This window comes from Streptomyces sp. NPDC045956 (genome assembly GCF_056430705.1).
This window is the reverse complement of sequence record NZ_JBWKKZ010000006.1, coordinates 199244-256914: the sequence shown is the minus strand read 5'-3', so window position 1 is coordinate 256914 and position 57671 is coordinate 199244. Positions and strand designations below refer to the sequence as shown.

The 57671-nt window shown below is 72.2% G+C and carries 48 protein-coding genes and 2 tRNA genes (2 of these 50 running past the window's edge); 33 read left to right on the top strand and 17 right to left on the bottom strand.

Annotated elements, in window-relative coordinates:
• From AC07FV_RS18165 to AC07FV_RS18155, 3 genes are all read right to left on the bottom strand, one after another.
• Positions 1–939, bottom strand: partial view of an alpha/beta hydrolase gene (locus AC07FV_RS18165; protein WP_479088339.1) — the 5' portion only. Its footprint begins 603 nt before the window's first position; 939 of the gene's 1542 nt are visible here — the first part of the coding sequence; its start codon is at positions 937–939; the stop codon falls past the left edge of the window.
• 141 nt (positions 940–1080) lie between these two features.
• A complete protein-coding gene (locus AC07FV_RS18160; protein WP_479088337.1) occupies positions 1081–2640 on the bottom strand; it encodes an alpha/beta fold hydrolase in 1560 nt (519 codons plus the stop codon).
• Positions 2641–2732: 92 nt separating this feature from the next.
• On the bottom strand, positions 2733–5543 hold the full coding sequence (locus AC07FV_RS18155; RefSeq protein ID WP_479088335.1) for a lysylphosphatidylglycerol synthase transmembrane domain-containing protein: 2811 nt from the start codon (positions 5541–5543) through the stop codon (positions 2733–2735).
• 185 nt (positions 5544–5728) lie between these two features.
• Here AC07FV_RS18155 and AC07FV_RS18150 point away from each other — a divergent pair, with 185 nt between their 5' ends.
• The 5 genes from AC07FV_RS18150 to nudC all read left to right on the top strand — a co-directional run bounded on the left by AC07FV_RS18150 (position 5729) and on the right by nudC (position 16478).
• Positions 5729–6115, top strand: coding sequence for an MGMT family protein (locus AC07FV_RS18150; RefSeq protein ID WP_479088333.1), 387 nt, complete (start codon positions 5729–5731; stop codon positions 6113–6115).
• 266 nt (positions 6116–6381) lie between these two features.
• Positions 6382–9996: an ATP-dependent helicase gene (locus AC07FV_RS18145; RefSeq protein WP_479088331.1), complete on the top strand. Its 3615-nt coding sequence runs from the start codon at positions 6382–6384 to the stop codon at positions 9994–9996.
• Between the two features lie 249 nt (positions 9997–10245).
• On the top strand, positions 10246–13959 hold the full coding sequence (locus tag AC07FV_RS18140; protein WP_479088329.1) for a UvrD-helicase domain-containing protein: 3714 nt from the start codon (positions 10246–10248) through the stop codon (positions 13957–13959).
• A gap of 10 nt (positions 13960–13969) precedes the next feature.
• Positions 13970–15373, top strand: coding sequence for a dipeptidase (locus tag AC07FV_RS18135; protein WP_479088327.1), 1404 nt, complete (start codon positions 13970–13972; stop codon positions 15371–15373).
• 160 nt (positions 15374–15533) lie between these two features.
• A complete protein-coding gene (gene nudC, locus AC07FV_RS18130) occupies positions 15534–16478 on the top strand; it encodes an NAD(+) diphosphatase (protein ID WP_479088325.1) in 945 nt (314 codons plus the stop codon).
• 74 nt (positions 16479–16552) lie between these two features.
• Here nudC and AC07FV_RS18125 read toward each other — a convergent pair whose 3' ends face one another.
• Positions 16553–16795, bottom strand: a complete 243-nt coding sequence (locus AC07FV_RS18125) for a mycoredoxin (protein WP_356604362.1) — start codon at positions 16793–16795, stop codon at positions 16553–16555.
• 166 nt (positions 16796–16961) lie between these two features.
• Between AC07FV_RS18125 and AC07FV_RS18120 the strand changes: the two genes are divergently transcribed.
• The 4 genes from AC07FV_RS18120 (at position 16962) to AC07FV_RS18105 (ending at position 20526) form a co-directional block, all read left to right on the top strand.
• Positions 16962–19166 (top strand): ATP-dependent DNA helicase UvrD2, encoded by a 2205-nt coding sequence (locus AC07FV_RS18120; RefSeq protein WP_479088323.1) that lies wholly within the window; start codon positions 16962–16964, stop codon positions 19164–19166.
• 164 nt (positions 19167–19330) lie between these two features.
• Positions 19331–19663 (top strand): hypothetical protein, encoded by a 333-nt coding sequence (locus AC07FV_RS18115; RefSeq protein WP_479088321.1) that lies wholly within the window; start codon positions 19331–19333, stop codon positions 19661–19663.
• A 174-nt stretch (positions 19664–19837) separates the two neighbouring features.
• A complete protein-coding gene (locus tag AC07FV_RS18110) occupies positions 19838–20206 on the top strand; it encodes a WhiB family transcriptional regulator (protein WP_479088319.1) in 369 nt (122 codons plus the stop codon).
• Complete coding sequence (locus AC07FV_RS18105) at positions 20203–20526, top strand: hypothetical protein (RefSeq protein WP_383645063.1); 324 nt, start codon at positions 20203–20205, stop codon at positions 20524–20526. The genes AC07FV_RS18110 and AC07FV_RS18105 overlap by 4 nt, the downstream gene beginning before the upstream one ends.
• 105 nt (positions 20527–20631) lie before the next feature.
• Here AC07FV_RS18105 and AC07FV_RS18100 read toward each other — a convergent pair whose 3' ends face one another.
• Together AC07FV_RS18100 and AC07FV_RS18095 are read right to left on the bottom strand one after the other, a co-directional pair.
• A complete protein-coding gene (locus tag AC07FV_RS18100) occupies positions 20632–22023 on the bottom strand; it encodes an ABC1 kinase family protein (RefSeq protein WP_479088318.1) in 1392 nt (463 codons plus the stop codon).
• Positions 22016–23230 carry a TOMM precursor leader peptide-binding protein gene (locus tag AC07FV_RS18095; RefSeq protein ID WP_479088316.1) on the bottom strand — a complete coding sequence of 405 codons (1215 nt, stop codon included), beginning with the start codon at positions 23228–23230 and terminating at the stop codon, positions 22016–22018. Before AC07FV_RS18095 ends, AC07FV_RS18100 begins: the two co-directional genes overlap by 8 nt.
• Before the next feature lie 282 nt (positions 23231–23512).
• Here AC07FV_RS18095 and AC07FV_RS18090 point away from each other — a divergent pair, with 282 nt between their 5' ends.
• From AC07FV_RS18090 to AC07FV_RS18075, 4 genes are all read left to right on the top strand, one after another.
• Entirely contained in the window at positions 23513–24109 is a 597-nt protein-coding gene (locus AC07FV_RS18090) for a M48 metallopeptidase family protein (protein WP_479088314.1), read from the top strand.
• A gap of 146 nt (positions 24110–24255) precedes the next feature.
• Positions 24256–25998 carry a TerD family protein gene (locus AC07FV_RS18085; protein ID WP_479088312.1) on the top strand — a complete coding sequence of 581 codons (1743 nt, stop codon included), beginning with the start codon at positions 24256–24258 and terminating at the stop codon, positions 25996–25998.
• 13 nt (positions 25999–26011) lie between these two features.
• Positions 26012–26692: an AIM24 family protein gene (locus AC07FV_RS18080; RefSeq protein ID WP_053136797.1), complete on the top strand. Its 681-nt coding sequence runs from the start codon at positions 26012–26014 to the stop codon at positions 26690–26692.
• Between the two features lie 17 nt (positions 26693–26709).
• Entirely contained in the window at positions 26710–27465 is a 756-nt protein-coding gene (locus tag AC07FV_RS18075) for an AIM24 family protein (RefSeq protein WP_479088310.1), read from the top strand.
• A gap of 62 nt (positions 27466–27527) precedes the next feature.
• On the opposite strand, the gene AC07FV_RS18070 is transcribed toward AC07FV_RS18075, so the two are convergent.
• The gene (locus AC07FV_RS18070) at positions 27528–28043 is read right to left on the bottom strand and encodes an NUDIX hydrolase (protein WP_356604382.1); all 516 of its coding nucleotides are present in this window, start codon (positions 28041–28043) and stop codon (positions 27528–27530) included.
• Complete coding sequence (locus AC07FV_RS18065; protein WP_479088308.1) at positions 28040–29521, bottom strand: zinc-dependent metalloprotease; 1482 nt, start codon at positions 29519–29521, stop codon at positions 28040–28042. Before AC07FV_RS18065 ends, AC07FV_RS18070 begins: the two co-directional genes overlap by 4 nt.
• Before the next feature lie 192 nt (positions 29522–29713).
• Between AC07FV_RS18065 and AC07FV_RS18060 the strand changes: the two genes are divergently transcribed.
• The 4 genes from AC07FV_RS18060 to AC07FV_RS18045 all read left to right on the top strand — a co-directional run bounded on the left by AC07FV_RS18060 (position 29714) and on the right by AC07FV_RS18045 (position 32917).
• The gene (locus tag AC07FV_RS18060; RefSeq protein ID WP_366766114.1) at positions 29714–30835 is read left to right on the top strand and encodes an SDR family oxidoreductase; all 1122 of its coding nucleotides are present in this window, start codon (positions 29714–29716) and stop codon (positions 30833–30835) included.
• A gap of 185 nt (positions 30836–31020) precedes the next feature.
• Complete coding sequence (locus AC07FV_RS18055) at positions 31021–31482, top strand: molybdenum cofactor biosynthesis protein MoaE (RefSeq protein WP_479088306.1); 462 nt, start codon at positions 31021–31023, stop codon at positions 31480–31482.
• A 123-nt stretch (positions 31483–31605) separates the two neighbouring features.
• Positions 31606–31770 carry a hypothetical protein gene (locus AC07FV_RS18050; RefSeq protein WP_479088304.1) on the top strand — a complete coding sequence of 55 codons (165 nt, stop codon included), beginning with the start codon at positions 31606–31608 and terminating at the stop codon, positions 31768–31770.
• A gap of 52 nt (positions 31771–31822) precedes the next feature.
• The gene (locus tag AC07FV_RS18045) at positions 31823–32917 is read left to right on the top strand and encodes a YlbL family protein (protein ID WP_479088302.1); all 1095 of its coding nucleotides are present in this window, start codon (positions 31823–31825) and stop codon (positions 32915–32917) included.
• A gap of 39 nt (positions 32918–32956) precedes the next feature.
• Here AC07FV_RS18045 and AC07FV_RS18040 read toward each other — a convergent pair whose 3' ends face one another.
• Positions 32957–33499 carry a PPA1309 family protein gene (locus tag AC07FV_RS18040; RefSeq protein ID WP_356604393.1) on the bottom strand — a complete coding sequence of 181 codons (543 nt, stop codon included), beginning with the start codon at positions 33497–33499 and terminating at the stop codon, positions 32957–32959.
• A gap of 164 nt (positions 33500–33663) precedes the next feature.
• Between AC07FV_RS18040 and AC07FV_RS18035 the strand changes: the two genes are divergently transcribed.
• The 4 genes from AC07FV_RS18035 (at position 33664) to AC07FV_RS18020 (ending at position 39037) form a co-directional block, all read left to right on the top strand.
• Entirely contained in the window at positions 33664–36633 is a 2970-nt protein-coding gene (locus tag AC07FV_RS18035) for a UPF0182 family membrane protein (RefSeq protein WP_479088607.1), read from the top strand.
• Positions 36634–36730: 97 nt separating this feature from the next.
• Positions 36731–36804 (top strand) — tRNA-Met (locus tag AC07FV_RS18030).
• Positions 36805–37043: 239 nt separating this feature from the next.
• Entirely contained in the window at positions 37044–38861 is a 1818-nt protein-coding gene (locus AC07FV_RS18025) for a tetratricopeptide repeat protein (RefSeq protein WP_479088300.1), read from the top strand.
• Positions 38862–38963: 102 nt separating this feature from the next.
• Positions 38964–39037, top strand: a tRNA-Met gene (locus AC07FV_RS18020).
• Between the two features lie 140 nt (positions 39038–39177).
• On the opposite strand, the gene AC07FV_RS18015 is transcribed toward AC07FV_RS18020, so the two are convergent.
• Complete coding sequence (locus tag AC07FV_RS18015; RefSeq protein ID WP_053136827.1) at positions 39178–39594, bottom strand: Fur family transcriptional regulator; 417 nt, start codon at positions 39592–39594, stop codon at positions 39178–39180.
• Between the two features lie 144 nt (positions 39595–39738).
• Between AC07FV_RS18015 and AC07FV_RS18010 the strand changes: the two genes are divergently transcribed.
• A complete protein-coding gene (locus tag AC07FV_RS18010) occupies positions 39739–41190 on the top strand; it encodes a catalase (protein ID WP_479088298.1) in 1452 nt (483 codons plus the stop codon).
• Positions 41191–41277: 87 nt separating this feature from the next.
• On the opposite strand, the gene AC07FV_RS18005 is transcribed toward AC07FV_RS18010, so the two are convergent.
• Both AC07FV_RS18005 and hisN read right to left on the bottom strand, forming a co-directional pair.
• Entirely contained in the window at positions 41278–41685 is a 408-nt protein-coding gene (locus AC07FV_RS18005) for a CBS domain-containing protein (protein ID WP_479088296.1), read from the bottom strand.
• 153 nt (positions 41686–41838) lie between these two features.
• Positions 41839–42639, bottom strand: coding sequence for a histidinol-phosphatase (hisN, locus tag AC07FV_RS18000; RefSeq protein ID WP_479088295.1), 801 nt, complete (start codon positions 42637–42639; stop codon positions 41839–41841).
• A 251-nt stretch (positions 42640–42890) separates the two neighbouring features.
• Between hisN and AC07FV_RS17995 the strand changes: the two genes are divergently transcribed.
• Entirely contained in the window at positions 42891–43508 is a 618-nt protein-coding gene (locus AC07FV_RS17995; RefSeq protein ID WP_479088293.1) for a TetR/AcrR family transcriptional regulator, read from the top strand.
• 11 nt (positions 43509–43519) lie between these two features.
• On the opposite strand, the gene AC07FV_RS17990 is transcribed toward AC07FV_RS17995, so the two are convergent.
• The 4 genes from AC07FV_RS17990 to AC07FV_RS17975 form a co-directional block, all read right to left on the bottom strand.
• Positions 43520–43843, bottom strand: a complete 324-nt coding sequence (locus AC07FV_RS17990; RefSeq protein ID WP_053136842.1) for a DMT family transporter — start codon at positions 43841–43843, stop codon at positions 43520–43522.
• A gap of 148 nt (positions 43844–43991) precedes the next feature.
• Positions 43992–45005, bottom strand: coding sequence for a ribosome small subunit-dependent GTPase A (gene rsgA / locus AC07FV_RS17985; protein ID WP_479088291.1), 1014 nt, complete (start codon positions 45003–45005; stop codon positions 43992–43994).
• A gap of 12 nt (positions 45006–45017) precedes the next feature.
• A complete protein-coding gene (gene aroA / locus AC07FV_RS17980) occupies positions 45018–46334 on the bottom strand; it encodes a 3-phosphoshikimate 1-carboxyvinyltransferase (RefSeq protein WP_383645108.1) in 1317 nt (438 codons plus the stop codon).
• Positions 46335–46500: 166 nt separating this feature from the next.
• Positions 46501–47223: a M50 family metallopeptidase gene (locus AC07FV_RS17975; protein ID WP_383645111.1), complete on the bottom strand. Its 723-nt coding sequence runs from the start codon at positions 47221–47223 to the stop codon at positions 46501–46503.
• Between the two features lie 99 nt (positions 47224–47322).
• On the opposite strand from AC07FV_RS17975, the gene AC07FV_RS17970 reads away from it, so the two are divergent.
• The 10 genes from AC07FV_RS17970 (at position 47323) to AC07FV_RS17925 (ending at position 57581) form a co-directional block, all read left to right on the top strand.
• Positions 47323–48138: an SOS response-associated peptidase gene (locus tag AC07FV_RS17970; protein ID WP_479088289.1), complete on the top strand. Its 816-nt coding sequence runs from the start codon at positions 47323–47325 to the stop codon at positions 48136–48138.
• A 1-nt stretch (position 48139) separates the two neighbouring features.
• A complete protein-coding gene (locus AC07FV_RS17965; RefSeq protein ID WP_479088287.1) occupies positions 48140–48793 on the top strand; it encodes an alpha/beta hydrolase family protein in 654 nt (217 codons plus the stop codon).
• A gap of 326 nt (positions 48794–49119) precedes the next feature.
• On the top strand, positions 49120–49803 hold the full coding sequence (gene sigR, locus AC07FV_RS17960; RefSeq protein ID WP_356604734.1) for an RNA polymerase sigma factor SigR: 684 nt from the start codon (positions 49120–49122) through the stop codon (positions 49801–49803).
• Positions 49800–50111, top strand: a complete 312-nt coding sequence (gene rsrA, locus AC07FV_RS17955) for a mycothiol system anti-sigma-R factor (protein WP_356604415.1) — start codon at positions 49800–49802, stop codon at positions 50109–50111. The genes sigR and rsrA overlap by 4 nt, the downstream gene beginning before the upstream one ends.
• Before the next feature lie 157 nt (positions 50112–50268).
• Positions 50269–51669: an HD-GYP domain-containing protein gene (locus AC07FV_RS17950; protein ID WP_479088285.1), complete on the top strand. Its 1401-nt coding sequence runs from the start codon at positions 50269–50271 to the stop codon at positions 51667–51669.
• A 20-nt stretch (positions 51670–51689) separates the two neighbouring features.
• The gene (locus AC07FV_RS17945; RefSeq protein WP_479088606.1) at positions 51690–52946 is read left to right on the top strand and encodes an HD-GYP domain-containing protein; all 1257 of its coding nucleotides are present in this window, start codon (positions 51690–51692) and stop codon (positions 52944–52946) included.
• 165 nt (positions 52947–53111) lie between these two features.
• Positions 53112–54092: a tetratricopeptide repeat protein gene (locus tag AC07FV_RS17940; RefSeq protein ID WP_384693807.1), complete on the top strand. Its 981-nt coding sequence runs from the start codon at positions 53112–53114 to the stop codon at positions 54090–54092.
• An 87-nt stretch (positions 54093–54179) separates the two neighbouring features.
• Complete coding sequence (def, locus tag AC07FV_RS17935) at positions 54180–54830, top strand: peptide deformylase (RefSeq protein WP_356604421.1); 651 nt, start codon at positions 54180–54182, stop codon at positions 54828–54830.
• A 247-nt stretch (positions 54831–55077) separates the two neighbouring features.
• Positions 55078–56169: an epi-isozizaene synthase gene (gene cyc1, locus AC07FV_RS17930; RefSeq protein WP_479088283.1), complete on the top strand. Its 1092-nt coding sequence runs from the start codon at positions 55078–55080 to the stop codon at positions 56167–56169.
• A complete protein-coding gene (locus AC07FV_RS17925; protein WP_479088281.1) occupies positions 56166–57581 on the top strand; it encodes a bifunctional albaflavenone monooxygenase/terpene synthase in 1416 nt (471 codons plus the stop codon). The genes cyc1 and AC07FV_RS17925 overlap by 4 nt, the downstream gene beginning before the upstream one ends.
• Before the next feature lie 3 nt (positions 57582–57584).
• Here AC07FV_RS17925 and AC07FV_RS17920 read toward each other — a convergent pair whose 3' ends face one another.
• A protein-coding gene (locus AC07FV_RS17920) for a GlxA family transcriptional regulator (RefSeq protein ID WP_479088280.1) crosses the window boundary here: on the bottom strand, positions 57585–57671 show its final stretch. The gene runs 882 nt beyond the window's last position; only the last 87 of its 969 coding nucleotides appear in the window; its start codon lies beyond the right edge, outside the window; its stop codon occupies positions 57585–57587.

The window sequence follows — 57671 nt, the reverse complement described above, 5'->3', positions numbered from 1 at the left end:
CGACGTGGGCAGTGGCTCGGCGTCGAGCCGGTCCAGCAGGCCGACGATCTTCCGCGAGCCCTGCTCCGGGTCCTGTCCGGTGGACTTCAGGTAGTCCTCGAGTGCCCGCTGGAAGCCCCTGGCCTGGTTCTCCGCGTGCCCCATCGTGTCGGCGCCCGGGTCCACGACCGCGTCGAGTATCACGCGTCCCACGTTCTTCGGGAACAGGTGGGCGTAGACACCGCCCAGCTCGGTGCCGTAGGAGATGCCGAAGTAGTGCATCTTCTCGTCGCCCAGTACGTGCCGCATCAGGTCCATGTCGCGAGCGGTGTCGGTGGTCGAGACGTGGGTCATCAGCTTGCCGGCGGCCTTCTCGCAGCCCTTGCCGAAGTCGGCGGCGTCCTTCAGGTACGCCTGTTCCTCGGCGGCGGTGTCCGGCGTGGAGTCGACCGACTCGGCGTCCTCGATGGCGTCGTCGGAGCGGCAGCGGATGCCCTCACTGGCGGCCACCCCGCGTGGATCCCAGCTCACCAGGTCGTAGCGCTCGTGCAGGGAGGAGACGGTGTCCCCGTAGGACGGCATGGTGGAGACACCCGAGGCGCCGGGGCCGCCGAAGTTGAAGAGCAGCGAGCCGATGCGCTCGTCGCCGGTTGCCTCGGCACGGATCAGCGCGAGGTCGATCGTGTCACCGTCCGGATCGGCCCAGTCCAGCGGCGCCTTGAGCGTGGCGCACTGCCAGTCGCCCTCGGGCGCCGGTGCATCCGCGGTGTCCTTGCAGCGGCCCCAGCCGAGGGTCTGGGAGGCCAGCGCGTCGGGCACGCCGGACGGAGCCGCGGCCGAGCGCCGTCCGCCGCTCGTGCTCTCCTCGTCCTTGTCCTTGTCGGACGAGCCGCTGCCGCAGCCGGCCGTCAGCAGTGCGGCGGCGGCCGCCGCGGCCGTCCACCGAACGAGACGCGCCATGTGCTCTCCCCCCTCGCAGGCCGTCCGCGCCGTGCGGCGGATGGCTGTCATGCCATGGTAGGCGGACCGCGCCGCACCTGTCGGAGCCTGTGGATAACGCTCTGACCTGCGCATTCGTGAGGGTGTGGGTGGGGTGTGGGGTCAGGGGCAGACGGTGTCGGCCGCCGGTGCCCTGCCGTCCAGCAGATAGCCGTGCACGGCATTCTGCACGCAGTCGTCCTTGCTGTCGTAGGCCCCGTGGCCCTGGCCCTTGTAGGTCAGCTTCACGCCCACGCCCTTCCCCAGCGCGTCCACCATCTTCCCCGCTCCCTCGTAGGGCGTGGCCGGGTCGCCGGTGTTCCCGATCACCAGGATCGGTGCGGCTCCGGGAGCGCTGACGTCCGGGTGCTCGGCGGCGCCGGCCACCGCCCAGTCGGTGCAGCTGAGCATGGACCAGGCTAGGTAGTCGCCGAACAGCGGGGAGGCCCTGCGGAACTCGGGCAGCTTGCGCTCCACGTACGCCGGGTCGTACCGGGGCTTGTCGTCGGCGCAGTTGATGGCGACGTTGGCCGCGGTGATGTTGCTGTACCGACCGTTCTCGTTGCGTCCGTTCAAGGCGTCCGACAGCACCATGAGGACCCGGCCGTCACCGTCGTAGGCCTGTTGCAGGCCGTCCGTGAGGTACTCCCAGAAGTCCTTGGAGTACAGCGCCTGTGCGATGCCGCTGGTGGCGGCGGTCTGCGTGAGTTCGCGGGGGAAGATGCCCGGGATCGGCTTCCGGTCGAGGTCCCTCAGCAGCCGGGCGATGCGGTTCTCGACGTCCTGGGCGTCGGACCCGACGGGGCATTCCTCGACCTGCGACGTGCAGTCCTCGGCGAAGTTCTCCAGCGCGAGCTGGAAGCCCTCGGCCTGTGCCAGCGAGCCCTGTTCCGGGGACTGCGTCGGGTCGACGACCGCGTCGAAGACGGCACGCCCCACCTTCTCGGGGAACAGGTGGGCGTAGACGCCGCCGAGTTCGGTGCCGTAGGAGATGCCGAAGTAGTACAGCTCGTCGTCGCCGAGGACCTGGCGCATCAGGTCCATGTCGCGGGCGGCGTCGGTGGTGGCCACGTGCGGAAGGATGCTCTTGGAGTGCTTCTCGCAGGCCGCGTTGAACATCTCCGTGTTGTCCAGCAGCGCGGTGCGCTCGGCCGCGTCGTCCGGTGTCGCGTCCTGCTGGAAGTACGCGTCGAGCTGCTTGTCGTCCAGGCACTCCACGGGGTCGCTGCGTCCGACCCCGCGGGGGTCGAAGCTGACCAGGTCGTACCGGGTGCGCAGCTTCGCGTAGTCCTGGCCGAAGGCGGGCAGCGTGGTGACACCCGATCCGCCCGGGCCGCCGAAGTTGAAGACGAGCGAGCCGATCCGCCGGTCCGCCGCACCGCTGGTCCCGGCGCGGATCAGCGCCAGGCCGATGGTGTCCCCCTCGGGGTCGTCCCAGTCGAGCGGCGCCTTCATGGTGGCGCACTGCCATGCGTCGCCGTCCGGCAGCGGGGAAGGGGCGGCGCCGCCGCCCTCGGCCTCGGACGGCGCCGGGCAGTCCTTCCAGTCGAGCTTCTGCGCGGTCAGGTCCTCGTCGCCGCTCGCATCGCCCCCGGAGGCGTCGCTGCAACCCGTCAGCAGGGCGGAGAGCACTACGGCGGTGGCGGTCAGGCCGGCGGCGCGCGACCGGGAGGCGTTCGGCATGCCTCCATCGTGCGGTCGGGCGCCCCCGCGTGCTCGGGGCAGGAGCCGTACGAGGTACCCGGGCCGCTCGGACGGCGTCCGCCCGGCGGGCCTTACAGCGCCTCTTTCCGCGTCAGGTGGTTGAAGACCAGCCAGCCGGGCAGGACCGGCAGCCACAGTGTGAGCAGCCGGTAGAGGAGCACCGCGGGCGCGGCGACCTCCTTGGGCAGACCGACGGCGATCAGACCGACCGTCAGGGTCGCCTCCACCGCCCCCACACCGCCGGGCGTCGGCGCCGCCGACCCCAGCGCGTTGCCGGCGAGGAAGACGACCGCGACGCTCGCCAGGCTGATCGACGTCGACTCGTCCCCGAAGGCCCGGATCGATGCGTCCAGGCACATCACGAAGCAGGCGGTGAGCAGCAGCATGCCGCCGATGCCGGTGATCAGCTTCTGCGGGCGCTGCAACACGTCCAGCATGCGCGGCACGACTCCGGCGAAGAGCGACCGTACGCGCGTGACGACGAATTTCCGCAGGAACGGCACCGAGGTCACCACGAGCACGAGCACCGCGACGGTCAGCAGACCCGCGATCACCGTCCGGGACGGCGACAGCGAGGGCGTCTTCTCGGTGCCGGTCAGATAGCCGAAGGCCAGCAGCATCAGGATGTGACAGCCGAGCCCGAACAGCTGCGACGCGCCGACACTCGCCACCGCGAGCCCCGGCCGGACACCGGCGCGCTGGAGGAAACGGGTGTTCAGGGCGACGCCGCCGACCGCGGCCGGGGCGACGATCTTCACGAACGACCCGGCGACCTGCGCGGCGACCGTCCGCATGAACGGCACCCGCTCCGGCACGAAGCCCAGCAGCGCCATGGCCGCCGCCACGTAGCTCGCCGCCGAGAACAGCACGGCCGCGGCCACCCACCCCCACTCGGCGTTCGAGATCAGCGGACCGAACTCGATGTGGGTGAGCTGCGTCAGCAGGAAGTAGGCGCCGATGGCCCCGGCGATGAAGCTGATCAGGGTGCGCGGACGCACCCGTTCCAGACGGGCCGGCTCGACGGGGGCCTGCGGCCTGATCCGCAGCACCGCGTGCCGGATCAGGGTGAGCAGGTCCTCCTCGCGCGCCTCCTCCAGCGCCTCGTCCACGGCCCGCTTCTCCGCACGCTGCTCGGCGCGAGCGGCCTTCTTCTCGCTCTTCTCCGCCTTCTCCGGCTTGTCCGTCCTCCCGGCCCAGCTCGTCGCCCCGGCCTTGTCGAGCCGGACCGGCGCGGGCGCCGTGTCGTCGCCTGCGGCGGCCTCCGCACGGGCCAGCTTGGCCTGCCGGGACGATTCCAGGACCGCCTCCCGCTCGCGCTGGGCCCGCTCCCGGGCCAGTCGGCGCAGGGTCGCGCGCGTGGAGCGGCTGAGGGCGATGGGCTGGAGCATCGGCAGGCAGTCGGCCACGGCGTCGGGACCGAGCACCGCCACCGCGGAGGCGACCGCGCGTTCGGCGCCCACCCGCAGACCGAGCGTGACGAGGAGCTGGGAGACGTCCATGCGCAGCAGCAGGTCCCCGGCGGCGATCTCGCCGATGCGCAGGTCGGTGAGGATCACCGTGCCGGAACGATCCACCAGGATGGCATCACCCACCAGCCTGCGGTGCGCGATGCGCCGGGACTGAAGGGCCCGCACCTGCTCCCAGGTGCCGCGCAGCAGGTCGTCGGTGATCTCCTCGTCCGCCAGGGAGTCGAGGCTGCGCCCCCCGGTGTGCTCGTACACGAGCATCACGGCGTCGGGTCCCAGCTCGGAGGTCGCGATCAGCTTGGGTGCGTGGGCGCCGGCCGCGATGGCCGCGTAGGCGAGCAGCGCCTCCTGCTCCAGGGCCTGGCGCAGCGACGGCAGGCTGCTGCGGGTCGCGAAGCCGCGGAGCGTGAGGTTCCGCCATGCGCGGTAGAAGAAGCCCTGCGCCTGCTGCTCCCGGTCGACCACCGTGACGTCCAGCGGCCGGCCGTCCTCCAGGGTGACGAAGTAGCGGCGGCCGCGGTCCCCGGTCTCCGCGGTGTCCGACGGCGCCTCCTCGCGCGCGGCGGTCACCGGGCGGAAGCCGACGTGCCGCAGGCCCGCCATCAGCGTGCGCCCGGTGGGGCGGACGTTGGGGGAGCCGACGGCGTACAGCGTGCCGTAGGCCACGGTCCAGCCGATGAGGACCGTCAGGATGATCGAGAACGGAGTGGTGTAGCCGGTGACGAGCATGGAGAACGCGTCGAGGAGCAGCACGATCCACAGCACCGCGCGCCAGCGGGGTCTGCGGGACATCCCGACGGCCGTCATGTACGCGATGACCGGAGCCAGATAGCCGTGCACCGGGTCCGTCAGCGCGTGGATGTCGCCGGGCGACGGCTGGGTGAGCGCCTCCTGGATGGAGCCCGGGGCGGCCTTGGCGACCCAGAGGTCGGTGGCGAGCGTCACGCCGTGCGCGAGGACCGCCGCGAGGACGCCGTCGGCGATCCGCAGCCCGTCCCGTTTGATGAGCCGCTCGATCGCGAAGGCGACCGGCACCAGGAGGATCGCGATGCTGGAGGCGAGTCCGGCGATCTTGATCAGCAGATCGGGTGCCTGCCCGGTGCCCTTGTTGATGTCCTGTTCGAGGCCCGAGGTGGTGCCGTGCGCGAAGGCGGCGACGGCCAGCAGTACGGCGACGGCGAGCACGCCCACCAGGAGCCGCATCAGGTCGGACGGGCGGTGCACGCGCGCGGGGAGCAGCGGTTCGTCGCCCTCCACCTCGTCGATGTGCGCCACGTCGTCGGGATCGGCCGTCACCGCGCCGCCCGCGGCCGCTCCGCGGCCCGACTTCTCGTCGCTTCGGTCCCCGGTGTCCGGGCGCGACGAAGAGTCAGAGGTGCCCTCGGCGTCCTCGGGGTGCACACCCTGCTGCTTCATCGCCTCTTCATGCTCCCGTATCACTGGTCACCGCCCGCACGATGGTGGCATGTCGCGTCGGTCTCGGCAGGCATCAGGGTGCCTGTGCGGGCCGCACAGTCTGCCCGAAGCGCCGCTTCCGGGCGAGGGACGCGCACCGTCGCGGGCACGCGGCGTTGTCGGTGGGGTGGGGCAGGATGGGACGGATGAGCGAGCAGAACCTTTCGGACGATGTCGTCCCGGAGTACGCGGACACGCTGCCCGAGTACGCCGAGCGTGTCCTCGAGGTGACCGACCTGATCCCGCCGGGCCGCGTCATGACGTACGGAGATGTGGCCGAGTACCTGGAGGACGGCGGACCGCGGCAGGTCGGGCGGGTGATGTCCCTGTACGGGGGAGGGGTGCCCTGGTGGCGCGTCGTCCGCGCGGACGGGGCCCTGCTCGCGGGCCACGAACGAGAGGCGCTCGCCCGCTACCGGGAGGAGGGCACTCCCCTGAAGGAGGCGAGCAGAGCCGCGGCGGGTCACCTGCCGCGCCTCGACCTGAAGCGGGCGCGGTGGGACGGCGGCGAACGCGCGCAGGGTCACACCTGACAGCTTCCGCCATCGGGCGGACGGATGTGTGACCGGTGATCCATGTGAGGGAATTGGGGCACTTCGGGCACACGCGGTGCATGACGTACGTTCGTGGGGCGGGGGACGCAGGCGCCGTGAGTGACCCGAGGGAAGAAGAGGAAGCTCTCCTTCCGTCTCGGCCGTCGGCGTAGCGTCAGCCGCACGCGTCCCCCTCATCCCGGGGCCACCGCCGCACCCGCGGCACGGACGGCCCACCAGCACACCCACCAGGACCGGCGAACCACGTGAGCTCCTCTTCCTCCACCGGACACCCGTCGCACCCCCAGGTGCGACGGGGGAGCCGTGGCGCTTACCGACTGGTGCGTACCCCGCCGGAGCGCACGGACCCCCCTCGTCTGGACGCCGCACAGCGCGCCGTGGTTGACCACGCGCGCGGACCACTGCTCGTCCTCGCCGGCCCGGGCACCGGCAAGACCACCACGCTGGTCGAGTCCGTGGCGGAGCGGATCGCCCGAGGCGGCGACCCCGAGCGGATCCTGGTCCTGACCTTCAGCCGCAAGGCCGCCGTCGAGTTGCGGGACCGGATGGCGCTCCGCATGGGTGCGGCGCGTGCCCCCCGGGCGACGACCTTCCACTCCTTCGGCTACGCCCTGGTCCGCGCCCACCAGGACAGCGAGCTGTTCGTCGAGCCGCTGCGGCTGCTCTCCGGCCCAGAGCAGGACGTGACGGTACGGGAGCTGCTCGCCGGCCAGGCCGACCTGGAACGGCTCGGCCTGGCCCATGTGCGCTGGCCGGACGAGCTGCGCGCCTGCCTGACCACCCGCGGCTTCGCCGACGAGGTCCGGGCTGTCCTCGCGCGCAGCCGCGAACTGGGACTCGGCCCGGACGCGCTCGCGGCCTTCGCCCGGCGCATCGGCCGCCCGGACTGGCGGGCCGCCGCCGTCTTCCTCGCCGAGTACCTGGACGTGCTCGATCTGCAGGGTGTGCTCGACTACGCGGAACTCGTCCACCGCGCGGTGCTCCTCGCCCGGCGCCCCGAGGTCGCCGCGCACCTGGCCGCCCAGTACGACGCGGTGTACGTCGACGAGTACCAGGACACCGATCCCGCTCAGGTCAGGCTCCTGCACACGCTGGCGGGCGACGGGCGCACCCTCGTCGCCTTCGGCGACCCGGACCAGTCGATCTACGCTTTCCGGGGCGCGGACGTGAACGGCATCCTGGAGTTCCCGAGCGCCTTCCCGCGCGCGGACGGCCGGCCGGCGCCGGTCGAGGTGCTGCGGACCTCGCGCCGGTCAGGTGGCGCCCTGCTGGCCGCCACCCGGCTGCTGACCCAGCGCATGCCACTGACCCGCCTCCCCGCCGACAAGGTGCGCGCCCACCGCGACCTGGCTCCGGTGCGGGACGGGGGCCGCGTCGAGGCGTACACGTACCCGACGGCCGGCACCGAGCTGGACAACATCGCGGACATCCTGCGCCGGGCGCACCTGGAGGACGGCGTGCCGTGGGGCGAGATGGCCGTCCTCGTGCGCGCCGGTTCGCGCACGATACCGGCCGTCCGCCGGGCCCTCACCGCGGCCGGCGTCCCCCTGGACATCGACGGTGACGACCTCCCCCTGCGCCACGAGCCGGCGGTGGCGCCCCTGCTCACGGCTCTGCGGGCCGTGGCCCAGGCGGAGGCGGGGGAGCACCCCGGGGCGGGCGTAGGTGACGCGGCCGGGGCGGGCGTCGGTGACGTCGCCGGGACCGGGGAGCACGCGGCCGAGGAGGAGCCTGCGACGGAGGCCGAGGCCGCTCCTGAGGGCGCGGACACCCGCAAGGAGAGCGCGTCCGAGGCGGACGCCGATGCATCGGTCACGGGCGTGGAAGGCACGGGCGCGGAGGGCACGGGCACGGAGGGCACGAGTGCGGGGGGCACGGATGCGGAGGGCACGAGTGCGGGGGGCACGGATGCGGACAGTACGCGCGCGGGGGCCGTGCGCGCGGAGGCCGCGGGCGCCCCCCGCGCGGAGGAGCCGTGCTGGCTTGCCACCGAGACCGCCCTCACCCTGCTCACCTCCCCCCTCGCCGGCATGGACGCCGCCGACCTGCGCCGCCTCGGCCGCGCACTGCGCGAGGAGGAGCGTGCCGCCGGCAACCCGTTGCCGCCACCCTCCGACCGGCTGCTCGCGCAGGCACTGGCCGAACCCGAACGACTGGCCGTGCACGACCCCGCGTACGCGCGCGGCGCCCAGCGCCTGGGCGGCCTGCTCCGCAAGGCCCGCGAGCGTCTCGCGGGCGGCGGCAGCGCCGAAGAGGCGCTGTGGGACCTGTGGGACGGCACGCCGTGGCCCACCCGCCTGGAACGCTCCGCCCGGCGCGGCGGCGCGGCCGGCCGCAACGCCGACCGCGACCTCGACGCCGTCTGTGCGCTCTTCGCGACGGCCGCCCGCGCGGAAGAGCGCATCGGCGGCCGGGGCGCCCTGAACTTCCTGGAGGAGATCGACGCCGAGGACATCGCCGCGGACACCCTCACGCGGCGTGCCGTACGCCCCGACGCCGTCCGCCTGATGACCGCGCACCGCTCGAAGGGGCTGGAGTGGCGGCTGGTGGTCGTCGCGGGCGTCCAGGAGGGCCTGTGGCCGGACCTGCGCCGCCGGGGCTCCCTCCTCGAAGCCGACCGCATCGGCCGCGACGGACTGGCCGAACCGCTCACGCCCGGCGCGCTGCTCGCCGAGGAACGCCGCCTGTTCTACGTGGCCGCCACCCGCGCGCGCGAACGGCTCGTGGTGACCGCCGTGAAGGCACCGGCCGACGACGGCGACCAGCCGTCCCGGTTCCTGACCGAACTCGGTGTCGAACCGGCCGACGTGACGGGCCGTCCCCGCCGGCCTCTCGCGGTCGCGGCACTCGTCGCCGAGCTGCGCGCCACCACCGTGGACCCCCGCGTCTCCGCACCACTGAGGGAGGCCGCCGCCCGCCGGCTGGCCCGCCTGGCCGCCCTCACCGACGAGGACGGCCGCCCCTTGGTGCCGTCCGCCCACCCCTACCGCTGGTGGGGCATGTGGGACCCGACCGAGAGCAAGGTGCCGCTGCGCGACCGCGACCAGCCCGTCACGCTCTCCGGCAGCGCCCTCGACCAGCTGGCCAACACCTGCGCCCTGCAGTGGTTCCTCGGCCGCGAGGTCAAGGCGGACGCGCCCGCGACCGCCGCCCAGGGCTTCGGCAACGTGGTGCACGTCCTCGCCGACGAGGTGGCCTCGGGGCAGACTCCGGCCGACCTCGCCGTCCTCATGGAACGTCTGGACTCCGTGTGGAACGCGCTCGCGTTCGACGCGCCGTGGAAGTCGGCGCAGGAGAAGGCCAACGCGCGCGTGGCGCTCGAACGCTTCCTGAAGTGGCACGTCATGGACCGCTCCGGACGCACGCCGGTGGCCAGCGAGCACGACTTCGACGTGACCCTGGAGGCGGGCGACTACGAGGTGCGCATCCGCGGCCAGATGGACCGGGTCGAGGCCGACGGCGACGGCCGCGCCTACGTCGTCGACTTCAAGACCGGGAAGCAGGCGCCGACCTCCGCGGAGGTGGCCCGCCACCCCCAGCTGGCCGTCTACCAGCTGGCCGTTCGTGAGGGGGCCGTCGACGAGGTGTTCGACGGCACCCGCCCGGCACCGGGCGGCGCCGAGCTGGTCCAGCTCCGCCAGGGGGCGCCCGTACGGGACGGTGGCGAGACCCTTCCCAAGGTGCAGGCACAGGAATCCCTGGAGGGACCGACCGGTGAGTGGGTGGGGGACCTCCTGGCCACGGCCGCCGGCAAGGTCCTCGACGAGCGGTTCACCCCCACCGCGGGCCAGCACTGCACCCACTGCGCCTTCCGCGCGTCCTGCAGCGCACGGCCCGAGGGACGGCACGTCGTGGAGTGAGCCGCCGGGGCGGGCGGCCTTCTGTGCGCTTCCCGCGCGTCCGGCACACCCCTGCGCGAACCCTGCGTGCGCCTTCCGCGCGAATCCGCCGCGCGAATCCCGCGCGCCGGCCCCCGGGCGACGGGAGGGCGGGACGGGACCGGGGCCGGCCGGTGTGATGAGCGGCACCACAGGTGCTGACCTGCGCTTCTCGTCACCCGGGCGTTGATCCGGCACCTGCTGTCAGTGGCCGCCGCTAGCCTCTCTGACGTGTCCGCCCATCTCACGGATCCCGAACAGCTCAAGGAGCTCCTCGGCATCCCCTTCACCCCGGAGCAGACGGCCTGCATCATCGCGCCGCCCGCCCCGCAGGTGATCGTGGCCGGCGCCGGATCCGGGAAGACGACGGTGATGGCGGCACGCGTGGTGTGGCTGGTCGGCACCGGCCAGGTCGCCCCGGAACAGGTCCTCGGTCTCACCTTCACCAACAAGGCCGCCGGTGAACTCGCCGAACGCGTGCGCAAGGCGCTGATCAAGGCGGGCGTCACCGACCCGGACGTGATCGACCCGGACCATCCGCCGGGCGAACCGGTGATCTCCACGTACCACGCCTTCGCGGGCCGTCTCCTGACCGACCACGGACTGCGCCTCGGGCTGGAACCGACCTCCCGGCTGCTCGCCGACGCCACGCGCTACCAGCTCGCCGCGCGGGTGCTGCGCGAGGCCCCCGGCCCCTACCCGGCCCTCACCCGCTCCTTCGCCGACCTGGTCAGCGACCTCCTCGCCCTCGACGCGGAACTCTCCGAGCACCTCGTACGCCCGGAGGAACTGCGCACCTGGGACGCCGGCCTCCTGGAGTCCCTGCGGAGCGTCAAGCTCGGCAACGCCGACCTGCGCAAGGTCCCCGAGGCCGCCGCCGCCCGCCGGGAGCTGGCCGAACTGGTGATCCGCTACCGGGCCGCCAAACGCGAACGGGACCTGCTCGACTTCGGCGACCAGATCGCCCTGTCCGCTCAGCTCGCCGGGCTCCCGGAGGTGGGCCGCGTCCTGCGCGACGAGTTCCGTGTCGTCCTGCTCGACGAGTACCAGGACACCTCGGTGGCCCAGCGCGTCCTCCTGGCGGGCCTGTTCGGCGCCGGCACCGGCCACCCCGTGACCGCCGTGGGCGACCCCTGCCAGGCGATCTACGGCTGGCGCGGCGCCTCCGTGGCCAACCTCGACGACTTCCCCGAGCACTTCGCCCGCGAGGACGGCCGCCCCGCGACCCGCCAGGCGCTCAGCCAGAACCGCCGCAGCGGCGGCCGTCTCCTCGACCTCGCCAACGACCTCGCCGAGCCCCTGCGCGCCATGCACGCGGGCGTGGGGGCCCTGCGCCCCGCCCCCGGCGTCGAGCGTGACGGGACGGTCCGCTGCGCCCTGCTGAGCACCCACGCCGAGGAGATCGACTGGATCGCCGACTCCGTCGCCCACCTGGTGCGCACCGGCAGGGCACCCGCCGAGATCGCCGTCCTGTGCCGTACGGCGACCGACTTCGCCGCGATCCAGGGGGCGCTGGTCGCCCGCGACGTCCCCGTCGAGGTCGTGGGCCTCTCCGGTCTGCTGCACCTGCCCGAGGTGGCCGACCTGGTCGCCGTCTGCGAAGTGCTCCAGGACCCCGGCGCCAACGCCTCCCTGGTCCGCCTGCTCACCGGGCCCCGCTGGCGGATCGGCCCCCGCGACCTCGCCCTTCTCGGACGACGGGCCCGGCTGCTCGTCGCGCACGCGCGCGTGGAGGACGGCGACGACCCCGACCGGCGGCTCGCCGCGGCCGTGGAGGGGGTCGACCCGTCGGAGGTGATATCGCTCGCGGACGCCCTGGACACCTTCCTGGAGACGCCCCTGGACGGCACCGGGGACGACGACGGGCTGCCCTTCTCGTCCGACGCGCGGGTACGGTTCGCGCGGCTGGCCACCGAGCTGCGCGACCTGCGCCGGGCGCTGTCCGACCCCCTCATGGACGTGCTGCACCGCGTCCTCGCCGTCACCGGCCTGGAGGTCGAGCTATCGGCGTCCCCGCACGCCCTGGCCGCGCGCCGCCGCGAGACCCTGTCGAACTTCCTGGACGTCGCCGCCTCCTTCGCCGCGAGCGACGGCGAGGCCACCCTGCTCGCCTTCCTCGGCTTCCTGCGCACCGCCGCCCAGTACGAGAAGGGCCTCGACAACGCCCTGCCCGGCGGCGAGAACACCGTCAAGGTGCTCACCGCGCACAAGTCGAAGGGCCTGGAGTGGGACGTCGTCGCCGTGCCCGGTCTGGTCACCGGCACCTTCCCCAGTGGCCAGGGCCGTGAGAAGTGGACCGCCCAGGGCAAGGTGCTGCCGCACGGTCTGCGAGGCGACGCCGACACGCTGCCCGACGTGCCCTCCTGGGACTCGCGCGGCCTGAAGGCCTTCCACGAGGCCATGAAGGAGCACCAGCACACCGAGGAGCTCCGCCTCGGTTACGTCACCTTCACCCGCCCCCGGTCCCTGCTGCTGGGCTCCGGCCACTGGTGGGGACCGAGCCAGAAGAAGCCCCGGGGACCCTCCGACTTCCTCATGGCCCTGTACGAACACTGCGCCGCCGGACACGGTGAGATCGAGGCCTGGGCGGACGAACCGGCCGAGGACGAGCAGAACCCGGCACTGCACCGGGCGACCGCCGACCAGGCCTGGCCGCTGCCCCTGGACGACGCGGCCCTCGCCCGCCGCCGGGCCGCCGCCGAGACGGTCCTCGCCCACCTGGACGCCCTCACCTCCCAGGACGGCGCCCCCGCGGTCACGCACGACGCCGACGCCTACGACGACCCCGACTGGCCGCCGCCCCCTGCCGACGACGACGAAGCACTCCCGCAGGCGGAGGAAGAGGATCCGTTCGGGGCCGAGGACCCCACGGACTGGGACTCCTGGACCACGGACCGCCCTGCCACCACCACGGACGGCCCCGCCACCACCACGGACCGCCCTGCCACGCCACTGGCCGGCCCCGCCACCGTGCCGGACGACCACGGCCCACTTCTGGACGACCCCGCCACCATCACCAACGGCCCGGCCATCCCACCGACCGACCGCGCCGTCCCACCGACCGACCGCACCACCCCCCGGGACGACCGCACCACGCCCCCCGCCCGCCCCACCGTCCCCCACCAGGCGCCCCCTCCGGGCGAGGAGGCAGGCCGCAGCACCGGCCGGCTCCGCGGCCACCCCCGGGAGCCGGAGCCCGCCGCCCCCGCCCGCCTCACGCCCGAGGAAGCCCGGACCGTCGCCTCCTGGGACCGCGACCTCGACGCGCTCACCGGAGAGCTCCTGCGTGCCCGCGAGAGCGTCACCGAGGTGCGCCTCCCGGCGTCCCTGACCGCCACCCAGCTGATGGACCTGGCCGCCGACCCGGACGGCTTCGCGCAGGAGCTGGCCCGCCCCATGCCCCGCCCGCCCCAGCCGGCCGCCCGCCGGGGCACCCGCTTCCACGCCTGGGTCGAGGCCCGCTTCGAACCGCTGACGCTGCCCTTCCTGGAGCCCGAGGAGCTGCCCGGCAGCGAGGCCGAGGTAGCCGACGAGCACGACCTGGAGTTGCTCAAGGACGCCTTCGAACGCACCGAGCACGCCCGCCGCACCCCCTACCGCGTCGAGGCCCCGTTCCAGCTCACGCTCGCCGGCCGTGTCGTGCGAGGCCGCATGGACGCCGTCTACAAGGAGGGCGACGGGGCGACGGCGACGTACGAGATCGTCGACTGGAAGACCAGCCGTGCCGGTACCGCGGACCCTCTCCAGCTCGCGCTGTACCGCCTCGCCTGGGCCGAGCAGCAGCGCGTACCGCTGGAGTCGGTGACGGCCGCCTTCCTGTTCGTACGCACGGGCGAGGTCGTGCGGCCCGGCGGCCTCCCGGACCGCGCCGCGCTGGAGAAGCTGCTGCTGGCCGACCCGGTCGGTGACGAACCGCACGGTCAGGGTGTCCGTGCGGGCCGATAGGCTCGTGAGCATGAGCGAGACCCCGGACAGCGCTGTCCGTACGTACATCGAGCACCACCGTGCCGCCTTCCTCGACGACCTCGTCGAGTGGCTGCGCATCCCGTCCGTGTCGGCACAGCCCGCGCACACGCCCGATGTACACCGCAGCGCCGACTGGCTCGCCGCCAAGCTCAAGGAGACCGGCTTCCCGACCGCCGAGGTGTGGCCGACGCCGGGCGCCCCCGCCGTGTTCGCCGAGTGGTCCTCCGGCGACCCGCAGGCACCGACGATCCTCGTCTACGGCCACCACGACGTGCAGCCCGCCGCCCGCGAGGACGGCTGGCACAGCGAGCCCTTCGAACCCCTCGTCAAGGACGGCCGCCTCTACGCGCGCGGGGCGGCCGACGACAAGGGCCAGGTGTTCTTCCACACACTGGGCGTCCGCGCGCACCTCGCCGCGACCGGCCGCACCGCCCCGGCGGTGAACCTGAAGCTGCTGATCGAGGGCGAGGAGGAGTCCGGCTCCCCGCACTTCCGCGCCCTGGTCGAGGAGCGCGCCGAGCGGCTCGCCGCCGACGCGGTGATCGTCTCGGACACCGGCATGTGGTCCGAGGACACCCCCACCGTCTGCACCGGCATGCGCGGCCTCGCCGAGTGCGAGATCCGGCTGCACGGCCCCGACCAGGACGTCCACTCCGGCTCCTTCGGCGGCGCGGTCCCCAACCCGGCCACCGCCGTCGCCCGCCTCGTCGCCGCCCTGCACGACGAGCACGGGCGCGTGGCGGTCCCGGGCTTCTACGACGGCGTCGTCGCCCTCACCGAACGCGAACGCGCCCTCTTCGCCGAGCTGCCCTTCGACGAGCGGCAGTGGCTCCGCACGGCCAAGTCGCACGCCGCCCACGGCGAGGCCGGGTACACCACTCTGGAGCGCGTCTGGGCCCGCCCCACCGCCGAGGTCAACGGCATCGGCGGCGGCTACCAGGGCCCGGGCAGCAAAACGATCATCCCGTCGTCCGCCATGGTGAAGCTCTCCTTCCGGCTGGTCGCGGGCCAGGACCCCGACCAGGTGGAGAAGGCCGTCCGCGCCTGGATCGCCGAGCAGGTGCCGCCCGGCGTCCGTTGCGAGATCGACTTCGGCTCGGCCACCCGCCCGTGCCTGACCCCGCTGGACCACCCGGCGCTGCGGTCCGTGGTCCGCGCCATGGGCCGGGCCTTCGGGAAACCGGTCCGCTTCACCCGCGAGGGCGGCTCCGGACCGGCCGCCGACCTCCAGGACGTCCTCGGCGCACCCGTGCTCTTCCTGGGCATCTCCGTGCCGTCCGACGGCTGGCACGCCCCGAACGAGAAGGTCGAGCTCGACCTGCTCCTGAAGGGCGTCGAGGCCTCCGCCCACCTGTGGGGCGACCTGGCGGAGCACTGGCGGCACGCGCCCTGAGCACCCCGCACGGTCCGCCTCCGGACCGGTGTCGCGGGCCCGGCACCCTGGTAGGGCCGCCCGCACCACCGAGCCCTCCCGGACCCGGCCGCCGCCCCTCGTACGTACCGCTGAACCGCCTGCCGAACCGAACCGCTCACCGGGGGAGTTGGAAGCACCCGTGACCACCTGGACCGACCACACAGCCGACCGTCCCATCTCGCTCACCGCCCCGAGCGGCATCGACCGCGCCGCCCACCACCGCCTCGACGAGGCCTGGCTCGCGGCGGCGTGGAGCCATCCCTCGACACGCTGCTTCGTGGTCTCCGGCGGGCAGGCCCTCATCGACGAGACGCCCGACGGGCGGACCGAACTCGTCATGACCCCCTCCTTCGAAGCCCCGCTCACCGAGGCGCACCGGTACTTCCTGGGCACCGACGAGGAGGGCGTCAGCTACTTCGCCCTGCAGAAGGACTCCCTGCCCGGCCGCATCGACCAGTCCGCCCGGGCGGCGGGCCTGCGCGAGGCCGGGCTGCTCCTGTCGCCCCGGGACGCCGGTCTCATGGTCCACGCGGTGGCCCTGGAGAACTGGCAGCGCCTGCACCGGTTCTGCTCCCGCTGCGGGGAACGGACCGTCATCGCCGCCGCCGGTCACATCCGGCGCTGCCCCGCCTGCGGCGCCGAGCACTACCCGCGGACCGACCCCGCCGTGATCATGGCGGTCACGGACGGCGAGGACCGCATCCTGCTGGGCCGCCAGGTGCACTGGCCCGAGGGCCGCTTCTCGACGCTCGCCGGTTTCGTGGAGCCGGGCGAGTCCATCGAGCAGTCGGTGCGCCGCGAGGTGTACGAGGAGGTCGGCGTCGCCGTCGGCCCCGTCGAGTACGTCGCCAGCCAGCCCTGGCCCTTCCCGTCCAGCCTGATGCTGGGCTTCATGGCCCACGCCACCTCGACCGAGATCGACGTGGACGGCGACGAGATCCACGAGGCCCGCTGGTTCTCCCGCGACGAGCTGGGCGCCGCCTTCGAGACCGGCGAGGTGCTCCCGCCCTACGGCATCTCGATCGCGGCCCGCCTGATCGAACTCTGGTACGGCAAGCCGCTGCCCACGCGCGGCGCTTTCTGAGACAGAACGTCGTAGAGGGCCCCTCCCAGGCAGGAGGGGCCCTCTACAACGTCACGCCGCAGCCGGCGGAGCGCTCACGCGCCGATCTTCTGCTTCACCTGTGCCAACGAGGGATTCGTGAGCGTCGAGCCGTCCGGGAAGAGCACGGTGGGCACCGTCTGGTTCCCGCCGTTCGCCTTCTCCACGAAAGCGGCGGAATCCGGATCCTGCTCGATGTTGATCTCCTCGTACGCGATGCCCTCGCGGTCCATCTGACTCTTCAGCCGACGGCAGTAGCCGCACCACGTGGTGCTGTACATCGTCACAGTGCCCGGCATGTGTTTCGCGCTCCTTCGGCGGCTCGGAAATGAGGTCGCACCGAGGGAACGTCCGCGGCGGCGCCACCATTCCCGGCACGTGACACCCGTCGCATCGGTACGACAATACGAGCGTGCCTGTGGACAACCGGCTCACCTGTCTCCCGCGACCTGGCAGCATGGCGGTGTGACAGCAGCAACGCACTCCACCCTTTTCCCGCAGGTACCGGACTCGGCCGACGCGGTGCTCGAAGGGCTCGACCCCGAGCAGCGCGAGGTGGCGACCTCCCTGCGCGGTCCGGTGTGCGTGCTGGCGGGCGCCGGGACCGGCAAGACCCGCGCGATCACCCACCGCATCGCCTACGGAGTGCGCGCCGGGATCCTCCAGCCGTCCAGCGTGCTCGCCGTCACCTTCACCAACCGGGCCGCCGGGGAGATGCGCGGCCGACTGCGCCAGCTCGGAGCCGCGGGGGTGCAGGCCCGCACCTTCCACTCGGCGGCGCTGCGCCAGCTCCAGTACTTCTGGCCGAAAGCGATCGGCGGCTCACTGCCCCGGCTCGTCGACCGCAAGATCCAGCTCGTCGCCGACGCGGCCGCCGCTTGCCGTATCCGTCTCGAACGGAGCGAGCTGCGCGACGTCACCGCCGAGATCGAATGGTCCAAGGTGACCCAGACCGTCCCCGCCGACTACGCCCTCGCGGCGGCCAAGGCGGGCCGCGAGGCACCCCGCGACCCCGCCGAGATCGCCCAGCTCTACGCCGCCTACGAGGACCTCAAGCGAGGACGTTCCGTCATCGACTTCGAGGACGTGCTGCTGCTCACGGTGGCCGTCCTCCAGGACCGGCAGGACGTCGCCGAGCAGGTCCGCGCCCAGTACCAGCACTTCGTGGTCGACGAGTACCAGGACGTCAGTCCCCTCCAGCAGAGACTGCTGGAGTTGTGGCTCGGGGACCGTGACGACCTGTGCGTGGTCGGTGACGCCAGCCAGACGATCTACTCGTTCACAGGAGCAACCCCCGACCATCTGCTCGACTTCCGGAGCCGTCACCCCGGCGCCACCGTCGTCAAGCTGGTCCGCGACTACCGCTCCACCCCGCAGGTCGTGCACCTCGCCAACGGCCTGCTCGCCCAGGCCAGCGGCCGAGCCGCCGACCACCGCCTGGAGCTGGTCTCCCAGCGGCCCGCGGGCCCCGAGCCGGTCTACACCGAGTACGCCGATGAGCCGGCCGAGGCCGAGGGCGCGGCCCGCCGTATCCGGGAACTCGTCGACGCGGGTGTCCCGGCTGCCGAGATCGCGGTGCTGTTCCGCACCAACAGCCAGTCCGAGACCTATGAACAGGCTCTCGCCGATGCCGGGGTCCCGTACCAGCTGCGGGGTGCGGAGCGCTTCTTCGACCGCCCGGAGGTGCGCAAAGCCCACAGTTCCCTGCGGGCCGCCGCGCGCTTCGGCGGCAACGACTCGCTCCTCGACGACGTCGTGGACCTGCCCTCGCAGGTGCGCGCGGTGCTGTCCGGTGAGGGGTGGACCACCCAGCCCCCGGCCGGGTCCGGCGCGGTCCGGGAGCGGTGGGAGTCGCTGGCCGCCCTCGTCGGTCTCGCCCAGGACTTCGCCGCCGCCCGAGCGGGTGCCACGCTGAGCGACCTCGTCAGGGAACTCGACGAGCGGGCCGGGGCCCAGCATGCTCCGACGGTGCAGGGCGTCACCCTGGCCTCCCTGCACTCGGCCAAGGGGCTGGAGTGGGACGTCGTCTTCCTGGTGGGCGTCACCGAGGGCATGATGCCGATCGCCTACGCAAAGACCGACGAGCAGATCGAGGAGGAGCGCCGCCTCCTCTACGTCGGCGTCACCCGCGCGCGTCAACGGCTTCACCTCTCCTGGGCACTGGCCCGTTCGCCCGGCGGCCGGGCGAGCCGCCGGCCCAGCCGTTTCCTGAAGGGGCTGCGCCCCGGTTCGGGCGCGGCGGCCGGGCGCACGGCCGGAGGCGGCTCCGGAGGTGTGGAACGCGGTGTCGCAAGGGGCGGTGCCGCGGCCGCGGCCGTGCCGAGACGGACCCAGCGGACCCCGGCCCGCTGCCGGGTCTGCGGGCGCACCCTCACCGACGCGGGCGAGATGAAGCTGATGCGCTGTGAGGACTGCCCGTCCGACATGGACGAGGGCGTCTACGAGCGGCTGCGCGAGTGGCGCGCGGTCCAGGCGGGACACAGCGGGCAGCCCGCGTTCTGCGTCTTCACCGACAAGACGCTGATGGCCATCGCCGAGTCCGTCCCCGAGGACGAGCGCGAGCTGGCCCGGATCCCGGGAGTCGGGGCGCGCAAGCTCAACCGCTACGGAGCCGATGTCCTGGCCATCTGTGCAGGCCAGGACCGGGTGGCGCGGGACGTCGACGACTGATGCGAACTCGTCGGAAAAATAGTTTGCGCATGCCCCGGGAATCCCCATAGGTTCTTGGTCACGGGAGCAGCGGCCTTCCCGGAGGCCCTGAAACCGTGTTGTACTTGCATATCCGCGGACTGGTTCATCCCAGTCCCCCGAGACGCCGAGAGGAGGCGAGTCCAGTGATCAGCATCAACATCAGCTCCGTCGTCAGCTCCACCGCCAAACTGACCGATCGCTCGGCCGTCTCCCTGTGCACGCTCGGCGCCTCGAACCCGGGCACCGGTCTGTCCGGCCTGCGCGCCGTGCGTCCGGCCTCCGCCTCCATTGCCGCTGCGGACCTTCCCGTCCGTGAGCGCAATGAGCGACCGACCAAGGCACTGGAAGCAGCAGTAGAGGCACAGGTCCCTGCCTATGCCTTTACCGCGACCGGTGCCGGATTCCGGAAGCAGACGACGCAGCACCACCTGATGTGGGCCTTCCGTGGGCCAGAACCCTGGAGTGATCCAGCCTGATCTCGATCAGGCCGGCGCCTTCAGGGCCGCGGAACCCCACCCGGGATCCGCGGCCCTTCTGTTTGTCCCCGAACGGGGGCGACAGCACGAAGGAGCCTCGGGACAAGAAAAGAACCCGGTACCAAGCCGCCAACCGGCCGACCGGCCGGAACGATCAGACGAGGAAGACCACCCGTGCAACTCGAAGCGCACGCCCCGTCCGTACCGCCTTCCGACACGATCCCCAAGCCCGTCCCCACGGAGGACCCCGCCTTGACCCCGCTCACCGCGCTCACCGCGCTCGACGACGCCATCGAGAACCTGGGCGTACCCGTCCCGTGCCGCTCCTACGACCCGGAGGTCTTCTTCGCCGAGTCGCCGGCCGACGTGGAGTACGCCAAGTCCCTCTGCCGCACCTGCCCGCTGGTCGAGGCCTGCCTCGCCGGTGCCAAGGAGCGGCGTGAGCCCTGGGGCGTCTGGGGTGGCGAGCTGTTCGTCCAGGGTGTCGTCGTAGCCCGGAAGCGGCCCCGTGGCCGCCCGCGCAAGAACCCGGTCACGGCATGAACACCGCAGGAACGATCGACCGTCCCCTCACGCACGACCCCAAGAAGCAGGCCCCGATGAAGCCGTCCACCCACGACATCGCAGGCACCACGCCTGAAGACTTCACCACCAGCGGCGCGAAGGACTCGCGCCAGAACAGGACCCGAGAGATGCAACTCATCCCAGAAGCCCTGGCTCGTGCGCATATGCACGACCGCCTGCAGCATGCCGAGCGGGAACGCCGGGCGCTGCGCCTGGCGACCGCTCGCCGGATGCAGCGCCGGGCCGAGCGCGCCTCGATGCGCGCCCGGCGCGCGCTCGCCATGGCGGTCATGCAGTAGCCGAACACCCGAAGCGGTGGCCTCCCCGCCCGGGAGGCGAGCTCTTCCCCGTGGGGCCGGTCCGTCCGAACGGACCGGCCCCACGGGGCGTTCAGCGGTGGAGGCTCACGCCTCGGCTGCCGTTCCGTCCACCTCGTACGCGTCCTCCGCTGCCTCGTCCTCGTCCTCGGGGCGGAATCCGACGAGCCACTCCTCCAGCTCGTCGCGCAGCCGCACCGTCGCCCCCAGCTGGCACAGCACCCCGATGGTGCTCAAGGTCACCCGGTGGATCAGGAGGTAGGCGGGCGGCAGATTGAGCTGCTTGGCCAACTGGTACGCCGGGGAGCGCGGGTCCCCGATCCGGGCCGCCTGGCTCCGCATCCAGCCACGGGTGAACGTGAACTCGTCGACGCGTGCCGGTTCGATGATCGGCAGAAGGTAGTCGAGGACGGCGTCGGGCTCCAGCTCTATGGACTCCTTGACGAAGCCCTCCGTGCAGAGCATCTCGTAGACCGCGTCGGCCTCGCCGTCCAAGGTCATGCGCAGGGCCGAGCCGATGGGCTCGGGCAGACCGCCCGGGAGGCGGTCGACCGTGCCGAAGTCCAGGACGCCGAGGCGCCAGTCGTCCTCGCCGTCCGGTCCGCCGGGCAGCAGCCGGAAGTTCCCGGGGTGCGGGTCGGCGTGCAGCAGCCCGGTGCGGGCCGGCCCCGAGAAGAGGAAGTGGGCCAGGAGCTGGCCGGCCCGGTCGCGCTGCTCCGGCGTACCGCCCGTGATGATCTCGGACAGGGGGATGCCGTCCATCCACTCGGTGACCAGCACCTGCTCGCACTGGTGGACGACGTCCGGGACCACGATGTCCGGGTCGTCCGTGAACTCCTCGGCGTGCGTCCGCTGGGCCTGCGCCTCCAGGCCGTAGTCCAGTTCCTCCGAGACCCGGTCCTTGAGCTCCGTGATGAGCGGTTTGATGTCCATGCCGGGGACCAGCGGGCCGAGCAGGCGGGCGAAGCGGCTGAGCTGGCTCAGATCCGAGAGCAGAGCCTCGCCGGCGCCCGGGTACTGCACCTTGACCGCCACCTCGCGGCCGTCGTGCCACACCGCCCGGTGCACCTGACCGATCGAGGCGGCCGCGGCCGGCTTGTCCTCGAACTCCAGGAACAGGTCGGGCCAGTCCTCACCGAGCCGCTCCGCCAGCACACCGTGCACCGTGCGCGTCGGCATCGGCGGTGCCGCTTCCTGCAGCTTGGTCAGCGCCGCCCGGTAGGGGCCGGCGACCTCCTCGGGCAGTGCCGACTCGAAGACGGACAGGGCCTGCCCGAACTTCATCGCCCCGCCCTTCAGCTCGCCCAGCACCTTGAACAGCTGCTCCGCGGTGCGTTGCTGCAACTGCTGGCCGACGATCTCCGCGGACTCACCCACGATGCGCTTGCCCAGCCCCCAGGTGGCCCGCCCGGCGAAGCCGAGCGGGAGCGCGGCGAGCTTGGCGGTCCGGGTGACCGCCTTGCGCGGAAGATCAGACATGCGCCCTCCAAGTCACAGCCGGCCGCGCCGGTACTGCCTTACGGCGTACTCCCGCTGACGGCCCTTGCCCAGCCATTGTCGCGCGCCGCTCCCCGTACTCGGAGGTGTGTTCCTGCCCACCTTTTCCGGCGGCACCGCACGGACACGCGGGGTGAGCCCGGACCGGGCGCGTGTGCCACCGCAGGCCGGGCAGCGAGACCTCCCATCGCGCGCCGGCGCTCGAGGGTGTCCGGCCGTCCAGGAAGGCGAGCGCGTGGGCCGCGGCCAGCCCGGCGACCGTCGTCGCGAGGGTGAGGTCGCAGGGCCGCACCCGCGGCCGGGTGCCGGAGCGCCACTGCGCGACCAGGCGGGGCCAGACCGGGTCCCCCTCGGCGCGCTCCGCGTGCAGACAGCCCGCGCAGCCGGTCTCGCCCGGCAGGACGAGAGGGCCCACAACGCCGGTCCCCTCCACGACCCCGGCGTACAGATGGGGCGTACCCGAGGCCATCAGGGACTCCGCGGCGGCGGGGTCGGGGGCGTGCACCGCGACATCGTCGCGGGGGGCGACGACCACCAGGGACCATCCCGGCGCGGCCTCCCCGGCCGGGCGCGTGGAACCGCTGCGCGGCGGCCGGCCGGGAGCGGCGCGGCGGACGACACGGCGGGCGGTCGCGTCCCGGCGGTCGCCGACGGACTCGGCGGGGAGCCCGCCAGGGGCGACGTCCCCCGGCTCGACGCATCCGCCGTCGAGCACCTCGACCCCGCCCACACCGGCACCCGACAACAGGGCGGACAGCACCGCGCCCACCCGCCCCGCGCCCATGACCCGCACCCGGAGGGACCGCCGGGCCGCCAGGTGCCTGATCGCGTCACCCGGATCGGGGGTGGTCAGGGACAGGGAGGCCAGATCGGGACGGAGCCGGTCGAGGACCTCCTTCTGCTCCCGCAGGGCGTCGGCGTCCGGCCCGCCACCCCGGGAGTCGTCGAGAAGCCCGGCCCCGGCCAACCGGTCCAGCACCCGGTCGACGTGCCCGTCCGGCAGGTCCATGCGGCGACCCTCCTCGCGCAGGAGCTCCGGCCCGCGGGTGCCGTTGAGCAGCTCGAGGAAGCTGCCCGTCGCGGTGTCCACGGGGCCGAGCGTCAGCGCGTGCGCCGGCGTCATCCCGAACTGCACGGTGTTCAGATCGCGCCAGCCGCGCCTGAGCGCGGGCTTCACCATCGGATGCATGCCAGGTCCCCCCAGGTCTTCCAGGTCTTCCAGGTCGTCGCAGGTGGCCGAGCGACGCCGCGGCCCGACCGTGGTCGGACGCGTACCGGTTTGTCGGATCGGTCGTGAATCTGTCGGCGAGTGCCAGCATGCCCGGATCCGTGATCGGCCGTCGAAAGTTGTCCACAGGCGGTGGGTATTCGTCGTACGAATCAGTCGTCCACCTCACAGCAGAGGCGGCGGATCGGCGCGGAACCCTCCCGGAGCCGGGACTTCCCCGTGTGCAGCGGGTAACGTCGTGGCGTGTCCGCCGACCCACTGCACCGCGCCGGGGCGTCCCAGCGCACACCGATGAATCCGCCGCCGAACGGCTCGGGGACGAGCGCGATCGAAGTCCGCAGGAGCACCCGGCGACGCCGGACGGTCTCCGCGTACCGCGAGGGCGACCGCACCGTCGTGCTGATCCCCGCCCGCATGTCCGAGGCGGAGGAGCGGCGCTGGGTGAGCGTCATGCTGGACAAGCTGGCCGCCCAGGAGAGCAAACGCGTCCTCGGCGACGCCGAGCTGGCCGAGCGCGCGCAGCGACTGTCGGGCCAGTACTTCGAGGGGCGGGCCCGGCCCGCCTCGGTACGGTGGGTCACCAACCAGAACACGCGCTGGGGCTCGTGCACGCCGTCCGAGGGAAGCATCCGGCTGTCGCACCGCCTGCAGGGCATGCCCGAGTACGTCGTCGACTACGTCCTCCTCCACGAGCTGGCGCATCTGCTCGTCCCCGGGCACGGCCCCTGTTTCTGGCGGCTGCTGGAGGCTTATCCGAGGACCGAACGGGCCCGGGGCTACCTCGAGGGCGTGGTCGCCGCCGACCGTCTGCCGCACGTGCCCGGCGCCCGCAACGAGTAGCGCGACCCCGGGGTGCGCCCCGTCAGGTGTCCGACACGGCCCGGCACGGGTTCTGTACCGGGTCTGTACCGACGCCTTCCGGTGTCGGGGACAGCCGTTAGCCTGGCGCGACGCACTTACATTCGGATGGGGGACGGTCGTAACGCATGGCCAGGGAATTCCAACGCGGCCACAAGGCCAGGATCAGTGACCTCACCGCGGGCACGGATCTGTACGTAGGCGTGCAGATCTCCGGCCCCGGGCTGAGCTTCGACATCAGCTGCTTCGGTCTGGACGCCGAGGAGCGGCTGTCGGACGACCGGTTCTTCGTGTTCTTCAACCAGCCGAAGACCCCCGAGGAATCCATCCAGCTCCTGGGCGCACAAGCGGGCGACACGGAGTCCTTCCGGGTCACCCTCGACCGGATTCCGCCGCAGATCCGGAAGCTCTCCTTCACGGCGACGATCGACGGCGCCGGGCAGATGTCCCAGGTGTCTTCGGGATACATCCGGATCGTCGCGGGCGGTGAGGAGGTGGCCCGGTACCCGTTCAGCGGCTCGGAGTTCTCCACCGAGCGCGCCGTGATGCTGGGCGACTTCTACCTGAAGGACGTCTGGCGCTTCGCCGCCGTCGGACAGGGTTTCGACGGCGGGCTGGACGCGCTGCTGAGGAACTTCGGCGGTGAGGTGGCCGAGGAGGAGGCGCCCGCACCGCAGCAGGCGCAGCAGCCGCAGGCCGGCGCCGTGCCGGGGTTCGCCCCGCCCGCCCAGGCCGCGGCGCCCCCGGCCTTCGGTGCTCCCGCCGCACCCGCGCCGGCGCCCGCCCCGACTCCCCCCGCGCCGCAGCCGGCCCCGCAGGGCTTCGCCCCGCCGCCGGGCGCCACTGCGCCCCCCGCACCCGCGTCCGGTCCGGGCGTGCACGCCGCGCAGACCATCGTCGCGCCCATGAACACCCCGCCGGGCGGCTCCCCGGTGCCACCCCCGCCCCCGCCGCCGGGCTACGGCCAGCCGGGCCTGCCCGGTCAGCAGCAGCCGTACGGCCAGGTCCCCGGCCAGACCGCCCCGCCGCCCCCCGGGTACGGACAGCCGCACACCCCGCAGGCCCCGCCCCCGCCGCCCGGGTACGGTCAGCAGGCCCCGCCCGGCCAGCCGGCCCCGCCTCCCGGCTACGGCCAGCAGGCCCCCTACGGACCCCCGCACGGCGCGCCACAAGGCGTCCCGCAGGGAATCCCCCAGGGCGCGCCGCAGGGCGCCGGTGTGACGGCCGCGCTGCAGCAGTTCCGTGAGACGGCGACCGGGCAGCGCTGGACCCAGCAGAACAAGAAGCTCGTCCGCGTCGACCTGGGCGCCGAAGGCCAGCCCGTGCTGGCCCGGCAGGGCAGCATGGTGCTCTACCAGGGCAAGGTCGACTTCAGCTACAAGGGCGCCGGATTCGCCGGCCGGGTCGTGGGCAACGCCACCGGCCAGGAGATGCAGCTGATGCGCTGCACCGGCAAGGGACAGGTCTTCCTCGCCGACAACTCCGCGATGCTGCACCCCCTCGAGCTCCAGGGCGACGCCATCTGCGTCTCCGCGGAGAACGTCCTCGCCTTCGACGAGAGCCTCCAGTACGAGGTCCGCCGCATCGAGGGGCACGGCATCCCCGGCGGCGCGCTCTTCACGATGCAGTTCCAGGGGACCGGCACCATCGTCGTCAAGACGCACGGCGTGCCCGTGGTGCTGCCGGTCACACCCACCACCTTCGCCGACTGCAACGCGGTCGTCGCCTGGTCCGCCGCGGCCCAGGTGGTCGTCTCCAGCCAGGTGCGGATGCGTCGCAACTCCTACGCGGGCGACACCGGCGAGAGCGTCAACCTGCAGTTCCGGGCGGCGCCCGGCAACTTCGTCGTCGTCCAGCCTTACGAGATCTGAGGGAGAGCCCGACATGAACCAGCCGCTCGCGGGCTACGCTCCCGCACCGGTGACCGCCCGCATGGAGAACCACGGCAACCACATGCTGAAGGTCGCCATGCAGACCGGACACGACCTCCTCGCGCGCGTGGGCTCGATGGTCGCCTACGAGGGCTTCGTCCAGTACGAGCCCAACCCGCCGGCCGTCCGCCAGATCGCCCGCGACTGGGCCACCGGTGAGGGCGCACCCCTGATGAAGTGCTCCGGCGACGGCCTGCTCTACCTCGCCGACTACGGCGCGAACGTCGTCGTCATCAACCTCAACGGCGACGGGATCTCCGTCAACGCCACCAACCTGCTCGCCTTCGACGCGCACCTGACGTGGGGCGTCGAGCGGGTCAAGGGGCTGGCGAAGTTCGCCGGCCAGGGCCTGTGGAACACCAAGATCTCGGGCCAGGGCTGGGTGGCGCTCACCTCCCGGGGCAAGCCGATCGTCGTCGACTGCGGCGGTGGCGAGGACGAGACGTACGTCGACCCGGACGCGCTCGTCGCCTGGTCCCCGAACCTCAAGGTGAAGGGCAAGCGCAGTTTCAAGGCGCAGTCGCTGATCGGCCGCGGCAGTGGCGAGGCCTACCAGATGGCCTTCTCGGGTCAGGGGATCGTCGTCGTCCAGCCCAGCGAGGACAGCACCGACCGCCTCCGGGTACGGGGCTGAGGGGGAGCGAGAACACCATGCAGAGCCCGCTTTTCGCCTACAACGACCAGCAGACCCAGGAAGCCTGGAGCCTGCAGAACAAGCACATGCTCCGCGTCGCCCTCCAGGGTCACGACGACGTACTCGCCCGCAAGGGCACGATGGTCGCCTACCAGGGCCTCGTCGAGTTCGACGCCGAGTACCAGAGCGGCAACCAGTCGCGCGCGCGTGCACGGACGGGGGAGGGTCTGGACCTGATGCGCTGCCACGGGCAGGGCACGGTCTTCTTCGCCAACCTCGCCCAGCACATCCACGTGATGGACGTCGACCAGGACGGCCTCACCGTCGACAGCAGCTACGTACTGGCCATGGACTCGTCCCTGCACCACGAGGTCATCGCGGTCGACAGCCTGTACGGCATCTCCGGCTCGGGGAAGTACCAGCTCAACATCACCGGCCGGGGCAGGGTCGCCCTGATGACCTCGGGCGCCCCGCTGCTCATGCAGGTGACGCCCGACAAGTACGTCAACTGCGACGCCGACGCGATCGTCGCCTGGTCCACCGGCCTGCGCGTGCAGATGCAGGCCCAGACGCACTCCTCCGGGGTGTGGCGGCGCCGGGGCAACACCGGTGAGGGCTGGGAGCTGAGCTTCATGGGCAGCGGCTTCGCGCTCGTCCAGCCCAGCGAGCTGCTGCCGCCGCAGAACGCGCAGCTCGGCTCGGGCCTGTCCGCGCAGTACGGCATGGGTCAGCAGGGGGCCCGCGGCCAGAACCAGGGCAACGTCTGGAGCTGAGCGCACGGCGCGGGACGACGGCCCGGTAAGGGGTGATCGCACATGCGGTCACCCCTTACGCGTCAGAGCCGTGCCCGGGTCGCCTCCAGCAGGCGTACGACCGACTCGTCGGCCACGTCCGCGACCTCGGCGTACGGGAACCAGCGCAGATCGAGGGACTCGTCACTGATCGCCTCCACGGCCCCGTCCGCGGCCACCGCCGCGTACTGGACGTCCAGGTGCCAGGCGCAGGGTGTGTGGTGCCGGTCGAGCCGGACCGGACCGCCGGGGAGCAGGGTCAGACCGGCGATGCCGGACTCCTCGGTGCCCTCGCGCAGGGCCGCCTGCGCCAGGGTCCGGTCGACGGGCTCGCAGTGACCGCCCATCTGCAGCCACATGCGCAGCTTCTTGTGCAGGGTCAGCAGGACCCGCCCGCGCGACGGGTCGATCACCAGGGCGCTCGCCGTGATGTGCCCGTCCCCGCAGGCCTTCCACAGACCGTCGGGGTGCGTGGCGAGGTGGTCCAGGTAGACCTGGCGCAGTGCGTCCTGGCCCTCGTACCCCTTGAGGACCAGGACCGCGTCGTCGTGAAGGCTCACTCGGCGTCGTCGCTCCGGCCGTCGGCCCCGGACCCGCCGTGCCCCTTCCCGTCCTGCCCGTTCCCGTCCTGCTCCTTCTCGTCCTTCTTCTTCAGGTCGGGCTTGCCGGCCGCCTCGCCGAGCATCTTGTCCAGCTCGGAGAAGTCCAGCTGCTCACGGTGGACGAAGCCGTCCGGGTCGTCCAGGTCGGTCGCGGTCGGCAGCATGTCCGGGTGGGCCCACAGGCCGTCCCGGCCGTCGACACCGCGCGCGTCCGTCAGCGACGCCCACAGACGGGAGGCGTCCCGCAGCCGGCGCGGGCGCAGCTCCAGACCGATCAGCGTGGCGAACGTCTGCTCCGCCGGACCGCCCGAGGCGCGACGGCGGCGCAGCGTCTCGCGCAGCGCGTCGGCGGAGGACAGGCGCGGCTTGGCGGCGGCGTGCACCACCGCGTCCACCCAGCCCTCGACCAGCGCGAGCGCCGTCTCCAGCCGGGCCAGTGCCGCCTTCTGCTCCGGCGTGTCCTCCGGCTGGAACATGCCCTGCTGAAGCGCTTCCTGCAACTGCTCGGGATTCTGCGGGTCGAACTGGCCGACCACGTCCTCCAGCTTGGCCGTGTCCACCTTGATCCCACGGGCATAGCCGTCGACCGCACCGAACAGGTGCGAGCGCAGCCACGGCACATGGGCGAACAGGCGCTGGTGGGCGGCCTCGCGCAGGGCGAGGTACAGCCGCACCTCCTCCTGCGGCACGCCGAGGTCCTTGCCGAACGCCTCGATGTTCACCGGCAGCAGGGCGGCCTTCCCGGCCGGGCCGAGCGGCAGGCCCACGTCGGTCGAGCCGACGACCTCGCCGGCCAGAACGCCGACGGCCTGACCGATCTGGGTGCCGAACATGGCGCCGCCCATGGACCGCATCATGCCGATCAGCGGGCCGGCCATGGCCTGCATCTCCTCCGGCAGCACATCGCCCATGGCGGTGCCGACACGCTCGGCGACCGGATCGACCAGCTCCCGCCACGCGGGCAGCGTCGCCTCGACCCACTCCGCGCGGCTCCAGGCCACCGCGGTGCCCGCGCCCGACGGCAGCGCCGTCGCGTCGTCCAGCCACAGGTCGGCCAGGCGCACGGCCTCCTGGACGGCATTGCGCTCGGCGGGGCCCACGCTGGCGTCCTTGGTGCCGTCCGGCGTGCCCTGGGAGACCGTCTGGCGGGCGATCTGCTTGGCCATGTCCCAGTTCACCGGGCCGCCCTCGTAGGAGAGCATCTGGCCGAGCTGCTGGAACGCGGCGCCCAGATCGGTGGGGTTCATGGAACCGAACATGGCGGCGAACGGGTTGTCCGCACCGGGGCCGCCAAAGCCTCCGGCTCCGGGCATCCCGAATCCGAACGGGTTGGCCGGTCCCTGACCACCGCCGCCCTGCTGGTCCTTCTTCTTGCCCTCGTCGCCGTCGTCCGGCTCCTCCGGCGGAAGGCCGAATCCGAATGGGGTGTCACTCACGGGGTTCCTCGGCTGGTAGGGCCGCCGGTTCTTTCCGGCGGCACGGCTGCCCGACTTTCACACCCAGCGTAGACACCTGGAGCGGTTCGGGCCTCGGTGCTTCGCCGACTGACGGCCTGCGGCAGGATGGATGCCACCTGGTACGTACGCGTCGAGCGCGCCCGTACTGAAGACAACCGCTGGAGACGCCCGGTGAGTTCCCCAGATCCGCAGGTTCGCGCAGCGCGAAACCAGTCAACCAGTTCCACCCGCCCCGGCGCGCGGGGACCCGTGGTCGCGGTCACCGGTGCCGCCTCCGGGGTCGGGGCGCTGCTCACCGAGCGGCTCGCCGCGTCCGACGAGGTCAGACAGGTCGTGGCCATCGACGAACGGCGGGGGGAGTGCGCGGCGGCACAGTGGCAGATCCTGGACGTGCGGGACCCCGCCATCGCCGAGAAGCTGCGCGGCGCGGACGTGGTGGTGCACCTGGCGCTCGACCTCGACCTGGAGACGGACGCCGCCGCCCGGACGGCCTACAACGTCCGGGGGACGCAGACCGTCCTGACCGCGGCCGCCGCCGCCGGCGTGCACCGGGTCGTGCTGTGCACCTCGGCGATGGTCTACGGCGCCCTCCCGGACAACGAGCTGCCGCTGTCCGAGGACGCCGAACTGCGCGCCACGGCCGAGGCGACGGGTGTCGGAGACCTGCTGGAGATCGAGCGGCTCGCCCGGCGCGCACCGCGGGCGCACCCCGGGCTGAACGTGACCGTCGTCCGCCCGGCGGTCCTGGTCGGAGGCGTCGACACCGCGCTGACCAGGTACTTCGAGTCGCCTCGGCTGCTGGTCGTGGCCGGGTCGCGGCCGGCCTGGCAGTTCTGCCACGTGGACGATCTGTGCAGCGCCCTGGAGTACGCCGTCCTGGAGAAGGCCGAGGGGGAACTGGCCGTCGGGTGCGACGGATGGCTGGAGCAGGAGGAGGTCGAGGAGCTCAGCGGGGTCCGGCGGATGGAGCTGCCGTCGGCGGTCGCGCTCGGCGCGGCGGCCCGGCTGCACCGGATCGGGTTGACGCCCTCACCGGCCGGTGACCTGGCGTACACGATGTACCCCTGGGTGGTGAGCGGCAGCCGGCTGCACGACGCCGGGTGGCGGCCGAAGTACACCAACGAGGAGGTCCTCGCCGAGCTGCTGGAGGAGGTCTCCGGGCGGCACACCGTCGCCGGGCGGCGCCTCGGCCGCAAGGACGCGACGGCGGCGGGCGCCGCGGGAGCCACGGTGGCGCTGCTGGGCGCGGCGGCGGTGGTACGACGGGCACGCAAGGCGCGGCGCCGGATCTGAGCGGGCACGGCCCGCCCCGGTCTTCCCGCCCCGGCTCGCCCCGTACGCCTGTCCCGTACGCCTGCGCGGGCCGCCCGCCCGGTCCGCCACGGGCCCGTCCCTGTAGGAGGCTCCAAAGCGGTACGCGCGCGTGCCGGGTGATGACGCTATTCCGCGCCGTCCGCCCCGTGGGGCACGATGGACGCATGGCAACCACGAGCGACCACCCGGGCGAGCTGGCCGCCCCGGACCCCGTCAAGCTGATCGGCATCCGGGAGACCCCACTCTCCGTGGACGAGGTCTTCAGGGCCGTCGGTGACGACGCGGCCGGCGGCACCGCCCTGTTCGTGGGGACGGTGCGCAACCACGACGGGGGCACCGACGTCGACCGCCTCGGGTACTCCTGCCACCCCAGCGCCGAGGCCGAGATGCGGCGGATCGCCGAGAAGGTCGTCGCGAAGCACCCCGTACGGGCGCTCGCCGCCGTCCACCGGGTGGGGGACCTGGAGGTGGGCGACCTCGCCGTCGTCGTCGCCGTGGCCTGCCCGCATCGGGGGGAGGCTTTCGACGCGTGCCGGCAGCTGATCGACGACCTGAAGCACGAGGTGCCCATCTGGAAGCACCAGACGTTCTCCGACGGGACCGAGGAGTGGGTGGGCGCCTGCTGACGGCACCACCGTCACCTGCGTACCTCCGGTTGCGTAACCGGACCCCCGGCGTGAGCGTTGTCACTGCGGATGGTTAATCTGCTGATCAGTCAGTCGCGGAGCTCATGGGGTTGGGAGGTCGGCATGGCAGCGCTCGCCTGGTTGCTGATTCCGCTGTTCGCCGCCATCGGCGCGGGTCTGTGGGGCAGCTGGGCCAACCGGACCCGCAAGGCACGGGGCGACGGTCCCGAACTGGACGGGTACGCCCGGTTCCGCGAGGCCATGGAACGGGCCCGCACCGGCGCCTGACCTGGCACCGCCCTGACGGTGTTCCGACAGCCCCGTCCCGTACTGTCGTGCCATGCCACGCCGCACCGCGACGATGCTCGCCTCCACCCTGATGCTGATCGCGCTCCTGTGCGCGGGTGTGTTCATCCCCGTGCCGTACTCGGAGATGTCCCCGGGGCCGACGGTGAACACCCTGGGCGACCACGACGGCGAACCGGTGCTGCAGATCTCCGGACACAAGACCTACGAGGCCGGCGGCCACCTGAACATGACCACCGTCCGGGTCACCAGCGCCGAGTACAAGATGAACCTCGTGGAAGCCGTCTACGGCTGGCTGGCGCACGACAACCGCGTGGTGCCGCACGACACCCTCTACCCGGAGGGCAAGACGGAGGAAGAGGCCACCCAGGAGAACGCCGAGGAGTTCAGCCAGTCCCAGGAGAGCGCCAAGGTCGCCGCCCTCAAGGCGCTCGACATCCCGGTGAAGTCCTGGGTGGTCGTCTCCACGGTGGTCAAGGACTCCCCGGCCGAGGGCCGGCTGCACGCCGGTGACGTGATCAAGGCCGTGGACGGGAAGACCGTCGGGAAGCCCGGAGACGTCGCCGACCTGGTGACCGAGCACAAGCCCGGACAGGACGTCGTCTTCACCATCGTGCCCGCCGCGGAGCAGGCGGCCGCGGAGAAGGAGAAGCGGACACCCACGAAGACCGAGAAGGTCACGATCACCACCGAGACCTCCGACGACGCGGGCGAGAAGCGCGCCGTCGTCGGGATCTCCGCGGGAACCGACCACACGTTCCCGTTCTCCATCGACATCAAGCTGGCCGACGTCGGCGGCCCGAGCGCCGGCCTGATGTTCGCCCTCGGCATCTACGACAAGCTCACGCCGGGCGACCTCACCGGCGGCACGTTCGTCGCCGGTACCGGCACGATCGACGACAACGGCAAGGTCGGCCCGATCGGCGGCATCGGGATGAAGACCATCGGCGCGCGCGCCAAGGGGGCCAAGTACTTCCTGACGCCCGCCGACAACTGCGCGGCCGCCGCCGAGGACATCCCCGACGGGCTCACCCTCGTGAAGGTGGACACCATCGACGACGCCCTCGGCGCGCTCGGGGACATCCGCGCGGACAGGACGGCGGACCTGCCCGAGTGCGCGGAGGGCTGACAGGCCCGATGCTCGCCGGCCCCGTCGGGGCCGGTCCCCTTACTCCTCGAAGGTCGCCGTCAGAGCCTGGGCCAGACCCGGCACCAGGTCGGAGCCCGTGAGCACCTCCGTGGCCGTGTCCTTCTCCCGCAGCCGCAGGGCCGAGTCGCGGCTGCCGTCGCGCAGCACCGCGACCGTCATGCGGACCTCCTGGCGGTCCGGGTGCTCCGCCACCCACTGCGCCAGCTTCGTCTCGTTCAGCCCCTGGGGGACCTGGGCCTCGGCGGAGGGCGGCAGCATCAGGCGCTCGACGGCGAGGGCGCAGCCGACCACCGCGTCGGGCCAGGCGATGGTGCCCAGGAACTCGTCGAGCGGCTGGTCCGTTGGAATCTCGTCCTGCTCGATCGGGGTCAGGCCGGAGCTCTCCGGCTCGGCCTGCAGACCGAGCCGGTCCGCGAGCGAGGGCTGGTCCGCCGTCAGGCGGGCGGTGTCGACAAGTGCAAAGAGGCGTGCGGGCTGGTCCCAGCCGAGGCCGGAGACGTACTCGTCGATCTCGAGTACGGCCCGGGTGAGGGGGCTCGCTGCCATGGGGGTGTTGGACATGGTCACAATCCTGCCTCGTTACTGGCCCGAATCGGGAACCGAGTAAACGATGAGTAAGTTGCATATGTGTGGGCCCACGATCACGGGGGCGCACGGGGGGCCCGCGAACCCGAGGGCCTGACGGATCAACAGCGAACTTCGAGGTGCGCACCTTGGCTTTCCAGATGCCGGACCGCGGCGGAGGCCCCCCGACGGGGCCGCGGATCAGAGTGGGCCGCCCGTCCCGGCGTGTCCGAACCCTGCTCATGACACTCGGTGTCCTGGCCGTGCTCGGCATGGCCTTCACCATGTTCGCGGGCTTCTGGACGGACTGGCTCTGGTACCGGTCGGTCCACTACTCGTCGGTGTTCACGACGACCCTGTGGACCAAGATCGGGCTGTTCTTCGTGTTCGGCCTGCTGATGGCGGTCGCCGTCGGGTTCAACATCTGGCTGGCCCACCGGCTGCGGCCGCCGCTGAGCGCCATGTCGATGGAGCAGCAGAACCTCGACCGGTACCGGATGGGCATCGCCCCGTACAAGAAGTGGCTGCTCTTCGGCATCACCGCCCTGGTCGGCCTGATCGCCGGCGCCTCGGCGTCCGGCCAGTGGCGGACCTGGCTGATGTGGGTCAACGGCGTGTCCTTCGGGCAGAAGGACCCCCAGTTCAAGCTGGACGTCGCCTTCTACGCCTTCGACCTGCCCTGGTACCGGTTCCTGCTCGGCTTCGGCTTCGCCGCCGTGATCATCTCCGTGATCGCGGCCGCGCTCACCCACTACCTGTACGGCGGGCTGCGCGTCACCAGCCCCGGCGCGCGCGCCACGGCCGCGGCCACCGGGCACCTCTCGGTGCTCCTCGGCATCTTCGTCGCCCTCAAGGCCGTCGCGTACTGGCTCGACCGGTACGGGCTGGCGGTGAAGTCCAGCGACTTCAAGGCGACCGACAACTGGACCGGCCTGCGGTACGTCGACGCCAACGCCTACCTGCCGGCCAAGACGATCCTGTTCTGCATCGCGGTCATCTGCGCGCTGCTGTTCTTCGCCACCATCTGGCGGCGCACCTGGCAGCTGCCGGTGATCGGCTTCGGCCTCATGGTGCTCTCCGCGATCCTCATCGGCGGTCTGTACCCGGCGCTCGTCCAGAAGTTCCAGGTCCAGCCGAACGAGCAGGCCAAGGAAGCGCCGTACGTCGAGAAGAACCTGACGGCGACACGCGACGCCTACGGCATCGAGGGCACCCAGGTCGCCGAGTACCCGGGCCGGAGCGAGACCAAGGACAAGACCAAGCTCCGGGACGACGCGGACGCCGCGGCCTCCGTGCGGATCATGGACCCGAACATCGTCTCGCCCACGTTCCAGCAGCTCCAGCAGATGCGTAACTACTACGCGTTCCCGACCAACCTGGACGTCGACCGCTACGCCAAGGACGGCAAGGACCAGGACACGGTCATCGGTCTGCGCGAGCTGAACCTCGCCGGGATCCCGAAGAAGAACTGGATCAACAACCACTTCCGCTACACCCACGGCTACGGCGTCGTCGCGGCCAAGGGCACCGAGGTCGACCCCGAGGGCCGCCCGGTGTTCACCGAGTCCGACCTGCCGTCCGAGGGCGACCTCGGCACCTACGAGCAGCGGGTGTACTACGGCGAGAAGACCACCACGTACTCGATCGTCGGCGGTCCCCAGAAGGAGATCGACTACTCCGACGACACCGGCGAGAAGACGTTCAGCTACAAGGGCGACGGCGGCGTCGACCTCTCCAATCCGATCAACCGGGCAGCGTATGCGGCGGCGTTCAGCGAGCCGCAGATCCTGTACTCCGGCGCGATCGGCGAGGGCTCGAAGATCCTCTACAACCGCACGCCCAAGGAGCGCGTCGAGGCGGTCGCCCCGTGGCTGACCATCGACGGCGACGCCTACCCGGCGGTGGTGGACGGCCGTATCCAGTGGATCGTCGACGCCTACACGACGACGAACGGCTATCCGTACGCGTCCCGTACGACGCTGGGCGACACCACGGCGGACTCGCTGACCGCGAACAACAACTCGCGCGCGGTAGTGGCCCAGCAGAACCAGGTCAACTACATCCGCAACTCCGTGAAGGCGACCGTCGACGCGTACAGCGGCGACGTCAAGCTGTACCAGTGGGACACCAAGGACCCGGTCCTCAAGACCTGGATGAAGGCGTTCCCGAACACGGTGAAGGACAAGGGCGAGATCTCGGGCGAGCTGATGGCGCACCTGCGCTATCCGCAGGACCTGTTCAAGGTCCAGCGCGAGCTGCTCACGCGCTACCACGTGAAGGACGCCAACACGTTCCTCAGCGGCAGCGAGGTGTGGCAGGTGCCGGACGACCCGACCAACAAGTCGGGCGACGCGGTACCGCCGTACTACCTGAGCATGAAGATGCCCGACCAGCAGCAGCAGGCGTTCTCGCTCACGACGACCTTCACACCCAACGGACGTGACAACCTCAGCGCGTTCATGGCGGTCGACGCGGAAGCGGGGACGGAGGGCTACGGCAAGATCAGAATCCTGAAACTGCCGACCAGCACGACCGTCGACGGACCCAAACAGGTCCAGAGCCAGTTCAACTCCGAACAGGACATCGCCGAGTCCATCAGGCTGCTGAGAGGCGGCGACTCGGAGGTCGAGTACGGCAATCTGCTGACGGTGCCGCTCGACGGCGGACTGCTCTACGTGGAACCGGTCTACGTCCGCGGTGGCGACCTCAAGTACCCGCTGCTGCGCAAGGTGCTGGTGAGCTACGGGGGCAACACCGCCTTCGAGAACACCCTCGACGAAGCCCTCAACAAGGTTTTCGGAGCGCAGGCCGCCGAGACCGATCCACCGGCGGACGAGGGCGAGGACACGACCGAGCCACCACCGGCGTCCGACAACCCGACGGTCCGGGAAGCGCTGAGCGACGCGCAGGAGGCCTTCGACGCCGGGCAGACGGCTCTGGAGCAGAAGGACCTCGCCGCGTACGCCGAGGCGCAGAAGGACCTGGAGGAGGCGCTGCGGCGGGCCGAGGACGCACAGGCCAAGGCCGACGAGAGCGGCGGCGGCAAGAACGGGGACAAGGGCGAGGACGGCAAGGCCAGTCCCAGCTCCTCACCGAGCGGTGACGCCGGCGGGGGCTCGGACAGCGGCTGACGGCGCTGCCCCGAGTCGACTCCGTGCCCCGCACGGGCCGGACGTTCGACCTGGTCAGAGCCCACCCCGCGCCGTGATACGGTAGTGAACACAACGGCGCGGGGTGGAGCAGCTCGGTAGCTCGCTGGGCTCATAACCCAGAGGTCGCAGGTTCAAATCCTGTCCCCGCTACTGAAGTCGAGCGCTACGTGCGAGCGACCACGAAGGCCCGGATTCCACAAGGAATCCGGGCCTTCGTGATGTGCGAACGCATGTGCCGACGAGGGTGAGGGCCGCGCCGCCAAGGGGAGTTGGGCCCATCTGTGTTTGACTTGTCTCCCTGTGGGCATGTCGACAAAACGCTGAAGTGACCTCACTGGCTGCGGTATACCGGATGTACCCAGGTTGCAGGTGGTGCGACGATGGACGTTATGGGGGACATGGCAAATCTGTTCGGCACAGGGCGTTTTGCCCAGCCGTCAGGTCAGGAGGAGACCGCGGACGAGGCTCAGGAAGTCGCCGACGAGGCCGCCGAGGAAGTGCGCCGGCGGATCGCCGCCGATGCCGGTGACGTCGAGGCGATGAGTGTCCTCGGCGCGATGCTGCTGCGCCGCGGCGACTTCGACGGCGCCGAGACCCACCTGCGCGCCGCCACCGCGGCCGGCGACCGAGCCGCCGCCAACAACCTCGGCGTCCTGTTGCACCAGCGCGGATACGCGGACGAGGCCGCCGGCTGGTGGCGGATCGCCGCCGTCGCCGGGTCCGCCGCGGCCGCGCACGCCCTGGGGCGGCACTTCCGCGAGCGCGGGGACGAGCCCGCCGCCGAGTACTGGCTGTGCCAGTCCGCAGAACAGGGGCACGTGCTGGGCGCCTACGCGCTCGCGGACCTGTTGGAGCACCGGGGCGACGGGGCCGGTTCCGAGCGGTGGATGCGGGCCGCGGCCGAACGCGGGCACCGGGAGGCCGCCTACCGGCTGGCCCGGTCGCTGGACCGTGCCGCCCGTCCGGACCGGGACCCCGAGGACGGGCCGGGAGCCCCGGCGTCCGAGGAGGCCGAGCAGTGGTACCGGCAGGCCGCCGCGCGCGGTCACCGGCGAGCCGCCCTGCACCTCGGGACGATCCTCGAGAAGCGCGGCGAGCTGAAGGAGGCCGGGCGCTGGTACCTGACGTCCGCCAAGGACGGCGAGGCCCGCGCGGCCTGCGCGCTCGGCTTCCTGCTCCGGGACGCCGGGGACGTCGAGAGCGCCGCCGTGTGGTGGCTGCGGGCCGCCCAGGACGGCGACGGCAACGCCGCCAACGCCCTGGGCGCGCTGCACGCCGAGCGCGGCGAGACGCAGACCGCCGAGCGCTGGTACCGCGCGGCGATGGACGCCGGGGACGACAACGGGGCGTACAACCTCGGGCTGCTCTGCGCCGAACAGGGGCGCACCACGCAGGCCGAGCAGTGGTACCGCCGGGCGGCCTACGCCGGACACCGGGAGGCCTCCAACGCGCTGGCGATCCTGCTGCTGCGCGGCGGGGACGAGACCGGCGCCGAGCCGTGGTTCTCCAAGGCCGCCGAGGCGGGCAGCGTGGACGCCGCCTTCAACCTCGGCATCCTGCACGCGGGACGGGACGAGGAGCGGGCGGCGCTGAGCTGGTACGAGCGGGCCGCGGCCGCCGGGCACACGGAGGCGGCCCTGCAGGTCGGGATGGCGCGCCTGCGTGCCGGGGACGAGCGCGACGCCGAGCGGTTCCTGCGGTGCGCGGCCGGGGGCGGCAGCGCGGAGGCCGCCTACCGCCTGGCGACGGTGCTCGACGCCCGCCGGCCGCCCGCGCCCGCCCACGAGCTGGGCGAGCCGGCGCACGAGAAGTCCGAGTGCGAGGAGTGGTACGAGCGTGCGGCCTCCCAGGGGCACCGCCGCGCCCAGGTGCGGGTCGGCATGCTGGCCGCGGCCCGGGGCGACGTGGTGGAGGCGGCACGGTGGTACCGGGAGGCCGCCGAGGCCGGGTCCCGCAACGGCGCGTTCAACCTCGGGCTGCTGCTGGCGCGGGAGGGGAGCGAGCCCGAGGCCGTCGTGTGGTGGCGCCGTGCGGCCGACGCGGGGCACGGGCGGGCGGCGCTGCGGCTGGCGCTGGTCTGCGCGCGGCGGGGCGAGCTGGCCGAGGGGCAGCGGTGGGCCGACCGGGCCGTCTCGCTGGGCCCGCGGGAGGTGGCCGAACGGGCGGCCCGGCTGCGGGACGCGCTGCGGCAGGAGCTGTCGGCCTGACGCCGGGCCCCGCCGCCCCGCCCCGGCGGGGCGGCGCGGCGCGGCCGGGGCGGAAGCGATTTGCCTCCGGTCGAGGGGTTGACGTAGTGTTCACTTCATCGACGCGGGGTGGAGCAGCTCGGTAGCTCGCTGGGCTCATAACCCAGAGGTCGCAGGTTCAAATCCTGTCCCCGCTACTGAAGGCCGAGGGCCGGAATCCGAAAGGGTTCCGGCCCTCGGCGCGTTGGGCGGCAGTGAGCGCCGCGAGCGGCGGTCGCGACGTGAGTGAGCCCCGGCAACCAGAGGTTGCCGGGGCTCACTCGTACGTGGAAGGGGTCTAGGCCGCCGCGCAGTTCGGGCAGGTGCCGCGGTAGGTCACCTCGACGTCCGAGACGGTGAAGCCGAAGCGCTCCGAGTCGGGGAGGTCGGCCATCGGGTTGCCGGTCGGGTGGACGTCGCGGATCGCGCCGCACTGGGCGCAGACCAGGTGGTGGTGCGGCCGGTGCGCGTTGGGGTCGTACCGCTTCGCGCGCTTGTCCGTCGCGACCTCGAGCACCTCGCCGAGCGAGACCAGTTCGCCCAGGGTGTTGTAGACGGTCGCCCGGGAGATCTCGGGGAGCTTGTCCACGGCTCGGGCGTGCACCTCGTCGGCCGTCAGATGGACGTGTTCGCCCTCGAGGACCTCGGCCACCACACGCCGCTGCGCGGTCATGCGCCAGCCGCGCCCGCGCAGCCGTTCCAGTAGGTCACTCATGGAGGCCAGCCTAACAGCTAGGGGGACCAGGTCCCGAACGTGTGTGACTTTGGAGCCTTACTTGACTTAGACAATGTCCATTGTAGGATCGAGACCGGCATTAGCCAAGGGACAGGTTTTGCAGGATTGGCGCAGGAGGCGTACGTGACTCAGGGACCGCTCACTACGGAGGCCGGTGCTCCGGTAGCCGACAACCAGAACAGCGAGACCGCGGGCGCCGGCGGCCCCGTGCTCGTCCAGGACCAGCTCCTTCTCGAGAAGCTGGCCCACTTCAACCGTGAGCGCATCCCGGAGCGTGTCGTGCACGCCCGCGGCGCCGGCGCCTACGGCACCTTCACGGTCACCGCCGATGTCACCCGGTACACGCGTGCCGCGTTCCTCTCCGAGGTCGGCAAGGAGACGGAGACCTTCCTCCGCTTCTCGACCGTGGCCGGCAACCTGGGTGCGGCGGACGCCGTCCGCGACCCGCGTGGCTTCGCGCTGAAGTTCTACACCGAGGAGGGCAACTACGACCTCGTCGGCAACAACACCCCGGTGTTCTTCATCAAGGACGCCATCAAGTTCCCGGACTTCATCCACACCCAGAAGCGCGACCCGTACACGGGCAGCCAGGAGGCGGACAACGTCTGGGACTTCTGGAGCCTGTCGCCCGAGTCGACGCACCAGGTGACCTGGCTGCACGGCGACCGCGGCATCCCCGCCTCGTACCGGCACATGGACGGCTTCGGTTCGCACACCTACCAGTGGAACAACGAGGCCGGCGAGGCCTTCTGGGTGAAGTACCACTTCAAGACGGACCAGGGCATCAAGAACCTGACCGCCGAGGAGGCCGCCAAGCTTGCCGGTGAGGACCCCGACTCCCACCAGCGCGACCTGCGCGAGGCCATCGAGCGCGGTGACTTCCCGTCCTGGACGGTCGGCGTGCAGATCATGCCGGTGGCCGAGGCGGCGACCTACCGCTTCAACCCGTTCGACCTGACCAAGGTGTGGCCGCACGCGGACTACCCGATCGTCTGGTTCGGCAAGCTGGAGTTGAACCGCAACCCGCAGAACATCTTCGCCGAGGTCGAGCAGTCGATCTTCTCCCCGGCGCACTTCGTGCCCGGCATCGGCCCGTCCCCGGACAAGATGCTCCAGGGCCGCCTCTTCGCGTACGGCGACGCCCACCGCTACCGCGTCGGCATCAACGCCGACCACCTGCCGGTGAACCGCCCGCACGCCACCGAGGCCCGCACTCACGCCCGTGACGGCTTCCTGTACGACGGTCGGCACGGCGGCGCGAAGAACTACGAGCCGAACAGCTTCGGCGGCCCGTTCCAGACGGACCGGGCGCTGTGGCAGCCGGTGGCCCTCACCGGTGTCACGGGCAACACCGAGGCTCCCGTGCACGCCGAGGACAACGACTTCGTCCAGGCGGGCAACCTCTACCGCCTGATGGCGGAGGAGGAGCGGGAGCGTCTGGTCGCCAACCTGGCGGGCGGCATCTCCCAGGTCTCGCGCGAGGACATAGTCGAGCGCGCGATCAACAACTTCCGTCAGGCCGACGGAGACTTCGGCAAGCGGCTGGAGGCCGCGGTCCAGGCCCTGCGCGGCTGACGTCCAGCACTGGACCGCTTGTCGTGGCGGTGGGCCGGATCCCCGGGAACGGGGGTCCGGCCCGTTCGTCGTCGGCGCGCGGTCCGCTCAGGCCGTCACCGCCGGTTCCTCGTGCCGCGGCCGCGCCGGTGCCCAGCAGCGGATGATGTCGCGGACCGAGACGATGCCCGCGGGCTCGCCGCGGTCGAGGACGATGAGGTGGCGGAAGCCGCCGTGCACCATCGCCCGGGCCGCCTCCTCCACCGTCCAGGACGGTGTGGCGAACACGACGTCGGTGGTGGTGTGGGCGTGTGCCCGTTCGGTGTCCGGGTCCTGGCCCAGGCCCACGGAGACGAGGACGTCGCGTTCGGTCAGGATGCCGATGCCGCCGGCGTCGGGGTCGTGCACCACGGCCGCGCCGACGCGGCGGGCGGACATCAGTGCGGCGGCCTGGCGGAGGGTGTGGGCGGGGCCGATGGTGAGGACGACCGTGCTCATGGCTTGGCGGACGAGCATGGGTGGAGCCACCTCCTGCCGGTGATCCATGAGTTGGTTCATGGATTCACAACTTCACAAGTGGGGGACTCTCAGAGTGGCAGGTAAAGCACAGGTCAACAAGAGGGCGCGGAGCGTGTGCAGCGGGGCGCTCGAGGCGTGCCCGAGGGGCCCTCAGTAGCGCTGGTTGAGGTAACCGAGCAGCTCGTCGTGGAGTCGGCCGTTGGACGCCGCCGCGTTGCCGCTGTGCGGGCCGGGGCGGCCGTCGAGGCCGGTGAAGGTGCCGCCGGCCTCCGTGACGATGATCGCGTTCGCGGCCATGTCCCAGAGGGAGAGCTCGGGTTCGGCGCACAGGTCGACCGAGCCCTCGGCGACCATCATGTACGGCCAGAAGTCGCCGTACGCGCGCGTGCGCCAGACCTCGCGGGTCAGGTCCAGGAAGCCGTCCAGCCGGCCCTGCTCCTCCCAGCCGCTGAGCGAGGAGTACGCGAAGGAGGCGTCGGAGAGCGCGGAGACCTGGGAGACCCGGAGCCGGGAGGCCGAGGTCAGGCTGCGTCCGGTGAAGGCGCCGTGGTCCTTCACCGCCCACCAGCGACGGCCCAGGGCCGGTGCGGAGACGAGGCCGACGACGGGCTGGTAACCGCCCTCGGCGGCTTCCGTGAGCGCGATGAGGGTCGCCCAGACGGGGACGCCGCGGACGTAGTTCTTGGTGCCGTCGATCGGGTCGATGATCCAGCGGCGGGAGCCGCTGCCCGCCGCGCCGAACTCCTCGCCGTGGACCGAGTCACGGGGCCGGGCCCGGGCGAGGTGGCCGCGGATGAGTTCCTCGGCGGCCTTGTCCGCTTCGCTCACCGGGGTCATGTCCGGCTTCGTCTCGACCTTCAGGTCGAGGGCCTTGAAGCGGTCCATCGTCGCGGCGTCGGCGGCGTCCGCGAGGACGTGGGCGAGGCGGAGGTCGTCGAGGTAGTCGGCCATGCGGTCACGGTATCTGCCGGAAGCGGGGCAGGGCCACCAGGGGTTTCGCGCGGCGAGCGGGGCCGGGTCGACGGAGGGGCGCGTCGGGCGGGGCGCCGCCCGGGCGTTGGCGGGACGCGGGCGGACGGGGGCCGCCGCGGAGGGGCCCGCCCGGCCCGGCGTGGCGGGCCTCCTCTCCCGCGCGAGGACCCTTGACAGTGCCCCCATACCCGTCAAATCTGGGCACCAGGTCGCTCGGCCCGAGGGAGGCGATGGTGCCCGCAGCCCGGGAGTCCCTGCTCGATGCCGCCTACACGGCGTTGGCGCGCCGACCGTGGGCCGCTGTGCGGATGGTGGACGTGGCGGCGGCGGCCGGGGTGTCCCGGCAGACGCTGTACAACGAGTTCGGCAGCAAGGACGGCCTCGCCAGGGCACTCGTCCGCAGGGAGGCGGACGGGTACCTGGCCGGGGTGGACCGCGCACTGTCCGGCGGCCCGGGCGACCCCCGCGAGCGGCTCGCCGCCACCGCCGAGTGGACCACGTCCGCAGCCCGCGAGAACGTCCTGGTGCGGGCCATGCTCACCGGCTGCTGGAGCGAACGGCTGCCCGCCCCGGCCCTGACGGCGGTGCCGTCCACCTCCGCCGTACCGGCGCAGCTCCGCGCCGACGGCCCGCTGCCCTCACCCGGTGACCTCGTCGCCCTCGTCCGCGACCGTGCCGTCGCCGCCCTGAACGGCGCGGGCCCGCCCACGCCGCCGAGCACCACCGAACTGGCCCGCTCCTGCGAACTGGCCGTACGGCTCGCGTTGTCCTGCGTCGCGGCGCCACCCGGCGAGGGAGGGGCCGGGGAACTCGTACGCACCGTGCTGCCGCGCGAACTGACGGTGTGACGGGGGACGCGTCAGTGGGCCGAGCCCGACAACTGCAGTCCGATCACGCCGATGATGACGAAGCTGATCGACACGATCTTCAGGGTCGAGACCAGGTCGCCGAGGAAGATCATGCCGTAGATGGCGGTGCCGGCCGCGCCGATGCCGGTCCACACCGCGTACGCGGGACCGACGTCGAGCTTCTTCAGGGACATGGTCAGCAGGCCGAAGCTGCCCAGAGCGAAGACGCAGAAGGCGATGGTGGGCCAGAGCCGGGTGAAGCCGTGCGACAGCTTCAGGCAGACGGCGAAGCCGGTCTCGAGCACCCCGGCCACTATGACCAGCAGCCACGCCATGTCGTGTCCTCCCGTAGTCCCGTACCGTGACCGCCGCGTCGCCTGCTCGTCTTCACTTGGTCGCTACGTCCGGCTTTGCTCAGGCTTGGATCCGGCTTGGTGCGATTATGCACTTACCGGTGGCACGGCACGGCAAACAACGCGGAGGTCAGTCGCCTTCCTTCCGCTCCCGCGTCGACAGCAGCCGGCGCAGCGAGTACAGCCGGGCCGGGTCGGCGTGTCCGTCGGCGACCCAGGCGTCCAGCGCGCAGTCGGGCTCGTCGTGGCTGCACGCACGGGGACAGCCCTCGGTGCCCGGCACCAGGTCGGGGAAGGCGTGGATCACGCGGGACGGGTCGATGTGCGCGAGCCCGAACGACCGTACGCCCGGCGTGTCGACGACCCAGCCGCCCGTGTCCGAGGACAGGGGCAGGGCGAGCGCCGAGGTGGTGGTGTGCCGGCCGCGTCCCGTCACCGCGTTGACGTGGCCCGTCACGCGACGGCGGTCCTCCGGCACCAGGGTGTTGACGAGGGTGGTCTTGCCGACGCCGGAGTGGCCGACGAAGGCCGTGATCTTGCCGTCCAGGTGCTCCCGGACGAGGTCGGCCGCGGCGCCGTTCTCCAGCTCCTCGCGGCTGGTGACGACGTAGGGGATGTCCAACGCGCCGTACAGCTCCAGGAGTTCGTCAGGCGGGGCGAGGTCCGACTTGGTCATCACCAGCAGCGGGGTGAGGCCGCCGTCGAACGCCGCGACCAGGCAGCGGTCGATCAGGCGGGGGCGCGGCTCGGGGTCCGCGAGCGCGGTGACGATGGCGAGCTGGTCGGCGTTGGCGACGACGACGCGCTCGTAGGGGTCGTCGTCGTCCGCCGTGCGGCGCAGGACGGAGCTGCGCTCCTCGATGCGGACGATGCGCGCGAGGGTGTCCTTCTTGCCGGTGAGGTCGCCGACCAGGGCCACCCGGTCGCCGACGATGGCGGCCTTGCGGCCGAGTTCCCTGGCCTTCATCGCCATGATCACCCGGTCCTCGACGAGGCAGGTCAGGCGGCCGCGGTCCACGGTGAGGACCAGGCCCTCGGCCGCGTCCTCGTGCTTGGGCCGGGTGTGGGTGCGCGGCCGGTTGCCCTTGCGGTTGGGGCGGGAACGGATGTCGTCCTCGTCGGTGTGCTTGCCGTAGCGGCGCATGGCGATACGTCCCTACGCCCCGAGCATCCCGGTCCACAGATCGGGGAACTCGGGCAAGGTCTTGGCCGTCGTGGCCACGTTCTCGATCTCCACGCCCTCGACACCGAGGCCGATGATCGCGCCGGCCGTGGCCATGCGGTGGTCCTCGTAGGTGTGGAAGACGCCGCCGTGCAGCCGGCGCGGGCGGATGTGCAGGCCGTCGGCGGTCTCGGTGACGTCGCCGCCGAGTTCGTTGATCTCCTTGGTGAGCGCGGCCAGGCGGTCCGTCTCGTGCAGGCGCAGGTGCGCCACCCCGCGCAGGGTCGAGGGGGAGTCCGCGAGGGCGGCGACCGCCGCGATGCCGGGGGTCAGCTCGCCGACCTCGCCGAGGTCGACGTCGATGCCGTGCACGGCACCCGAACCGGTGAAGACCAGGCCGTAGTCCGTCAGTTCGCAGGCGCCGCCCATCTCGGTGAAGATCTCGCGGAGCCGGTCACCCGGCTGGGTGGTGCGGGACGGCCAGTCCGGGACGACCACCTTGCCGCCGGTCACCAGCGCCGCCGCCAGGAAGGGCTGGGCGTTGGAGAGGTCCGGTTCGATGGTCAGGTCCCGGCCGAGCAGCGCGCCCGGCGTGACCCGCCAGACGTTCGGCTCGCCGCCGGACTCCGGGGTGTCGACCTGGGCGCCGACCGCGCGCAGCATGTCGACGGTCATGCGGATGTGCGGCATGGACGGCAGCGCGGAACCGGTGTGGCGGACCTCGACGCCCTGGTTGAAGCGCGGTCCGGACAGCAGCAGGGCGCTCACGAACTGGGAGGACGAGGAGGCGTCGATCGCGACCGGGCCGCCCTCCAGCGCCCCGCCGCCGTGCACGGTCAACGGCAGCGCACCCCGCGCGTCGTCGTCGATCCGGGCGCCGAGGGCGCGCAGCGCGTCGATCACGCCGTGCAGGGGACGCTCGTACGACCGCGGGTCGCCGTCGAAGCGGATGGGGCCGTCGGCGAGCGTGGCGACCGGCGGCAGGAAGCGCATGACCGTGCCGGCGTTGCCCACGTCGACCGTGGCCGGTCCGCGCAGGCCCGCCGGGATGACCCGCCAGAACTCGCCGGTGCCGTCCGGACCGACGCCCTCCTCGATCTCGACGCCCATCGCGCGCAGGGCCCCGGCCATCAGCAGGGTGTCCCGGGAGCGCAGCGGACGGCGCAGCCAGCCGGGCTCGGAGGCGAGGGCGGCCAGCACCAGGGCGCGGTTGGTGACCGATTTGGACCCGGGCACATGGACGGTCGCGTCGACGGCCCCGCTCGCGTGCGGGGCGGGCCAGAGGGCGGTGTGCGCGGGGTTCACGGTCATGGGCCCCACTTTAATGGCTGAGGACGAGCGCAGATCTTGATCAAAAGCGGCGAAACCTGACCGAAAGTGCTGCGAGGGCATGTGCCGTGCATATATGCGAAAGCAGCCCCGGAGAGCGCGGACCGAGCGACGGACGCGGCGGACGCGGGTGACCCGTGCGCCGCGGTCACAGCTCCAGCAGCCAGCGGCCCCCGCCCACCAGCGAGCACAGCGACACCGCGTGGAACAGGAAGAACCACACCCCCGCCGGCGCGTGGGTCAGCCGGGCCAGCTGGTCCGCGTCCGAGTCGCCGGTGCCGCCGCGCGCCCGCTTCGCCTGGAGTTCGAAGGCCGGCCGCACCCCGCCGAGGAGCAGGAACCACACCACCGCGTACGCGAACGCCGCCTGCACCTGCGGGCCAGCCAGCCAGGACACCAGGACGAAGGTGGCGCCGGTGACCACCACCGTCAGCACCCCGTAGGCGTTGCGGACCATCACGAGCAGGGCGGCGAGCAGCGCCGTGGCCAGCCACAGCAGCAGGGTGATGCGTCCCGAGGCCAGCAGCGCGGCGCCGCCGAGACCGAGCAGCGGGGGAGCGGTGTAGCCGGCGACCGCGGTCAGGATCATCCCGAGCCCGTGCGGCTTGCCCCGGCTGACGGTCAGGCCGCTGGTGTCCGAGTGCAGGGTGATGCCGGTCAGCGTCCGCCCGGTCAGCAGCGCCACCAGCCCGTGGCCGCCCTCGTGGGCGATGGTGACGGCGTTGCGGGCTATCCGCCACAGCCCGTGCGGCACGACGACCGCGAGCGCGGCGACCAGGGTCGCGATCACCACCCACAGGTCGGGATCGGGCTGGGTGCCGGAGACCTCGTCCCAGAGGGAGGCGAGCGAGGCCGATGCGAGGTGGTCCATGTCCGGTGGGGGCTCCTCGTGCGATCGGTCGAGCGGGTGGTGCGCGCCTCGTCGACGGGTGGTGGCCGGAAGACGGGCGGGCCTGGCAGTGTGGCACGTATGTGCGGACGGTATGCGGCGAGTCGTCGACCCGAGGATCTCGCGGGAATCTTCGAGATCGAGAAGTGGGAGCCCGAGGAGACCTTGGAGCCCGACTACAACGTGGCCCCGACCAAGGAGGTCTACGCCGTCCTCGACCGCCCTCTGAAGGACGTCGAGGACCCGAAGCCGGTTCGCCAGCTGCGGAAGCTGAAGTGGGGGCTCGTCCCCTCCTGGTCCAGGACGCCCGAGGGCGCCGCCCGGATGATCAACGCGCGCGCGGAGACCGTCCACGAGAAGCCGTCCTACCGCCGTGCCTTCGCCACCCGGCGGTGCATCCTGCCCGCCGACGGCTACTTCGAATGGGTCACCGGCAGGCAGGAGCGCGACCTGGAGGTCGAGGGGCGCAAGAAGCGGCCCCGCAAGCAGCCGTACTTCGTGACCCCGGCCGACGGGTCCGTCTTCGCCATGGCGGGCCTGTACGAGTTCTGGCGGGACAAGACGCTGCCGGACGACCACCCGCGGGCCTGGTGGGTCACGTGCTCGGTGATCACCACGGAGGCCGAGACCGCCCCCCTGGCGGTCGCCCCGGCCGACGGACCGCACGCCCTCGCGGACATCCACCCCAGGATGCCGCTGATGCTGACGCCGGACCGGTGGGACGACTGGCTCGACCCGGCGCGCACGGACCCCGACGAGCTGACCTCGCTGCTGGCACCGCCGCCCGCCGGGCTGATGCGGGCGTTCCCCGTCACCACGGCCGTGAGCAACGTGCGCAACAACGGTCCCGAGCTGCTGAAGGAGCTGGAGGGACCGGAAGAGGGCACACTCTTCTGACGTGAGCAGCGAGAACACGCAGACCGAGACCGTCCCGACGGACACCGGCCCCGCCCGCGTCACCTGGCACCAGGCGAAGGCGCCCCGCCTCGTCCTGGGCGTGAGCCACGGCGCGGGCGGTGGCATCGAGGCGCGCGACCTCAGGGCACTGGCGGCCGCGCTGCCCGCGCACGGCGTGACCGTCGCCCTCGTCGAGCAGCCCTGGCGGGTGGCAGGCAAGAAGCTCGCGCCCGCGCCGAAGACCCTGGACGCCGGCTGGCGGGGCATCTGGCCCGCACTGGCCGCGCCCGGACTGCCGGTGATCTCGGGCGGCCGCAGCGCCGGCGCCCGCGTCGCCTGCCGCACCGCGGCGGAACTGGGCGCCCGCGCCGTCCTCGCCCTGAGCTTCCCGCTGCACCCGCCGGGCAAGCCGGAGAAGTCCCGTGCTGAGGAGCTGCTGGGGGCCGGTGTGCCGACCCTCGTCGTCCAGGGCGGCAACGACCCGTTCGGCCGCCCGGAGGAGTTCCCCAAGACCCCGGCGGGCGCCTACGACCTGATCGAGGTGGCGTACGGCGACCACGGGTTCGCCGTGCCGAAGCGGGCGCCGACCACCCAGGAACAGGCCCTGGAGACGATCACCGACGGGGTCCTGGAGTGGGTCCGCTCACTCGGGTGACGGCCCGGGAATGACCGGCGGACGGCCGCTGTTGTGGCGGACATACCGTGCTGAGCACCAGCACCAGCACCGACGCCGTACGAGAGGGAGCCCGCCGCATGGCATCAGCCTTCTGCCCGAGTCGCAGCAGCCGCGCCGACCTGGACTGGACAGTGCTGCACGCGGCGAAGACCGCCCCCGTCCGGACGTCGGGCGGACCGGACCGGCCGGCGTCCCCGGCCGCGGGACGAGCGCCCTCGACCCTTGGACAAGCGGCCTTGACCGCAGGTCGTCTATCCTCCGATTCGAGCGGGGCCGCATTCGGCTCCGTGACGTCACTGGAGGAGGTGGGTCCGGTCACTGGGACCGACGCAGGGACCGAAAACGGCCAGGCGGAGCAGCCCGAGGGCCGGGGCGGGGGCACGGAGTCGTCCGCGGAGCGCAGCGCGCGCTTCGAGCGGGACGCGCTGGAGTTCCTCGACCAGATGTACTCGGCCGCGCTGCGCATGACGCGCAATCCGGCCGACGCCGAGGACCTGGTGCAGGAGACCTACGCCAAGGCGTACGCGTCCTTCCACCAGTTCCGTGAGGGCACCAACCTCAAGGCGTGGCTGTACCGCATCCTCACCAACACCTTCATCAACTCGTACCGCAAGAAGCAGCGCGAACCCCAGCGCAGCGCGGCCGAGGAGATCGAGGACTGGCAGCTCGCGCGCGCCGAGTCGCACATGTCGACCGGTCTGCGCTCCGCCGAGTCGCAGGCGCTCGACCACCTGCCCGACTCGGACGTGAAGCAGGCGCTCCAGGCCATCCCCGAGGAGTTCCGCATCGCCGTGTACCTGGCGGACGTCGAGGGCTTTGCCTACAAGGAGATCGCCGACATCATGGGGACACCCATCGGTACGGTGATGTCCCGGCTGCACCGTGGACGGCGTCAGCTGCGCGGCATGCTGGAGGACTACGCCCGCGATCGCGGCCTGGTCCCGGCCGGCGCCGGAGAGTCGAACGAAGCGAAAGGCTCGGGGTCATGAGCTGCGGAGAGCCGCACGAGACGGAGTGCAGCGAAATCCTCGATCATCTCTACGAGTTCCTCGACAAGGAGATGCCGGACTCGGACTGCGTGAAGTTCGAGCACCACTTCGAGGAGTGCTCGCCCTGCCTGGAGAAGTACGGGCTGGAGCAGGCCGTGAAGAAGCTGGTCAAGCGGTGCTGCGGGCAGGACGACGTACCGGGTGACCTGCGGTCCAAGGTGATGGGCCGGATCGACCTGATCCGCTCCGGGCAGTCCGTGCCCGAACACGACGTCACGGCCGCGCCGCCGACTCCGCAGGAGTCCTGAGGCGGTCCCGGTCCGGTTCCGTACCGGTCTCCTCACGTGACGTGGCACCTCAGGTGCCACGTCACTCGTACGTGCTAATCCGCGGGTTATCTGCCCGCCCGCCGCTGCCCCCGCCCTAGGCTCCGGAGCCTGACAGACATGGCCGGGGGAGGGGCTCATGGACGCCGTACCGGCACGCGCGCGGGCGTACGTCGCCGGCGCGGTCCTCGCCGCCCTGGTCTGTCTGCGCCCGCTGCCGGAGACGGACACACCCTGGTGGACCGTGGCGCTGCTCGCCGGGCTGTGCGCGGGCTCGGAGCCGGCCGCCCGTTCCGCCCGCTCCTGTTCCTCCGGCACCTGCTACCCCGTCCTGCTCGCCGGGGCCTTCCTGCTGCCACCGCCCGCCGCCGCGCTCGTGGCGCTGCCCGGGGCCCTGCTGTCCCCGGTGGAGCGCCGCCCCGCCGCGCTGCGGCGCGTGTGGCGGGCCGCGCAGCTCGCGCTCGCCGTAGGGGCGGCGGCACGGGTGCACGGGGGCCTCGACGGTCCGGCGGCGGTCGCCGCGGCCGACTTCCCGTACGCGCTCGGGCCGGCGGGGGCCGCGGTGCTGGCCTTCTGCCTGGTGCTGACCCTGCTGGACGGCGGCATCTCGGTGCTCGCGGACCGGGTGCCCGCACGCCGGGCCTGGCGCGGGCTGTTCTCCCGGTCGCCGGCGCCCATCGCCGTGCACGGTCTCGCCGGACTGATGATGGCCGTCCTGTGGCGCAGCCCGTACGGGGCCGTCGCCGCGCTGCTCGTGCTGCCGCCGATGTGCGTGGCGTGGTGGGCCTTCGCCCAGTACCACCGGGAGCGGGCCGCCCACCAGGCGACCATCCGCGCCCTGGTGCAGGCCGTCGACATCAAGGACGGCTACACGCGCGGGCACAGCGAGCGCGTCGGACAGGCCTCCATGATGATCGCCCGGGAACTGGGCATGGACGACGAGCGCGTCGAGACGCTCCGCTTCGCCGGCATCCTGCACGACGTCGGCAAGCTCGGCGTGCCCACCCGGCTGCTGCGCAAGGACGGGCCGCTGACGCCCGAGGAACGCCGGGTCATCGAGCTGCACCCCGAGTACGGGCACGAGATGGTGCGCGGCATCCGCTTCCTGGGCGAGGCCCGGGCCGCCGTCCTCCACCACCACGAAAGACTGGACGGCAGCGGCTACCCGTACGGCCTGACCGGCGACCGCATCCCGGAGTCCGCCCGGGTGGTGGCCGTCGCCGACGCCTTCGACGCGATGACGTCCACGCGCTCCTACCGCCGGGCCCGGCCCGTCCCGGCGGCCGTGGAGGAACTCCGGCGGTGCGCCGGGGCCCAGTTCGACCCGCGGATGGTCGGGGCGCTGGTCCGCGCCCTGGACCGGCACGGCTGGCGCCCGGCCGTGACGGCGGACGGCACGCCCGCCGGGCCCCCGGACGCGGTCCCGGGCCGTCGCCGCGAGGAGTCGGGGGACGGCGTCGGCGGAGAGGTGCGGAACAGCGCAGGGAGGGGCGCGATGACGGGGGACCCGGTGCCCGGCGGTGGCGGGGGCGGGGCGTGACGGCGTCACCGTACGGGCCCCTGCCCGCCTACCGGCCCCGGGCGTCGGCGGCACCCACGCTGCTCCCGGCGTGCGCCGGACTGCTCGCGCTCGCCTCGCTCGCGTCCGTCCTGTGGTGGGGACCGGCGGACCGGTCCGCCGCGCTCGCCTTCGGCCTGCTCGTCGCCCTCGGCGAGCTGACCCGGTGGACGAGGACCGGGGCCCGGGAGGCCGCGCCGCTCGCGGCCGCCGGAGCGCCGGCGTACGCCCTGCTCGGGGACGTCGCCGGGCGGCCCACCGAGCACGGCGTCGGCCAGACCGTCACCGTCGTCCTCGCCGCCTCCCTGCTCGGCAGCGTGCCCCGCATCGCGCGCGGCGACGGCCCCGTGCTGGACCCCCTGGCCCGGCGCGTGCTCACCGTCGCCTTCGCCGCCGTGTGCTTCCGGCCGCTGTACACCCAGGGGGTCTTCCACGACTGGAGCGGCCCCGCCCAGGTGCTGCTGCTCCTCGCCCTGCTGGCCCTGACCGCGCTGTGCGACGCCCTGCTCGCCGCGGCCCCGGCGCACGCGCGCACCGGGTGGCCCTTCGGCCCGCTGCTGCGCGAGGAGCTGCGCGGCATGGTCGGGATCACGTCCGCGGTCTGCGCGACCGGGGCGGTGATGGCGCTCGCGGTGGCCGTCGCGGGGCTGTGGGCGCTGCCCGTCCTGTGCGTACCGCTGCTCCTCACCCACCTGTCCTACCGCCGGTACGCGGCCGTGCGGGCCACCTACCGGCAGACCATCGCCTCGCTGGCCCGGGCCACCGAGATCGCCGGGTACACCCCGGCCGGTCACGCCCGCCGCGTCGCCGGACTCAGCGGCGCCGTCGGGCGCGAGCTGGGGCTGTCCGGTACCGACCTCACCGTCCTGGAGTACGCGGCCCTCATGCACGACATCGGCCAGCTGAGCCTCGTCGACCCGGTACCGGCCGGAGCCACCGCCTGCCTGCCCGTCGCGGAGCAGCGGCGCATCGCCCTGCTCGGCGGGGCCGTCGTGCGCCAGACCGGGGTCGACCCGGCGGTCGCGGTGGTGGTGGAGCGCCAGGCCGACCCCTGCCGCGAGCAGCCGCTCGCCGCGCGGATCGTGCGGGCCGTCAACGCCTACGAGGAGAAGGCGCGGGACGCCGGCCCCGGCGGCGGCCTCACGGCGCTGGAGGAGCTGCGCCTGGCCACCGCGGACGACTACGCTCCCGACGTCGTGGAGGCGCTGGCCCGGGTGCTCTCCCGGCAGGGAGGGGCCAGGCGTGAGCGGCTCGGTTGAGGGCAGGGGCGGGAAGGGACGGGCTGTCTTACCGGCCCCGCTCCTGGGTAACCCATGGGTAATGAGCGACCTCGTGGCCGTACGTGGTTGGATGCGAAGGAGAAGGTGTCCGGGGGCGCGGGAAGGCACAGCCAGCCCACAGAACGGAACTGGCAGGCGGGAATCGTGAGGATCTTCGGCAAGGGACGGCACCGGCCCTCCGCCTCCTGGCGGCAGGCCACCGACCGGGCGTTCACACTGATCGGCGACGGTCGGTACGAGGATGCCGGCGCGCTGCTCACACGCGCCGCCGACCTGGAACCGTGGCTGTCGGAGTCCTGGTTCAACCTCGCCCTGCTGCACAAGTTCCGGCACGACTGGGAGCAGGCCAGGGCGGCCGGCCTGCGGGCCGTGGCGCTGCTCGACCGGGACGCCGGTGCGCCCGACTGGTGGAACGTCGGCATCGCGGCGACCGCCCTTCAGGACTGGCCGCTGGCCCGCCGGGCCTGGCAGGCCTACGGGCTGCGCACCCCGGGGAACGCGACGGACGCGGGCGAGCCCCTCGGCATGGAGCTGGGCAGCGCCGCCGTACGGCTGTCCCCGGAGGGGGAGGCCGAGGTCGTCTGGGGGCGGCGGCTGGACCCCGCCCGCATCGAGGTGCTGTCCATCCCGCTGCCCTCCTCCGGCCGGCGCTGGGGCGAGGTCGTCCTCCACGACGGGGTGCCGCACGGGGAGCGGACCACCACCGCCGGACACGCCTACCCGGTCTTCGACGAGATCGAGCTGTGGGCGCCGTCGCCCGTGCCGACCTGGGTGGTCCTCCTGGAGGCCGCCACCGAGGCCGACCGGGACGCCCTGGAGCAGCTCGCCGCCGACGCCGGGTTCGCCGCCGAGGACTGGTCGTCGTCGGTCCGGCTGCTGTGCCGGATGTGCTCGGAGTCACGGATGCCGTCCGACGAGGGTGAGGGCGAGCACCTCGACCCGCACGACCACAGCGAGCCGGGGCACCCCGGGCCGCTCGGCCACCGCACCGACGGGCAGCTGTGGGTGCCGGAGCGGGAGTGCGGGGTGGCGGCGCCGGCCGCGCTGGTGAGGGGGCTGCTGGACGGGTGGGTCGCGGACAGTCCGGACTCGCGTGACTGGCGGGATCTGGAAGAGGTCTGCTGAGCGGCCCCGTAGTCTTTACCAGCGCCTGGGCGGCAGCGGTCGCCGGCGGCATCACCCTTAGTTGTTCGAGGAAGGCATACGTCGGTCATGGCCCAGCAGGACACCGATCAGCAGCACGCGGGCGTGCTCCCCGTGGACGAGGACGGGTTCGTCGTCGACACCGAGGAGTGCGAGGAGCGCGAGACGGCCTGGCGGGAGCGCGGCACCTCGCGTCCGATCACGGTGGTCGGCAACCCGGTGCTGCACAAGGAGTGCGAGGACGTCACCGACTTCGGCGAGGAGTTCCAGCAGCTGGTCGCGGACATGTTCGCCAGCCAGCGCACCGCCGAGGGGGTCGGCCTGGCCGCCAACCAGATCGGCGTCGCCAAGAAGGTGTTCGTCTACGACTGCCCCGACGACGAGGGCGTCCGCCACGTGGGCGTGGTCTGCAACCCGCGGCTCGTCGAGCTGCCCGCCGACCGGCGCCGACTGGACGACAGCAACGAGGGCTGCCTGTCCGTGCCCACCGCCTACGCGCCGCTCGCCCGCCCCGACTACGCCGAGGTGACCGGGCAGGACGAGAAGGGCAACCCGGTCAAGGTGCGCGGCACCGGCTACTTCGCACGGTGTTTGCAGCACGAGACGGACCACCTGTACGGGTACCTGTACATCGACCGGCTCTCCAAGCGTGAACGCAAGGAGGCGCTGCGGCAGATGGCCGAGAACGAGCCGCGCTACCCCGTGGTCGCGAACGACTGACACCGCCCCACCGGTCACACATCTCCTCTGCGCACGGCGCCTGTTCGGGACTCCCCGGGCAGGCGCCGTTCGGCTGTCGGAACCTGCCACACAACAGGAGAAGTCCGGCACCGGGGGTAGTGAATGGAGCAAATCCGTTCCCATAGCGGTCAGTTGTGGTGCTGAATAGGAAGCGCGGGGATACGCAACGGCGCACGCCCCGCTCAGCGCGAGGGGTGCGCCACCGGCGGCTGAGAGGGGTTTGTTCGTGCATGCTTTCTCACACGGCACCACAGCGACACCGACCACGATCGCAGTACCGCCATCGCTCCGCCTTCCGGTGATCGAGGCGGCATTTCCCCGCCGACTGCACCCGTATTGGCCGCGGCTCCAGCAGAACACCCGTACCTGGCTGCTCGAAAAACGGCTCATGCCGGCGGACAAGGTCGCGGAATATGCCGACGGCCTGTGCTACACGGACCTCATGGCGGGGTACTACCTGGACGCCCCCGACGAGGTCCTCCAGGCGATCGCGGACTACAGCGCCTGGTTCTTCGTCTGGGACGACCGGCACGACCGCGACATCGTCCACGACCGCCCCGGCGCCTGGCGGCGGCTGCGGAACCACCTGCACGCGGCCCTCGACTCCCCCGACGACCACCTGCACCACGAGGACACCCTGGTAGCCGGGTTCGCCGACAGCGTGCGGCGGTTGTACGCCTTCCTGCCGCCGCCGGCGAAGTGGAATGCCCGGTTCTCCCGGCACTTCCACGCGGTGATCGAGGCGTACGACCGGGAATTCCACAACCGGACCCGCGGAATCGTGCCCGGCGTGGAGGAGTACCTCGAACTGCGCCGGCTCACGTTCGCCCACTGGATCTGGACCGATCTGCTGGAGCCGAGCGCCGGCTGCGAACTCCCGGACACCGTGCGGAAACACCCGGATTACCGTCGGGCCGCCCTGCTGAGCCAGGAATTCGCCGCCTGGTACAACGACCTCTGCTCACTTCCCAAGGAAATAGCGGGCGACGAGGTCCACAATCTCGGTATCAGCCTCATCACTCATCACGGAATGACCCTGGAGGAATCCATAGGGGAAGTCAGGCGGCGCGTGGAGGAATGCATCACCGAATTCCTCGACGTGGAACAGGAAGCGTTACGGCTCGCCGACCGGCTCGATGACGGCAGCGTGCGCGGAAAAGAACTGAGCGGCGCCGTGCGGGCCAACGTCGGCAATATGCGGAACTGGTTCAGTTCCGTCTACTGGTTCCACCACGAGTCCGGCCGGTACATGGTCGACAACTGGGACGACCGGTCCACACCCCCGTACGTCAACAACGAAGCGGCAGGTGAGAAATGACCGTCCAGTCCTTCCCCGAGTCCCCGGCGACCGCCGGGCAGGACGCGCCCGCGTCCCCCGCGAGCGGGGACGAGACGACACCCGAGCTGCGCGAGCCGCCCGTGGCGGGCGGCGGCGTCCCGCTCCTCGGCCACGGCTGGCGCCTGGCCCGCGACCCCCTGGCCTTCATGTCCCAGCTGCGCGACCACGGTGACATCGTCCGCATCAAGCTGGGCCCCAAGACCGTCTACGCGGTCACCGCGCCCGAACTCACGGGCGCCCTGGCCCTGAGCCCCGACTACCACATAGCCGGTCCGCTCTGGGAGTCCCTGGAGGGCCTGCTGGGCAAGGAGGGCGTGGCGACGGCCAACGGCCCGCTCCACCGCCGGCAGCGGCGCACCATCCAGCCGGCGTTCCGGCTCGACGCCATCCCCGCCTACGGGCCGATCATGGAGGAGGAGGCGCACGCGCTCGCCGAGCGCTGGCAGCCCGGGCGGACGATCGACGCCACCTCCGAGTCCTTCCGCGTCGCCGTGCGCGTCGCGGCCCGCTGCCTGCTGCGCGGTCAGTACATGGACGAGCGGGCGGAGCGGCTGTGCGTCGCGCTCGCCACCGTCTTCCGGGGCATGTACCGGCGCATGGTCGTCCCGCTGGGGCCGCTCTACCGACTGCCGCTTCCGGCCAATCGCGAATTCAACAACGCACTGGCCGATTTGCACCTGCTGGTCGACGAGATCATCGCCGAGCGCCGCGCATCCGGTCAAAAGCCGGACGATTTGCTGACGGCGTTGCTGGAGGCGAAGGACGACAATGGCGACCCGATCGGGGAACAGGAGATCCACGACCAGGTGGTCGCGATACTCACCCCGGGAAGTGAGACCATCGCCTCCACGATCATGTGGTTGCTGCAGGCACTTGCCGACCACCCGGAACACGCGGACCGCATACGGGACGAAGTCCGGGAGGTCACCGGAGGGCGCCCCGTCGCATTCGAGGACGTCCGCAGGCTCACCCACACGAACAATGTCATCGTGGAGGCCATGCGTTTGCGTCCCGCCGTGTGGGTATTGACGCGCCGCGCGGTCGTCGAGACTGAACTCGGTGGCTGTCGCATTCCGGCCGGGTCGGACATCATCTACAGTCCGTTCGCAATCCAGCGCGATGCGAAGTCCTACGCCGACAACCTGGAGTTCGACCCGGACCGATGGCTTCCGGAACGTGCGGGGGAGGTACCGAAATACGCCATGAAGCCGTTCAGCGTCGGCAATCGGAAGTGCCCGAGCGACCACTTCTCGATGGCGCAGCTGACGCTGATCACGGCGGCCCTGGCCGCGAAGTACCGCTTCGAGCAGGTGGCCGGCTCCAACGACGCGGTCCGGGTGGGCATCACCCTCCGTCCGCACGACCTGCTGGTCAGGCCCGTGGCCCGGTGACGCTCAGGCCGCCGCCCGCGGGCCGCGGAAGGCGCGCCGGTAGGCGTGCGGTGTGGTGTCCAGGGCCCTGACGAACTGGTGCCTGAGGGC

Coding starts and splice junctions, on each gene's coding strand:
- AC07FV_RS17990 (WP_053136842.1), bottom strand. CDS start 43,843: ATGGCGTGGCTGCTGGTCATAGTGGCCGGGGTGCTCGAGACCGGCTTC.
- AC07FV_RS18125 (WP_356604362.1), bottom strand. CDS start 16,795: ATGCCGGGCACTGTGACGATGTACAGCACCACGTGGTGCGGCTACTGC.
- AC07FV_RS18025 (WP_479088300.1), top strand. CDS start 37,044: ATGGGGGACATGGCAAATCTGTTCGGCACAGGGCGTTTTGCCCAGCCG.
- AC07FV_RS18080 (WP_053136797.1), top strand. CDS start 26,012: ATGAACCAGCCGCTCGCGGGCTACGCTCCCGCACCGGTGACCGCCCGC.
- AC07FV_RS18050 (WP_479088304.1), top strand. CDS start 31,606: ATGGCAGCGCTCGCCTGGTTGCTGATTCCGCTGTTCGCCGCCATCGGC.
- AC07FV_RS18150 (WP_479088333.1), top strand. CDS start 5,729: ATGAGCGAGCAGAACCTTTCGGACGATGTCGTCCCGGAGTACGCGGAC.
- AC07FV_RS17925 (WP_479088281.1), top strand. CDS start 56,166: ATGACCGTCCAGTCCTTCCCCGAGTCCCCGGCGACCGCCGGGCAGGAC.
- AC07FV_RS17995 (WP_479088293.1), top strand. CDS start 42,891: ATGGTGCCCGCAGCCCGGGAGTCCCTGCTCGATGCCGCCTACACGGCG.
- AC07FV_RS18075 (WP_479088310.1), top strand. CDS start 26,710: ATGCAGAGCCCGCTTTTCGCCTACAACGACCAGCAGACCCAGGAAGCC.
- rsgA (WP_479088291.1), bottom strand. CDS start 45,005: ATGCGCCGCTACGGCAAGCACACCGACGAGGACGACATCCGTTCCCGC.
- AC07FV_RS18160 (WP_479088337.1), bottom strand. CDS start 2,640: ATGCCGAACGCCTCCCGGTCGCGCGCCGCCGGCCTGACCGCCACCGCC.
- AC07FV_RS17950 (WP_479088285.1), top strand. CDS start 50,269: ATGGACGCCGTACCGGCACGCGCGCGGGCGTACGTCGCCGGCGCGGTC.
- AC07FV_RS17970 (WP_479088289.1), top strand. CDS start 47,323: ATGTGCGGACGGTATGCGGCGAGTCGTCGACCCGAGGATCTCGCGGGA.
- def (WP_356604421.1), top strand. CDS start 54,180: ATGGCCCAGCAGGACACCGATCAGCAGCACGCGGGCGTGCTCCCCGTG.
- AC07FV_RS18095 (WP_479088316.1), bottom strand. CDS start 23,230: ATGCATCCGATGGTGAAGCCCGCGCTCAGGCGCGGCTGGCGCGATCTG.
- aroA (WP_383645108.1), bottom strand. CDS start 46,334: ATGACCGTGAACCCCGCGCACACCGCCCTCTGGCCCGCCCCGCACGCG.
- AC07FV_RS18045 (WP_479088302.1), top strand. CDS start 31,823: ATGCCACGCCGCACCGCGACGATGCTCGCCTCCACCCTGATGCTGATC.
- AC07FV_RS18040 (WP_356604393.1), bottom strand. CDS start 33,499: ATGTCCAACACCCCCATGGCAGCGAGCCCCCTCACCCGGGCCGTACTC.
- AC07FV_RS18155 (WP_479088335.1), bottom strand. CDS start 5,543: ATGAAGCAGCAGGGTGTGCACCCCGAGGACGCCGAGGGCACCTCTGAC.
- AC07FV_RS18035 (WP_479088607.1), top strand. CDS start 33,664: ATGCCGGACCGCGGCGGAGGCCCCCCGACGGGGCCGCGGATCAGAGTG.
- hisN (WP_479088295.1), bottom strand. CDS start 42,639: ATGGCCGACTACCTCGACGACCTCCGCCTCGCCCACGTCCTCGCGGAC.
- AC07FV_RS18135 (WP_479088327.1), top strand. CDS start 13,970: ATGAGCGAGACCCCGGACAGCGCTGTCCGTACGTACATCGAGCACCAC.
- AC07FV_RS18015 (WP_053136827.1), bottom strand. CDS start 39,594: ATGAGTGACCTACTGGAACGGCTGCGCGGGCGCGGCTGGCGCATGACC.
- AC07FV_RS18085 (WP_479088312.1), top strand. CDS start 24,256: ATGGCCAGGGAATTCCAACGCGGCCACAAGGCCAGGATCAGTGACCTC.
- AC07FV_RS18100 (WP_479088318.1), bottom strand. CDS start 22,023: ATGTCTGATCTTCCGCGCAAGGCGGTCACCCGGACCGCCAAGCTCGCC.
- AC07FV_RS18005 (WP_479088296.1), bottom strand. CDS start 41,685: ATGCTCGTCCGCCAAGCCATGAGCACGGTCGTCCTCACCATCGGCCCC.
- AC07FV_RS18055 (WP_479088306.1), top strand. CDS start 31,021: ATGGCAACCACGAGCGACCACCCGGGCGAGCTGGCCGCCCCGGACCCC.
- AC07FV_RS18105 (WP_383645063.1), top strand. CDS start 20,203: ATGAACACCGCAGGAACGATCGACCGTCCCCTCACGCACGACCCCAAG.
- rsrA (WP_356604415.1), top strand. CDS start 49,800: ATGAGCTGCGGAGAGCCGCACGAGACGGAGTGCAGCGAAATCCTCGAT.
- AC07FV_RS17975 (WP_383645111.1), bottom strand. CDS start 47,223: ATGGACCACCTCGCATCGGCCTCGCTCGCCTCCCTCTGGGACGAGGTC.